This is a genomic window from Epilithonimonas sp. KH_059 (assembly GCF_057838485.1).
This window is the reverse complement of record NZ_CM174468.1, coordinates 1,554,081-1,611,751: the sequence shown is the minus strand read 5'-3', so window position 1 is coordinate 1,611,751 and position 57,671 is coordinate 1,554,081. Positions and strand designations below refer to the sequence as shown.

Here is a 57,671-nt window from a genome sequence, read left to right as displayed (position 1 = left end):
CGCAACGTGATCCTGATCGACGACATGATCGATACAGCAGGAACGCTTTGCAAGGCAGCAGAAATCTTAATGAAAAACGGTGCGAAATCCGTTCGTGCAATGGCAACCCACGCAGTGCTTTCTGGAAAAGCCTATGAAAATATTGAAAACTCACCTCTTTTAGAAGTAATTGTCACGGATACCATTCCTGTGAAAACAGAACTTAGCTCTAAAATCAAAGTACTCTCGAGTGCAAAGCTTTTTGCAGACGTGATGAAAATGGTTCACGAACACCAATCCATCAGCGAAAAATTCATAATTTAATTCGCAAACGACGATCTAATCTATCCGCCCTCCCTTTTCTTGGAGGGCGGTTTTTAGTTTAGCAAAAAAATAGTTATCTTTGCCCACTCAAAAAATAATTTTTTTACAATGAAATCAATTACAATTCAAGGCACAAAAAGAGAAAGCGTGGGCAAAAAGTCTACAAAAGCTTTACGTGATGCTGAACTAGTTCCTTGTGTTGTTTATGGTGGAGGTGAACCTTTAAACTTTTCTTCTGAAGAAAAAGCATTCAAAGGCTTAGTTTACACGCCAGACGCACACACAGCTGAACTTGTTATCGACGGTCAAACCATCCCTGCAGTTCTTCAGGACATTCAGTTTCACCCAATTACGGACAAAATTTTACACGTAGACTTCTACAGACTATCCGACGACAAGCCGGTAATCATGGAAGTACCTGTAAGAATAACAGGTCGTTCTAAAGGGGTTGTTGCTGGGGGTGCACTAAGACAATCTTTCAGAAAACTGAAAATCAAGGCTCTACCTGCAAACCTACCAGACGAAATCGTAGTCGATGTAACTCCACTTAAGATTGGTAACAAACTTTATGTAGGTGACATCAAAACTTCTAACTTCACTTTTATGCATCCAGACAACGCAGTTGTTGTGGCTGTTAAAATGTCTAGAACTGCTCTTAAAGGTGGTGGTGCTGCTGAAGACGATGAAGAAGAAGAAACCACAGAAGGTGCAACGGAAGCACCTGCAAGTGAATCTGCAGAATAATAAAAATCTCTTAGGAGACACAAGAAAGCCGCTTCATTTTTATGAAGCGGCTTTCTATTTCTTCCCATTCTTAGAAATCTATTTTTCAATTCCGTTGCTTGAATCTTTTATCTCGGTAAGCAGTCTATTTTGCACTTCCTTTTGTCGGTTAGGATCCATCCCTCCTCTCCCTTGACCTCGACCGGGTCCAGAAGCTGCGGACATAAAGGCCACAGGATCCTTTCGGAATTTCGCTTTTTGCTTTTCAAAATCAGAACGCTTTAAGGTGATGAGACGTCCTCTGCCAAAACCACTGGTGTCCGCGCTACTGGCTGCACTCACGTTTAGGGATTTGCTTTCTTTTAAATCAAAGCTATACTCACCCGATTCGTCCTCTACTTTTACAATTAGTCCTGGAAGACCTGAAAACTTATATGGTCCATCTGCAAAAGGGATTTCCGTGGTAAACCATGCGGTCCATTTTCTCCCCCCAAAATCAACGGTTGCTTTTTGCGCAGAATAATCGCCCACCTTAGTCGTTTCGGGCTGGATTTCCCAAGGCATTTTACGATCCTCTACGTAGGTGTATTGATCCCGTCCAATTCGTTCTTGGTAGGTGATGACTTGGTCCTTTAAGTTTTTCTTTACTACGTAGTTTATTTTCGAGTTCAGATCTCTGAACTGAGAGGCTTCCATAGTCCCAGTCACTCTCACACGCTGGATGAGGGAATCTCGTTTTACCGAATTCTCTGACTGAAATACCGATTGTCCTTCTCCTACATCGAGAAGTACATTTTCAACCACCACTTGGTCTGGTTTTTCAAGATTAGGAATCATCCTTGCCTCGTATACAAATCTCATCGATTGGGCACTTCCTAAAAAACTTACTGTGACGAGTAAGGAAAGCATTAGTTTTCGCATTTCAAATTATTTAAAGTTGGATAAGAAATTTTAAGAAAAGTTAAAAAAATTCCATTGAGAAAACACCTTTCTTTTCGAACTTCCCATCCATAGCGAATCTCCAAGCTTTTCAACATCTTAAAAAAGGATAAAAAAGTCCTCTTAAAGTCTCTGTCAATGGGAATGATAGGTAAAATAAGGAGTTAAATTTGATAATCCATGTAATAGTTCGTATTTTTGTAATCTAAAATCATTCTAAATAAAAACAATGATCAAAGTAAGCGATCAAGCAAAACAGAAAGCCATCCAACTCATGAGCGATGATGGGTTCGATGCACTAGTAGACTACATTCGTGTAGGCGTAAAAAGTGGGGGGTGCTCAGGACTTGAATACGTCCTGAAATTCGACCATTCGAAAGAAGAATTAGATCAGGTTTTTGAAGACAACGGCATCAAAATAATTATTGATAAGAAATCCATCCTCTACCTAGCGGGAACCGTACTAGAGTATTCAGGCGGCCTCAATGGAAAAGGATTCGTATTCAACAATCCGAATGCCTCGAGAACTTGCGGTTGTGGAGAGAGTTTTAGCTTATAGCAAGCAAAGGGCTCCTAGTGCAGCCTCTAATTCTATAAAACAAAACGTTTTAAAGAATAACCTATTGTAAATCTTATGACTAAATATACAGAAGACGATCTAAGAGAAGATCTCAAGACCAAAGAGTACGAAGCGGGCTTTTATACGGACATTGAGTATGAAGATTTCCCGACTGGACTGAATGAAGACATTGTTCGACTAATCTCAGAAAAGAAAGAAGAACCAAGCTGGATGACGGAATGGCGTTTAGATGCGTACCGTGTTTGGCTTAAGATGGCTGAGCCTACTTGGGCCAACATTAAACACGAATCTCCAGACTTCCAAGCTATTAAATATTATTCAGCGCCCAAGAAAAAGCCAGAATTAGAAAGTCTTGACGAAGTAGATCCTGAACTACTGAAAACCTTTGAAAAACTAGGGATTAACATCGAGGAGCAAAAAAGGCTTTCCGGTGTGGCGGTGGACATCGTGATTGATTCCGTATCCGTAAAGACCACCTTTCAAAAGACACTGAAAGAAAAAGGAATTATTTTCTGCTCCATTTCGGAAGCCATCAGAGAGCATCCGGAACTGGTCAAAAAATACTTAGGTAAAGTAGTTCCTAGAGGAGATAATTTCTACTCTGCCCTAAACTCCGCTGTATTTTCGGACGGTAGTTTCTGTTACATTCCAAAAGGGGTGAAATGCCCTATGGAGCTTTCTACTTATTTTAGAATTAACCAAGCAGGAACCGGACAGTTCGAAAGAACTTTGGTGATTGCAGACGAAGGAAGCTATGTATCTTACCTAGAAGGATGTACTGCACCTTCAAGAGATGAAAACCAATTGCACGCGGCCGTAGTAGAGCTCATTGCAATGGACGGTGCGGAAATTAAATATTCCACAGTCCAAAACTGGTATCCAGGAGATGACCAAGGAAAAGGTGGAGTTTACAATTTTGTAACCAAACGTGGACTTTGCGAAAAGAATGCAAAAATTTCATGGACCCAAGTAGAAACTGGATCTGCCGTGACTTGGAAATACCCAAGCTGCATTCTTAAAGGAGACAACTCCATTGGAGAATTCTACTCGATTGCTGTCACCAACAATCATCAATATGCCGATACCGGGACCAAAATGATCCACATCGGTAAAAACACAAGATCTACGATTATTTCCAAAGGGATTTCTGCTGGAAAATCAAACAACTCGTACCGTGGACTTGTGAAGGTGATGCCAAGTGCAAAAGGAGCAAGGAACTTCTCACAGTGTGATTCACTCCTAATGGGTAATGAGTGCGGCGCGCACACTTTCCCTTACATTGAAATAAAAAACCCTACGGCACAACTTGAGCATGAGGCCACTACTTCCAAAATTGGAGAGGATCAGATTTTCTATTGCAACCAAAGAGGAATCAATACAGAAAAGGCCATCGCTCTTATTGTCAATGGATTTAGTAAGGAAGTACTAAACAAGCTTCCTATGGAATTTGCAATTGAAGCTCAAAAATTACTTGAAATATCACTAGAAGGATCTGTAGGATAATAGGTCCGATCCAAAACCTAAATTTAAAGTCTGCCATCACGATTGGCATCATAAATACGCAAATTAGATTATGCTTAAAATTAACAACCTACATGCCGAGATTAAAGAGGAAGGCATTGAAATACTAAAAGGAATCAACCTAGAGATCAAACCGGGAGAAGTCCATGCGATCATGGGACCTAACGGAGCAGGAAAATCAACTCTTTCTTCCGTCATTGCAGGAAAAGAAGATTACGAAGTTACGCAGGGAGATATCCAATTTGAAAATAGCAGCATTCTAGAGGACGCGCCAGAAGAGCGTGCACACAAAGGAATTTTCATGTCGTTCCAATACCCGGTGGAAATACCTGGTGTAACGGTAACCAACTTTATCAAAGCGGCTTTGAACGAGACTCGTAAAGCGCATGGACTTGAGGATTTACCTGCAAAAGAACTCCTTGCCCTTGTAAGAGAAAACTCTGAAAAACTAAATATTCGCAAAGATTTCTTAGGCCGTTCGTTAAACGACGGATTCTCAGGTGGAGAAAAGAAAAGAAATGAAATTTTCCAAATGCTAATGCTGAATCCTAAACTTGCGATTCTAGACGAAACGGACTCGGGACTCGATATCGATGCCTTGCGAATCGTTGCAGACGGGGTGAATTCATTTAAAAACGAGGGAAATGCAGTTCTATTAATCACGCACTACCAAAGACTTTTAGATTATATCCAACCTGACTTTGTTCATGTTCTTGCCGATGGAAAAATCATCAAAACGGGTGACAAATCTCTTGCCTTAGAACTTGAAGACAAAGGCTATGATTGGCTGCTAAACTAAGATCTTAACCCGGGAGAAGAACCTCTCGATTTATTTTTTGCCCCCTAGGGCAGTAAAACCTAAATATAAGAATGCCACTATTAGAATCTATTCAAAATAACCACCCTGAATTTCTACAAACGCTTGAGCATCGTTTTCTAGATGAACCTAGAAAAGAGGCTCTTGCGAAATTCCTTGATCTAGGCTTTCCTACAAAGAAAGACGAGGAATATAAATACACGAACCTAAAGGAAATTACAGAAAAAGAGTACTCGATGTTCCCTGTGGAAGAACATCATATAACCGAGGAGCAATTAAGCCAGCTGCATCTAGGAGAAGAAAACTTTGACTGGATTGTGTTCATTAACGGGAAGTTGCGTAAAGAACTATCCAAAGTTTCCATTGAAAATGTGGAATTCATGTCCTTTAAGCACGCCTTAAACGATGCGAACTACAAAGAAGTTTTTGACAAATACTTTGGGAAAGTTGCAGATCCAGATTTGGCCTTTACCAATCTGAACATGGCTTATTTCCGCAATGGATTCTTCATGAAAGTGCAGAAAAACGTCGTGATTGAAAAGCCGATTCACGTGTTCTATCTTTCGGACAATCAACCTACAAATACTTTCTATAACACAAGAAACCTACTTATTGTAGATCAAGGTGCAAAAATTGAAGTGATCGAAAGTCATCACAACTTCGATACGCATAGTGTCTTTACCAATTCAGTTACGGAAATCTTCACGTATCCCAATGCAAAAGCGGACTGGCACAAAGTTCAAAACGATTCTTCTACTTCCTATTTAGTAGACCACACCTTCGCAAAACAAGAAAGAGATAGTCTTACCACGGTAAACACCTTTTCTTTTGGAGGAAAAATCATCAGAAACAACCTAGATTTCATTCAAAACGGATCCAACATTAATTCCTTCATGAACGGAATTACCATTATCGGAGACGACCAATTGGTAGACCACCACACGGCGGTACATCATAACCAGCCTAATTGCGAGAGCTATCAAAATTACAAAGGAATCTACAACGATCGTTCACACGGTGTATTCAACGGAAAAGTTTTTGTAGATAAAATCGCACAGAAAACCAATGCTTACCAGCAGAATAATAATATTTTACTTTCTGAAGGAGCTAGCATTGATACAAAACCTCAATTAGAGATTTTTGCAGATGATGTAAAATGTTCCCACGGTTGCACCGTAGGGCAGCTCGACAAAGATGCCTTGTTCTATTTAAGACAGCGCGGCATTTCTGTCAAAGAAGCGCAAGCGCTCTTACTATATGCCTTTGCAAATGATGCGATGGAAAACATTGACATCGAACCTTTAAAAACCAAAATCTCAAAACTTTTAGCCGAAAAACTAGAAGTTCAAATTGAGTTTTAATTTTTTTCATAAAATGTTTTTTTTAATCTGCCGCCCCTTGGACGGCAGATTTTTTGTTAATTTACACTATGGATTTAAAGGCAATTAAAGAAAATCTCAACTTTTTTTCAAAAGAAGACAAGCTAAGGGAGGCCGTAGAATATCTCGTGGAAACCTTTGGTTTAAGTCATAGTAACATCAAGAGCTTTGAATTCCGTCACGAAACCTCGCCGCACAGTCTATTGCTTACCGCTGAAGGACCCATTGGAGGCAAACAAACGGTTTATTTACCCCAGAATATTTTGCATTTCGACCTTTCCCTTATCCTCAACATGATTGCCCATGAGATGCTTCATGTTCGCCAAAAGGACCCTAGCAATCCTATTGAAGACAAAAACGAGCGTGAGTGGCTGGCCTATTACGAAATGCTTTTCCACCCTAACTTCCCTTTGATCCCTGACGCTCCTGACTTTAACCGCATCCAATTTGCCGAAAAAGCCTTTGAATACTACAAAAGGATGGGAGAGGGATCCTTACTCCAAGCTCGTTATGAAAAACAAAAAAGGCAAGTTGAGAAGCTACTTGAGTCTTTGAAACTACCTAATAAGAACTTATTCAAATCCGAACTATAAGCATTTAATAGATTAACTTCGAAATAGTAAATAAAGAGCAACCTATCTCCGCCATGATAAAACAAATTCCAATAGAAAAGATCCTATTTTTAGATATTGAAACCGTCTCGCAAAAGCCAAAATGGGAAGAACTTACCGACACGGAAAAGTACTTATGGAACAAAAAAGCAAAATCGCAGCTTGTGGAAGGTCAGGATTCCTCGGAGGTCTACTTTGAACGCGCCGGTATTTTCGCAGAGTTTGGAAAAATTGTCTGTATCTCTGTGGGTATGGTCGAAAAATCCGGCCGCTTGAAAATTAAAAGCTATGCTGACAATGACGAACTCATCCTTCTTCAAGAATTCGGAGAACTTTTTAACCATTCGAGCATGCGTGGGACAATACTCTGCGCGCACAATGGAAAAGAATTTGATTTTCCATGGATTTCTCGGCGCTATCTAATCAATGGAATGCAGCCTCCGCATGCGTTCCAAAATTTTGGAAAAAAACCTTGGGAAATTCCTCACCTAGACACGCTCGAACTTTGGAAATTCGGAGAATACCGTAGTTTCGTTTCCTTAGAACTTCTCTCTCATGTATTAGGTCTTCCCACGCCCAAAGACGACATTGACGGCTCCATGGTTTCGTCTATCTTTCATATAGACAAAGATTTAATTAGAATAATTAAATATTGTGAAAAAGATGTCTTAACTTTGGCAAACGTATTTTGCCGCCTTAGGCAAGAACCTATTTTAGAACGTTATTAAGAGAATTAAATGAGTTTAACAGACGAACAAGTCGCTAGTATAGGCGAAAAGATTATTTTAACATTAAAGACGGTTTACGATCCCGAGATTCCGGTCGATATATACGAATTAGGGCTTATTTATGATGTCCAAATTTCAGAAGAAGGGGAAGTGAAAGTCATCATGACTTTAACCACTCCGAACTGTCCTGTTGCCGAATCCCTACCCCAAGAAGTGAAGGAAAAAGTCGCAGGAGTTCCTGGCGTGAAAAACGTAGATTTAGACTTGACATTTGAACCGGCATGGAACAAAGACATGATGAGCGAGGAAGCAAAATTTGAGCTTGGCATCTTATTCTAATCGTTAGCCTACCCCTAGGTAGACAATCAATTACAAACAAAAAAAGAGGATTTAGCATCCTCTTTTTTGTTTTCTTTTATCGCGTCGCAAGCGGCTCGCTGCTTCGACTCCACTCACTCCATGAGCCCACATAGAGCGTAGGGATTTCAAATCCTGCATAGCTCATTGCCAAAATGGTATGGCAGGCCGTGACACCCGAACCACAATGTACAATAGGGGAATGACTATCCTCTTTCTCAAGGATGGATTTGTATTTTGATCTTAAGATTTCTTTGTCTAAAAACAGTCCGTGCTCATCTAGATTCTCAGAAAAGGGAACATTTAGGGCTCCTGGAATATGACCTGCGACGAGGTCAATGGGCTCAAAATCTCCATGGTAGCGCCCCTCTTCTCTCACGTCAATTACCACTCGCTCTTTTTGATGTATTGCTTTTTTCACCTCAGGAAGGGATACGACAGGAAGACCCCAAACTGTGGCCTCTATTCTTTCAGCAGGCTTTGCCTTCTGAGGTCCTGAACCCAGAGGGATTCCCTGAGAAACTCCAGCTGCAAGCCCACCGTCGAGAACGTAGACCTCCTCGAGGCCAATCGCTTTTAACATCCACCAAGCTCTTGCGGCCGCATTTGCGCCAAAACTAGTATCATATATAACGACCCACGAGTCAGGCGTTATTCCAAGCTGACTCACAGTCTCTAAAAACACAGAAACTTTTGGAAGCGGATGACGTCCCCCTTTTGCAGGGTCCTGCGTTACAGAACTTAAATCTTTGTTTAAATCTACGAACAAGGCTCCGCGTAGGTGGCTTTTCCAATAATCCTCCTTGGCCTGCGCCCCTGTTCTTGCGTCCAACAAGACGAGTGCGGGATTAGAAAGCTTATCCTCCAACGCCTTTGCTGAAATTAACGTAGAGTTCTTCATTGTATTAAAGTATTAAAAATGGAACACGTCTTTCGCCCGGTTATAGGCACTTTCAAAATTCAGTAAATTAAGTCCGTGTGGAATGTTTTTAGTGTGTAGAAAATTAATCAATTGCTCCGTTGGAAGATTACCGACTAAATCGTCTTTAGCCATGGGGCATCCTCCAATTCCTTTAATCGCACTGTCAAAACGAACGCAACCCTGATCGTAGGCTGCTTTAATTTTTTCGTAAGAGTCCTCGTAGCGATTGTGAAAATGCGCGCCAAAATTAATCTCCGGATTTAAACTTGGAATTTTGTCGAATAACAAATCAATGGTCTCGACTGTGGCCACTCCAGTCGTATCGGAAAGTTGGATGTTCGTGATGCCGATCTCAACAAAGCGTTTGGCCCAATAATCCACATCCTCCCATCTCCATTTTTCCCCATAAGGGTTTCCGAAGGCCATTGAAAAGTACAAATTCAATTCTTTGCCTTCTGCATTTGCCATTTTAAAAATCTCACCAATTTGGCGAAAGGCTTCTTCTTGATTCTTGTTTGTGTTTCGGAACTGAAAAGTTTCCGAAATAGAGAAAGGGAAGCCTAAAATATCGACATTGGAATGGCTTAGTGCCTTTTCAGACCCCCGTATATTCGCGACGATCACAGAAAGCTTTGTCTTCGAATTGGATTTGTCTATTTGGTCAACCACTTCTCCGCTGTCCGCCATTTGAGGAATTGCCTTTGGGGATACAAAACTTGCGCAATCTAAAACATCAAATCCTACACTCATAAGTTCATTTATGTAGTCAATTTTAGTGTCTGTGGGAATAAATTCATCCCAGCCTTGCATGGCATCTCGAGGGCATTCAGTAAGAAACATGTGTTCGTATTTGCGTTTACGTAAAGATAAACATTTTGACCAAAGTCCAAAATCTACTCTCAGAAAATTACCTCGCTCTCAACGGGGGCTTAAACCTCGTTGCTTAAGTTTAGGGCTAATTTATTACCTTTGTTTAATTACAATTACATATTCTATTAAAGCATGCAACCGATAAATTTTACACCTGAGTGGAAGTCAAAACTTCAAGACCGTTTTCTGAACTATGTGAAAATATACTCCACAAGTGACCCTGAAAGTGAATCTTGTCCTTCAACTCCTCAGCAGTGGACCATTGCAAAATACATATTTCAAGAGCTTCAAGAACTAGGACTTAGCGATGTAGAACTAGACGGCCAGGGGTATATTTATGCCACCTTGCCTTCCAATAAAGAAAATGACAATGATCCGACCATCGGATTTATCGCGCACTACGATACTTCACCCGATTTTAATGGAGAGAACGTCAATCCTCAAATTTGGGAAAATTACGACGGAAAAGATCTTGTTTTAAATGAGAAAACTGGGTTTACTTTATCTCCTAACCGCTTTGAAAGTTTGAAAAACTATGTAGGTCAAACCTTAATTACTACAGACGGAACCTCTCTTTTAGGGGCTGACGACAAAGCAGGTGTTGCCGAAATCGTGACTGCAGCTGAATACCTATTAGCACATCCCGAAATCAAACATGGAAAAATCGCCATTGGATTCACTCCGGATGAAGAAATTGGTAGAGGAGCTCATAAATTTGATGTAGAAAAGTTTGGAGCTAAATGGGCCTACACCATGGACGGGAGTGAAACGGGAGAACTTGAATATGAAAACTTTAATGCTGCCGGTGCGGTTGTGAAAATCCACGGGCTTAGTGTCCACCCTGGATATGCCTATGGAAAGATGGTGAATGCTGCTTTGCTGGCTAGTGAGTTTGCAGCGCTACTTCCTGCAGATCAAACCCCAGGAACCACAAGGGGGTATGAAGGATTTTTCCATCTTATGGAAATCACAGCGGACATCTCCGAAGCTAAACTTCAATACATTATCCGTGACCACGACAGTGAAAAATTTGAACAGAGAAAATCTCTACTCCTATCCATCGTGAAGGAGTTCAATGCAAAGCATGGAGAAGAAACTGCGCAGGTCGAAATCAAGGAGCAGTATCGAAACATGAAACAGCAGTTTGAAGGCAAGATGCACATTGTGGATATTGCAGCTGAGGCTATGAAAGCCTCAGGAGTTGAACCCAAAATTAAAGCCATCCGCGGAGGAACCGACGGAGCGCAACTTTCCTACATGGGACTTCCTTGCCCCAATATCTTTGCAGGAGGAATGAATTTCCACGGACCCTATGAGTACGTGGCCATCGAAACGATGCAAAAAGCAATGAAGGTTATTATTAATATCGCTCAAGCCAAGAAATAAATTTTACTCTATACTCCCCTTACTTTCACTTGAATTAAGGGGAGTTTAAATTTAATTTTAGGTTCATACGCAATTCATATCTACCCTTTATCTTTGGCAAAAACGCATTATGGCGGACCGAAGAGAAATTGAAATTGCCATCGTCTCAGATCTTCACCTTGGAACCTACGGGTGTCATGCCAAGGAATTTTTAGCTTACTTGAAAAGTATCCATCCCAAATTACTGATTTTGAATGGAGACATCATCGACGGTTGGGCTTTCTCTAAGCGCTATTTTCCAACCTCGCATATGGCGGTCATTTCTGAACTATTCAAGATGATGCAGCGAGGAACCAAAGTGATTTACATTACAGGAAATCACGATGAATTCCTAAGAAAATATGCGGACATTTCCTTTGGAAACCTACAACTGACCAATAAATACCTTCTTGAAATTCATGGAAAAACGCATTGGATCTTCCACGGAGACATCTTCGATCACACCACGAAAGGGGGCGCAAAGATAATTGCAAAAATAGGCGGTATGGGGTACGATTGGCTCATCCTCCTCAACCGAGCCATCAATTGGGTTTTAAAATTGATGGGCAAACAAAAAGTCTCTCTTTCCAAACAGATTAAGAATTCCGTGAAAAAAGCGGTCAAATTTGTCGGCGATTTTGAACAAAAAGCCATTGAACTGGCGATTGACAATCAGTACGATTTTGTCATCTGCGGTCACATCCACATGCCTTGCGACAAGGTTGTGGAAACGAAAATGGGAAAAACCCGCTATCTTAATTCTGGGGATTGGATTGAAAATCTTTCTTGGTTAGAATACGATCTAGGAGAATGGAGCCTTCATTACTTCGACCCCACTCAATACAAAATCCCTAAACTCGAACCGTACAAAACAAATGTAGAGCTTAAGGATTTTCTAACTAAGAATAATTCCGCAATGGTGGAGACTCTTTACTCCTCAGCGTTCAAAAAAGCATCCCAGCCTTGAGCCGTTAAATCCGCCAATTCGTTACTTCCTCGAAGTACCATTTTATTTCCTTGCGGCGCATCCACCACATGCCCAATGATTGAAAAATCAGGATGGTTTTGAATCTTATCGAAATCCGTAGCGGCAATGGTAAAAAGAAGTTCGTAGTCTTCTCCTCCATTAAGGGCACACATGGCAGGATTAAGATTAAACTCATCGGCCGTCGTAATCGTGTTTGGATCTAAAGGAATCTTCTCCTCGTAAAGTCTAATTCCCACGCCAGATTGCTGGGAAAGATGCAAAATTTCAGAGGCCAGTCCGTCCGACACATCAATCATCGAGGTCGGCTTAATACCTAGGGTAACTAATTTTTCCTTTATATCCGTTCTTGCTTCAGGCTTTAGTTGACGCTCTAAAATGTATTCATATCCTTGCATCTCGGGCTGCATGCCAGGATTAACAAGGAAAACAGAATGTTCTCTTTCCAAAATTTGAAGGCCGAGGTAGGCTCCTCCGAGATCCCCACTTACCACAAGTAAGTCTCCTTCGTTTGCCCCACTTCTTTTCACAATCTCTTCCTCTGGGCTTAACCCAATGGCGGTGATACTAAGAATGAGCCCAGAAGTAGAACTTGTGGTATCTCCCCCTACTAAATCCACCTTATAATGCTCGCAAGCTAGGCGAATACCTTCATAAATCTCCTCCAATGCTTCTACAGGAAAACGATTGGAAACGGCAACGCCGACTACTATTTGTGTAGGGGTCGCGTTCATTGCGGCAATATCACTCAGATTTACAACCACCGATTTATACCCCAAATGCTTTAAAGGCACATATCCCAAATTGAAGTGAACTCCTTCAATCAGCATATCCGTACTGACCAGTACTTGCTGATTCAAAGGATCAATCACGGCCGCATCGTCTCCGACGCCTCGTTTTGAACTCTCATTCTTTAAACGGATCGTATCTGTAAGGTGCTTAATTAAACCAAACTCTCCCAAAGCCGAAATCGGTGTGCGCTGTGGATTTTTCTCTTCTAACATAGGCTATAACTTGAATTCTAAATTGTAAGATCTACTTTATTTAAACTGGGAAGGATCTAGGTTTTCAGGACGAAATGGGAGAGACTTCAGGTCCTCTTTGGTGAGAATTTTAGTGGATTCCGACTTAAATTCATTCATCACTTCCATAATATCAGAAGGAGGTGTGGTGCTTTTTCTAAGCATCGTATCAATCCATACACCCAGGGCTACTGCACTGGCACAGTGCGTCCCATCCGGCAAATAAAACTTATGCAAAAACCGATAGATTCCTCCGTCCTCAGAAACTCCATCAATCTCCAAACTAACTTTCACTTTCTGCCCCATGTAAATTTCTTTAAAAAAGGAGAATTGTTCGTTTAGAATCACAGGACCAATGCCCCATCGATTTAATTCTTTTAAACCCATCTTACGTTCACTCATAAAAGCCATCCGGGTCTGCGCGCAGTACTGCATATAAGACGAATTAGCCAAATGGCGGTTGGCATCGATATCGCTCCAACGCACGTTAAAATCACAAAAATATGTTGACATATAAGTATACTATTTAATTCTTCAAAATTACGCATAAATGAGCGGCTAGAAAAATTGTAATTTTGCAGCTGAAAATTAATCGTACTCATGCAAAAAAAGCACGTGATCGTAATTGGAGGAGGAGCTGCTGGATTTTTTTCAGCGGCTAACATGGATGCCTCCAAATACCATCTGACCATTCTGGAGCAAAATCAAGAAGTATTACAAAAGGTAAAAATATCCGGAGGGGGTCGCTGCAATGTATCGCATGGCGAATTTGATCCGAGAGAATTAGTGGAGTACTATCCGAGAGGAAAAAAAGAACTCAAAAGTGTTTTCTCCAAATTTCAGCCTGCAGACACCATGGAGTGGTTTTCTCAAAGAGGAGTCGAAATCAAAATTGAAAACGACGCGAGAATGTTTCCCGTATCCAATTCCTCTTCCTCCATTATAGAATGCCTTAAAAACGAGGTCCAAGGCAAAGGATTTGAAATCCGCACCAAGACCACAGTTCTTGCTCTTGATTATGAGGACGGATTCTACCGCGTGCAAAGTACAGCAGGAGAATTTAAGGCCGATTATGTTATTTTCGCGACGGGGAGTTCACCAAAATCGCTAAAACTTCTCGAATCTATGAATCATAAATTAGTCCCTCAAGTCCCTTCCTTGTTCACTTTTAATATTAAAGACCCAAGACTAGAAGGACTCGCTGGAACCTCTTTTCCCCACGCTGAAGTTAGGTTTCCTCAGCTAAAGTCTGAAGAAAATGGTCCTTTGCTTATTACCCATTGGGGACTTTCGGGCCCTTGCATCCTTAAAGCCTCTGCATGGAATGCAAGAGAGCTAGCGGATTTAAAATACGATTTCAAAATCGTCGTCAACTTTATTAATCTTTCTTTGGAGCAAGCGAAATCCCGATTCATGGAGTACAAAGAGGCGCACCCTAAAAAAAGTCTTGCCCAAAGCAAGCTTTTTGAAGTCACTAATCGCTTCTGGAATCACATGATTCACTATTGCCAAATAAAAGAGGAAACCCAGCTGGCCAATCTATCCACCGCGCAGATTCATACCCTTTTGAAAAACCTATGCGAAAGTGAATTTCAGGTGAAGGGCAAGTCAACTTTCAAAGATGAATTCGTTTCCGCAGGAGGTGTGGATTTAAAAGAGATCGATTTTAAAACGATGGCTTCAAAAAAGAAGGACCGCCTTTACATCGCAGGAGAAGTCTTAAACATTGATGCGATCACAGGAGGGTTTAATTTTCAGGCCTGTTGGAGCGAAGGTTGGCTCATTAGCCAAGCGTTAAACAACCTCTAAAAAGCACCTCTACTTCCCTATCATTTTTTTAATCGAATTCAATTTCATTAGAGCTTCAATCGGAGTTAACTCATCAATGTTAATCTTGGTAAGTTCCTCTCGAATGTTTTCAAGAACGGGGTCGTCCAACTGAAAGAAAGACAATTGCATATCTTCCTTTTGATCTTTCTTTCCTTTCTTTTCGGGTGTGGCTCTTCGGCTCTCCAGTGATTTTAAAATTTCATTTGCACGATGAATCACGGGAGAGGGCATCCCTGCTAATTTGGCCACATGAATCCCGAAACTGTGCTCACTACCTCCGCGAAGAAGCTTGCGTAAGAAAACAATACTTCCTTTGTTTTCCTGAATGGAAACATGGTAATTCTGAATCCTTGCAAAAGAACTGCTCATCTCATTTAATTCATGATAGTGCGTCGCGAAAAGGGTTTTGGCCCTTGTTTTATCCTCATGAAGAAATTCAGCAATGGCCCATGCGATTGAAACCCCATCATAAGTGGAGGTTCCCCGTCCGATTTCATCCAATAAAATCAGACTCCTTTCGGTCCTATTATTCAATATACTAGCCGCCTCGTTCATCTCTACCATGAACGTAGATTCACCGGCCGAAATATTATCTGAGGCTCCCACACGAGTGAATATGCGATCGAGTATTCCAATTTCTGCATGCTTCGCAGGAACAAAACTTCCAATTTGCGCAAGCAAACATACCAGAGCAGTTTGTCGAAGGATCGCAGATTTACCGGCCATGTTGGGTCCGGTTACCATCATAATCTGCTGGGTTTCCCTATCTAAATACAAATCGTTTGGAATGTATTTTTCACCCAGTGGTAGGACCTTTTCAATTATGGGATGTCGCGCCTCCTTTAAATCAATCGAAAACGAATCATTTAATACCGGTCGCGTATAATTCTCAGCGCTCGCAAGCTCGGAAAGTCCAATTCCCACATCCATTCGTGCAATGATTTGAGAATTGGCTTGAATCCCCATTATATACTGCATGACATGCTGACATACCTCGCTATAAAGTTCATATTCTAACTGCGAGATTTTATCTTGGGCTCCTAAAATCTGGGTTTCATACTCTTTTAACTCTTCTGTAATAAAGCGCTCTGCATTCACTAGGGTTTGCTTTCGAACCCATTCGCTGGGCACCTTGTCTTTGTGCATGTTTCTGACTTCAATGTAATAGCCAAAAACATTGTTGAAATCAATTTTTAAGGAACTGATTCCGGTCCTTTCAATTTCACGAGCGCACATTTCATCCAGAAATCCTTTGCCTTTGCTTTGCAGGCCGCGAAGATGATCGAGTTCACTGGAGACACCCGTCTTAATCACATGCCCCTTGGAAAGACTTACGGGCAGTTCCTCATGGAGATGAGAATCGAGGTACTCAATTAATTCGCTAAGGTTGTGCAGAGGATTTAATAGATCCTTAGGTTCTTTAAATTCACTGAGTTTTTTATCAATGAGCTCAATGCACTTTAAACTTTGACTTAGATTGCCTAATTCTTTAGGTAGAATCTTTCCGGAAGCTAATTTTCCTAAAAGCCGGTCTAAATCGGAAAGGGTTTTCAAATCGTCTAGGATGTCAATCTTAAGGGTTTCCTTCTCATTAAAAAACTCAATTAACGAGAGTCGGCGATTAATTGCCTCTAAATCGAGCAGCGGCAAAATAATTTGACGCCTTAATAAACGACCCCCCATCGGGGTTACGGTATGGTCAATAACGTCTAACAAACTTTTTCCCTCTCTTTGACTTGGATTTACGACTTCTAAATTTCGTAAGGTGAAATTATCGAGGACTAAGTAATGATTTTGCGGGATGCTCTGAAGCGTAGTTATGTGGGATAAAAGCGAATGATGCGTATCCTCCACAAGGTAAGCGAAAATCGCACCTGCAGCCACAATTCCCATCTCTAGATGGTCTACGCCAAACCCTTTCAGAGATTGGGTTTTAAAATGGGAGGCTAGCTTTTCTCTAGCATACGGGAGTTGAAATGCCCAGTCCTCAAGTTTAAATGTATTCTTGCCCGAAAGGCTGCTAGGAAGCTCCTTAAGTCTTTGAAATATAATTTCGCTGGGATCGAATGTATCAACCACGTGGGTTAGCTCCTCGAGTTTCCCTTCTCCAATATAGAACTCACCCGTTGAAATATCCACAAGAGCATACCCAAACTTGTCTTTTACCCGGTGCATAGACATAAGGTAATTGTTCCGCTTAGAGTTCAAAACTTGATCGTTAAACGTAACCCCTGGAGTTACGAGTTCCGTCACCCCTCTCTTTACGATGCCTTTTACCGATTTTGGGTCCTCCAATTGGTCACAAATGGCCACTCGAAGGCCACCTCGCACCAATTTTGGAAGATAGGTGTCAATGGAGTGATGAGGAAAGCCGGCAAGCTCGGTTCGCGAATCGCCATTGTTTCTTTTGGTCAGTACAATCCCTAAAATTTTAGAGGCTTTTACCGCGTCTTCTCCAAAGGTTTCGTAAAAATCACCGACCCTAAAAAGCAGTAGAGCATCGGGGTATCGCGCCTTGATCCCATTGTATTGGCTCATTAAGGGAGTGAGCTTCTTTTCCTTCGCCATCTTTTTTATATGCATCGGTCGCTAGGACCCGTTGTTTTTGTTAATTTTGTCAAAAATACAAAAATGTCATCCACAAAAAAACTCAAACTAGAGGAGCTAAATCGAATTGACGTTGAGACGTTCAAGAAAAAAGAAAAAATCCCTTTGGTCGTGGTGCTCGATAATGTACGAAGCATGCACAATGTGGGATCTATTTTTCGAACTGCGGACGCATTTATCGTAGAGAAAATTATTCTCTGTGGGATTACCCCAATACCTCCCCATCGAGAAATACAAAAAGCAGCTCTAGGCGCAACTGAAAGTGTGGACTGGCAGCACGCTGCGTCCATCACGGAGGCATTGCAGGATCTTAAAAGCAAAGGCTATACCTGCGTAGGTATCGAACAAACAACCCACAGCGAGAATTTGGAATCGTTTGCCATTAAGAAGAATACTTCATATGCAGTGGTTCTAGGCAATGAAGTCGATGGATTAAGCGAAGAATCGCTTTCGCTTTACGATCATTTTTTAGAAATCCCCCAGTATGGAACCAAACATTCACTCAATGTTTCTATTTGTGGCGGAATTATCCTTTGGGAATTTTTCAAAAATCTGCAATAACCATTCAATCGGGCTCCCAAAACGAGCGATGAATCGTGAAAAAAGAGTAGGAACCTGAAAAAACAAGATAAAAAAAAACCGCAAGATCCTTACGGACAGGGCGGTTCAATAAATCTAATAAAAAGTAAAAATGAAAGACCGCAAAGATAACTCTTTTTTACAATGCAAACCAAGATAAATTTTCAAGACTCAAAATCCCTTCTGAAAATACGGTCCCTTTTCATATTTTTCCTAAATTAGCCTAATGTTTATAAAAGAATACATTTCTAAGGACTATCCCGCTTTTACAAAGAACGATTCTATTGAATCTGCCTGCGAGATTGCCCGGGAATTCGGTCATTCTCATATATTCATTAAAGACCGGGGCGTTTATGTGGGCGCATTAAGTCAAAGCTTTCTGGAAGAAAGCCCCGAGGGTAAGATTGGCTCCTTAGATCTCCACTTCGAAAAATTCGCAATTTATGATGACGGCAGCATCTTAGACACCGTAAAACTCTTTTATATCTTTAATTCAAACATTGTCCCCGTAATTGGAAAAAACGAGAAGTATTTAGGGTACATTTCAAGTGATGACTTGTTTAATGAATTTTCAAAATACCCTCTGTTTTCTGAAAGCGGAGCCATTCTCATTGTACAGACCAATACGGTCCATTATTCTTTTTCAGAGATCACTACGATCGTGGAAGGTAACAACTCAAAACTTTACGGCCTGTATGTAAGTGCCATCCTTGAGGACGGGGTACAAATCACCATGAAAATCAAAAGCGATACGCTTAGCTCGATTGATGAAACCTTTGAGCGTTACGGCTACACCGTGATTCATAAACAATACGATGACCAGAAAGACAAACTCATCAAAGATCGTTTTGGCTTTTTCCAAAAATACTTAGAGGTTTAATCGATGAAAGCAGCTATTTACACACAAAAAAACGATCTCGATACGTTCCTCTATCTAAGCAAGTTCATTTCTGAACTAGACAAACGAGGAGTGGGCACCGTTTTGTATCATGGGATGGCCGAGGCCATGCAGTTTTCAAAAGATTTCGACACTTTCCATAGTAAAGAAGACCTTAGTGACCGAAAGGTCGATTTGTTTTTCACATTTGGAGGTGACGGTACGCTTGTAAGCTCCTTACTATTCGTGCAGGATTTGGAAATTCCTGTTGTTGGAGTGAATACGGGTCGACTCGGATTCTTAGCCAGCTTTACAAAAGAGGAAGTATTCAAAGAACTGGATGCGATTCTAAAAGGCAGTTATAAAATTTCAAGACGTTCCGTGATCGAGGTTGTATGCCCCAATTCGGATGAATTCTTCCCATTTGCCTTAAATGACATTGTCATTTCAAGAAAGGAGACCACCTCGATGATTACAATCGATTCCTTTATTGACGACGAGTTTCTAAATGTTTTCTGGGGTGACGGCGTGATCATTTCTACGCCCACTGGATCGACTGCGTACTCTTTAAGTTGTGGAGGTCCTATTATAGCACCAGAAAATGACAACTTCGTTATCACACCCATCGCACCCCACAACCTGAACGTAAGGCCTCTTATTGTCAAAGACGATGCCCAGTTTAGACTTAAAGTAGAAAGTCGTGTCCCCCAATACTCTTTGTCCCTTGATTCTCGATTAATACATATTGACACAGACACGGAGCTAATCATACGAAAAGCGGATTTTAAAATTTCGCTTGTTCAACCAACCAACTTAAGTTTCTACGAAACGATTCGTCAAAAGCTACTGTGGGGCAAAGACAAAAGAAATTAATTCGACGATCCAACAAAAATTATTAACTTTACAAGATTAATTATCCCATTTTTCAACCTTAAAACTACAACAAATGAGTAGACAGTTTCCTGCAGGAGTCGCAACCGGACAGATGGTTACCGATATTTTTCAATACGCAAAAGAAAATAGATTTGCTTTGCCGGCCGTAAACGTAATTGGTTCGAGCAACGTGAACGCTACGATGGAGACCGCTGCAAAGTTGAACTCTCCTATAATTATTCAATTCTCCAACGGAGGGGCTGCCTTCAACGCTGGAAAAGGACTAAGCAATGACGCTCAAAAAGCAGCAATCCTTGGTGGAATTGCAGGGGCAAAACATATCCATACGTTAGCGGAAGCCTACGGAGCAACCGTAATCTTACATACAGACCACTGTGCCAAAAAACTACTTCCATGGATCGACGGACTCTTGGACGCGAGCGAGGAGTTCTACAAATTATACGGGAAATCCCTCTACTCTTCCCACATGCTAGACTTATCGGAAGAGCCTATCGAGGAGAACATTGACATTTCTGCTAAGTATTTCGAAAGAATGGCGAAAATGGATATGACTTTGGAAATTGAACTTGGAGTAACCGGCGGAGAAGAAGACGGAGTAGACAATTCCGGAGTAGATTCCTCTAAACTTTATACCCAACCTGAAGAAGTTGCTTATGCTTACGAAAGACTAAAAGCAATTTCTAATAACTTTACCATTGCTGCGGCCTTTGGGAATGTACACGGAGTATACAAACCAGGGAACGTTAAATTAACTCCAAAAATCCTTGACAACTCTCAAAAATTTGTGGAGGAGAAATTTTCTACCTCTGAAAAACCAGTGAACTTCGTATTCCACGGTGGATCTGGATCTTCTTTAGAAGAAATTAGAGAAGCGATTGATTACGGAGTGATCAAAATGAATATTGACACGGACCTTCAGTTTGCTTATTCCGAAGGAATTCGTGATTATATGGTTGACAATGTAGAGTTTCTAAGATCCCAAATCGGAAACCCAGAAGGAGCCGACAAACCGAATAAGAAATTCTACGATCCAAGAGGATGGGTAAGAAAAGGAGAGGAAACGTTCTCAAAACGACTCGTTCGTGCTTTTGAAGACCTAAACAACGTAAACACATTAAAATAAACCAAAGTATATATTCTAATAAGGCGTAAGGTCATTTTAGAATTATTGACTACTTTTGTGCATTAAATATTATCGAACATGGCATTTGACTGGTTCAAAAGAAAAACAAAAAACATTACTACGTCGACCGAAGACAAAAAAGACGTTCCTAAAGGTCTTTGGCACAAAACACCGTCTGGTAAAATTGTGGAACACGATGAATTGAAGAGAAACAACTATGTTTCTCCTGAGGATGGATTTCACGTGCGAATAGGAAGTGAAGAGTTTTTTGAAATGTTTTTTGACCACAACAAATTCAAGGAATTGAATCCCGATGTGGAAAGTGTGGACATGCTTGACTTTAAGGATACAAAATCCTACACCGATCGTCTTAAAGAAGTAAAAGCGAAAACGAAACTTACAGATTCGATTCGCAATGCAGTGGGTAAGGTGAACGGTTCAGAAATGGTTATTTCCTGTATGGACTTTGCTTTTATCGGAGGTTCACTTGGATCTGCGATGGGAGAAAAGATTCGACGGGCAATTGATTACAGTATAGAGCATAAATTGCCTTATATGATTATCTGCCAATCTGGAGGTGCAAGAATGCAAGAAGCCGCATTTTCATTAATGCAGCTCGCTAAAGTTCAAGCCAAACTTTCTCAACTCTCAGAACATGGACTTCCCTATATAGCCTATCTCTGTGACCCTACTTTTGGAGGAATTACAGCCTCGTTCGCTATGACTGCGGACATCATTATGGCAGAACCGGGAGCCCTTATTGGATTTGCTGGACCTCGTGTCATCCGCGAAACCATTGGAAAGGACCTTCCAGAAGGATTCCAAACCTCCGAGTTTCTACTAGAAAAAGGGTTTGTTGATTTCATCGTGAAACGAAACGATGCAAAAAACAAAATAGCGCAGACCCTATCTTTGCTAACACACGCTTAATTCAACAACCAACTAATACGAAAATCTCACCTTCACAGGTGAGATTTATTTTATGAGAAGTGCGATTACCATTTTATTCGGTGCGATAAAAAGTCTCTCCCTAAAGAAGTTAGTCCGCATGCTTAGCCTTGCACTTCGCTATCCTCATTATTCCCTATTAGGATTCTATGCGACGCTACGTACGTATGCGATCACAAAACGACTCTTCCCGAAAACCAATTCAACCAGTGGTGTAGGCAATGCATTCCGACATGCCCTATGGACATGCCTTATTGCCATGTACTGCTCTAAGATTTCCTCTAGTAAAAAGGCACTAACGTATGCCAAGGTCTTTACAGACATGCATGAGGAGCTTTTCCCCAACAAACCCCTTGAAACTAAAATGGATCTTCATAACAACCATGTGGGACTCCACTTGTTTGAACAAATGCTTCCGGGAATTCATCGACAATTTTTTGAAACTGGATTTTTCGTTGAAAAATTGCTTGAAAAAACAAAATCGGCGCAAGTTCTTACCTCGCTAACGCAAGAAACTACGGACGAACTGGTGTACCTTGCTGAATAATTTTTACCTTTACTTCACTTTAATTTTAGCAGTATACCATGTACAACCTTAAAACGGGCCTTCTTCGTGAGTTTTCGCACGAGGCCAATAGCACCAAAGATCTTTTTAATGCGCTGCCAGAAAGCGCCTTAGAACATCGCGCACAACCTCAACTTTGGTCTCTGCGGGACCTTGCTTCTCATATAATTAGCATCTACAGTTGGTACGAAGGTGTTTTCAACTCGAACTCCATTGACATTTCTCAAATAGAAAAACCCGTTGGGGCCAACGCTACCATTGAAGAATTACGCGTGGCACTTGATACTCAAATCGCAAAAGCGAACTTAGCCATTGAGAATTGGGATGAACAGACCTATCTTCAACCTTGGAAATTGGTCCACGGTGAAACCGTGTTAATTCCGGAGTCCCCAAAAATTGGAACGATTCGGGGCATGCTCTATAGTCATCTTTATCACCATAGAGGCGAGATGGTTGCTCATTTGCGCACCCTTGGACATCCCGTTCCAGGACTTTACGGACCCACGTACGAACAAACCGTTTCAAATTAAATTTACTCAACGAGCATTTACTCAACTAAATCGGCTACCTTTTTTATGAAATTTTCAATCTTTCTTTGCGTCCTGAGTACTTGTTGTGTGGCGCAAACCCAGCTAACTCCCTTCGAAAAAGGCAATGGCAATCAGTCACCTACTTATGAAGAAATGCGTAATTTCTACCAAAAACTGGATAAAAACCACTCCACCATACTTCAAAAAGAATACGGGAAAACAGACAGTGGCTATCCTCTAGAAGTTCTGTTCTTCAGCAAAGACCGAAACTTCAATCCAAAAAAATCAATGAAAAAAGCAATCCTTTTGGTAAACAATGGGATTCACCCGGGAGAACCGGACGGCATTGATGCTTCGATGATGCTACTTCGTGATCTCGCAGAAGGCAGAATTGAAGCACCAAAAAATGTATTGTTAGCTTTTGTGGCCTCCTATAATATTGGAGGAATGTTAAATCGGGGATCCTATTCGAGAGCAAACCAAAACGGTCCTGAAGAGTACGGATTTAGAGGGAATGCTCGCAACTTTGATTTAAACCGTGACTTCATTAAAGCCGACAGTAAAAACGCACGAAGTTTCCAGGAAATTTACCAAGAATTAAATCCAGATGTATTCATTGACAATCACGTTTCTAACGGAGCGGATTACCAATACACCCTGACCTATATTGCTACAAATAAAGAGCGTCTTGGGAACGTTCTAGGCTCCTATTATCATCAAGAGATGAACCGTGAGATCGCAAATCAGCTTCGATCCAAAGGAATTGATCCCATACCTTATGTAAATGTATGGAATGGAACGCCTGAGCAGGGGTATGAACAATTTATGGATACGCCTCGCTACGCGACGGGCTATACAACGCTCTTCAATACCATTGGCACAGTACCTGAAACCCACATGCTAAAACCTTACGCAGATCGCGTAAAAGTAACCTATGAAAATATGCGTTCCTATATCGATTATACGGAAAAGCATTACAAAACGATCAAAGAAAAAAGACTTCAGAACTTAAAGCAATACACGCCAGGATCCACTTATACGATTGGATGGGAAATCGATCCCACGAAAGTGGAATCCATTGATTTCAAAGGATATGAAGCTCGCAAAATCAAAAGTGAAGTTTCGGGAATGCCTAGACTTTTTTATGACCGAACAAAACCTTTCACGAAAAACATCAAATTCTATACTACCTATCGGTCTACAAAGGACATTCAAATTCCAAGGTATTATCTAGTTCCAAAATCTCAGTGGAATGTTATTGAGCACTTGGAGCGCAACAATATACAAATGACTGCCTTAGACAAAGACAGTACGTTTGTGGCCCAGCTTTACGAAATAAGTGATTATCAAACCTCCAAAAACCCGTATGAGGGTCATTACAACCACTACAATACCCAAACGAAAGCGAGCACAAAACAAATTCGTTTTCAAAAAGGCGATTTCTTGATCTCAACGCAGCAGCCGGGCGTAAAGTATCTACTTGAGACCTTGGAGCCCGAAGCGGTGGATAGCTTTTTTAACTGGAATTTCTTTGATGGAATCTTAATGCGTAAAGAGCATTTTTCGGATTATGTATTTGAAGATACGGCAGCGCAACTTCTAAAAGAAGACAAAGCCTTAAAAACCGCATTTGAATTGGAAAAACAAATCAACCCCGAGATGAGAAAAAGCGCAGCCATGCAACTCAACTGGGTTTATGAGCACTCGCCTTATTTTGAAGCGGCTTACCGCCACTATCCAATTGCTAGGATCTTGTAAAAATATATAGCGAGTCTCTACTGAGCTTTCCACGGAACTTATTGGGAATGCATTTTTAAAACAACCAAATCTAAACTAAATGGTTTTAAGTAAAATCTGGTCCGCCTTCATTATCGTTGCCATCCTTGTGGCTAGCGTTAAATACCTTTTTTCACCCAATTACAAAGCGATTTACAATGATATGGTGGTGGGCCAAGGCGGAGACACGGTACAAATCTCGAGTATGCCCTTGCAGCAGCTTAGTCCAGAGATTCAAAATCAATTGTCCTCTAGCGATACTTTTGAAAAGGATCATATTGGGTACAAAGTCAACAGCCAATCCCAAGAAGTACAAGTGTACCGTATTCAAGAGACAGACGGTGTCATTGGCACTTCGGAGACGGCCGTCACCATTTGTATTGGACTCATTGGAATTATGACTCTTTTCATGGGATTCATGAGTATTGCGGAGAAAGCAGGAGGAATTAATCTGCTTTCCCGATTAATACAGCCTTTCTTCTCGAAGCTATTTCCTGAAATCCCCAAAAACCACCCTTCCTTCGGTCATATGATGTTAAATTTCAGTGCAAACCTTCTCGGACTAGACAATGCAGCGACCCCCTTTGGACTTAAAGCGATGGAAAGTTTACAGACCTTAAATCCTTCCAAAGAAAAAGCAAGCAATGCGCAAATCATGTTTTTATGTTTGCACGCGAGTGGGCTCACGCTTATTCCTGTGTCCATCATTGCGATTCGTGCTTCCATGGGATCTGCGACCCCTACGGATATATTTCTTCCTTGTCTAATTGCCACCTTTGCAGCCACTTTGGCAGCTATGACCATCGTTTCCATCAAACAAAAAATAAACATGTTCCAACCCATTATCTTAATGTACGTGGGGGGAATTTCGGCCTTAATTGCTCTACTGGTGGTATACTTGGTCCAACTGAACAAGGATGAATTAGGCACCTTTAGTGCCGTCTTAAGCAACGGTTTAATTCTCTTTATTTTCTTTGCCATCGTCCTGGGCGGACTTTACAAAAAAATCGACATCTTCGATGCGTTTATTGAAGGTGCAAAAGACGGATTCTGGACCTGTGTTAAGATTATCCCTTACCTCGTAGGGATGTTAATTGCCATCTCTTTACTTCGAACTTCGGGTGTCTTTGAAATTATCATTGATGGAATGAAATGGGTCGCAAACTACGCTTCCTTAGACACGCGCTTTATTGACGGACTTCCTACGGCGCTCATCAAGCCTCTTTCGGGATCAGGAGCTCGTGGAATGATGGTAGACACTATGGCGACTTTTGGCCCAGATAGTTTTGCTTCCCGACTTGCAGGCGTCTTACAGGGCAGTTCAGACACCACATTTTACGTAATTGCGGTTTATTATGGTGCGGTCGGAATCCGAAACGTACGCTATACAGTAGGAGCAATGCTTCTTGCCGACGTAGTTGGAATCCTTACGGCAATTTCTCTTGCTTATTTATTCTTTGGTTAAAAATTATGATACACGATAAAGATTACATACTACGAATGGTTCAGCAGCTAAGCGAAGCGCTCGCTAGGCTGCTTTTAGGAAACAACGAAGGAGTTCCACAAGAAGAAGAACTAGCACTGGACACCCAAATTCGAAATGTCTTTAAATGCTCAAAAAAGGAGCTAGGTGAAAAGACTTTCGAAGAGATCATGGCAGAAATACAAACCAAACCGGAATCGCATCAGATTGGATATTACGAAGTGATGGGTCACTTCTTCTTTCTTCAAAATAGAATAGAGCCAAAACAGGAGTGGGCACAGAATGCAAAAGCATTTTACCAAATCTGGCTTGAAAAAAGCAAAATATTTTCCCTCGTCGTGATGCAAAGACTCGGCGAATTAGATCAAAACAAAACCGGCGAGATTTAATCTTGCCGGCTCCGGTTTAAAAGGTATTTAATCTCCTAGCAGTACTCTTCGTAGGCTGCTTGAAGATTTGCAGCGATTGCTCCTGCAGGGTTTCCTTCAATGTGGTGTCTCTCTAACATGTGCACAAGCTCACCGTCTTTGAAAAGGGCAACACTTGGAGAACTTGGTGGGAATGGCGCAAAATGTCTTCTTGCTTCTGACACGGCGTCGTTATCAAATCCCGCAAACACAGTCACTAATTGATCTGGTTTCTTCTCTCCTGTAAGGGAGTCTACAACCCCTGGTCTTGCTGCTCCTGCAGCACAACCACATACGGAATTCACCATTACAAGCGTGGTTCCTTCTTTCTTAAGGGCCTCAGTTACTTGCTCTGCTGTTGTAAGGTCCTCAAAACCTCTATCAGTAAGTTCAGCCTTCATTGGCATTACTAATTCTTCTGGATACATATCGATATTATTTATAGTTAAAAATTCTATTCAAAGTTAAAGAATATTATTTAGTTCTTGTTACTCTAAAAGTCATCAAAACTATTCCAATTCTGCAAACTGGACAAATTGTCCAAACTAAAAAAGCCTCGAACCAAAGGTTCGAGACTTCAAATCAAATCGATATGCAAAGGTTGAATATCCTACTTAAGGGTACGCCTTTCAGCGTACCGCTACTACGAAAGTAACTTTTTGGCCATCTGGGAAATACTTTTCCCGTCGGATCGCCCTGCTAGGTCTGTAGAGGCTTTGCCCATTACTTTCCCTAGGTCTTTTATAGATTCCGCCCCTACTTCCGCGATAATAGCGCGGATGGCCACTTCTAAATCTTCTTCAGAAAGTTGCTCCGGTAGAAAGGCTTCAATCACTTTCATTTGCGCTTCTTCTACTTCAGCCAAATCTTGACGGTTTTGAGCTGTGAATTGCTCAAACGAATCTTTACGTTGCTTGATCATTCGCTGAAGAATTGCAATTTCCTGCTCACTACTCACCTCCGCTCCTTTTGCTTCGGTTTTCAAAAGCATGATTTGTGATTTCACTGCGCGCAAAGAATCGAGCGCAACTTTATCTTTATCTTTCATTGCGGCTTTAATCGCCTCGTTAATGACAAGTTCTAAACTCATTGTTTTTGGTTTTGGTTAAAATTCATAGAAGGTAAAAACAACCCACCTTTTAATCCACGTCTTTATTTAAAAAACGGTTTTCCTTTAGCTGCGTCTTTCCTTCATTTTCGGAGAGAAACGTACTGATTGTTTGATCCGAAGCATTTTGCTCACCGATGGAAATGTTCTTTCTTCTAAAGGCTGGGATCGTTTCGAAATCATCGTTCTCAGTAATGTTTTGGTAACGAGAATTGAATTCTTTAAGTTTATTCCTTCTTTCGTTCACCTTTTCCATATTGGTTGGCTTCGCTATAAAAGTAAACTCTTCACTTGAACTCGTTTCTATTTTTTTCTCCTCGAGCTCTTTCGCAGGCTGCGCCTTCTTTTGCTCAGGTTCTACTTCTCGTTTTTCTTCAGGCTGTACTTTGGATTCAACTTGAAAAGCAATCTCCTCTTTTTCCTCTATCTCAGGTTCAAATTCGAAGGATTTCTTTTCCGCTTGAACAGGCGCTTTCTTTTCAATCGGTTCTTCAACCTCAAAACTGAAAGATTCCGGTTCAAGATCATTCTCCATTCCACTATAACTGAAAAGATCTAATTCTCTTTGCTCCGATTCTTCTGACTCATCCCCAAATTGAAATCCTTCGGATTCGTAAGGATCTTCTGAAAAGGTGTCAATCTGAACCTCTGTATCCATTTTAGAGATAGGAGCTGAACTTTGAGGTCTCTTACCTGGAGTTACTGCGCGAAATTGAATGCCTGGATCCTCCTCCTCATCGTCTAATCGAAAAAGATTCTTTTTTGTCGGTTCCGAAACCGAGTCTCTTTCTGCCTTCGTTTTAAACGGAGATTCCTTTGAAATCATTTCTCTTCGAGGATCGTCCAAAGCAATTTTAATGGTTTCTGTAGGTCCATCGTACTTTCTATTGTCCTTCGCAAATCCCGTCGCGATGACAAGAACACTCACAGAATCACCTAATTCTTCATCCGTTCCAACTCCAAAGATAATATCGGCTGTATGGCCTGCTTCCTTTTGAATGTGATCCATAATTACTCCGATTTCATCCATGGTCACTTCTTGCGCTCCACTTCGAATCAGTAGCAATACGTTTTTCGCTCCTGTAATTTTATTGTCATTAAGCAAAGGAGAATCGAGGGCGATCTTCACCGCTTCTTCTGCCTTGTTGTCCCCTTGAGCTCTACCCGTTGACATTAAGGCTGTGCCTGAATTTTGCAGGACTGATCTCGCATCTCTAAAGTCAATGTTTACATCAAAGTATCCCGTGATAACTTCCGCCATTCCTTTTGCTGCGTTGGTTAGAACCTCATCAGCCTTAGCGAACCCTTGTTTGAAGCCTAAATCTCCAAATTGCTGTCTTAACTTATCGTTGTTGATCACAATAAGTGAATCCACGTTATTTCTCAGTTTGTCTAGCCCGATTTCCGCTTGTTCTAGACGACGCTTTCCTTCAAAACTAAACGGAACGGTTACAATTCCAATGGTCAAAATGCCCATCTCTTTTGCAACTTTTGCAATTACAGGTGCGGCACCTGTACCGGTTCCACCACCCATTCCAGCGGTAATAAATACCATTTTAGTATTCTGACCTAAAGAAGCTTTAATTTCGTCTATGCTTTCAATTGCAGATTTCTCTCCTACTTCTGGATCTGCACCTGCGCCAAGTCCTTCTGTCGTTGAAATCCCTAATTGAACTTTGTTCGCAACGGGATTGTTGTCTAAGGTTTGAGAATCCGTGTTGCATATCACAAAATCGACTCCATGAATACCCGTTTCGTACATGTGCTTTAAGGCATTGTTTCCGCCCCCTCCGACACCAATTACCTTTATGATAGAAGAATTTCCTTTCGGTAAATCAAATGAAAATCCTTGTGTGCTTAAATTTTCCATATCTGTTGTTTTTTTTTATTCTACTTCTTCAAAAAATTTCTTTACGCTTTCCATGATCTTTTGTCCTAGCGTAAGTCCTCGGCGCTTACTTTGCACCGAATCATTTGATTGCTCTAGTTCCAATGGATCCAAAGAATCATCTCCTTCAAGGGACTCACTCTCTGGGTGCATTTCGATTGTATCCATCTGCTGATCAGAGTCTAATTCCTTTCCTGTAAAATTCTTTTTGTCTCTAATCTTCAAACTCTCCATAAGGAGTCCAATGGCTGTTGCATATTCCGGACCTTTCAAAAATTGATTCTTATCGTTTGATACATATTCGTTTGCGCACCCCAGACGAGAGTCAAACCCTGTCGTGTAATTGGTAAGCTGTCGAATGTGCTTTAAGTTGGATCCGCCACCTGTTAGAACAATTCCTGCAATTAGTTTTTTCTTCTGTTCAAATGCTCCGTAGGCCTTGAGTTCCGTATTCACCATTTCTAAAATTTCCTCTACGCGAGCATTGATCACTTGTGCGAGTGTCTTTAAAGAAATTTCTTTGTCCGCTCTACCGTGCAGTCCAGGAATTGTGACGAAAGTGGTATCCTTTTCCATTTCAGGAACGGCAGAACCAAACTTCACTTTCAGCTGCTCTGCATGCTTTTCAATAATTGAGCATCCTTCTTTAATATCGTCTGTAATGATTCCGCCTCCGTAAGGAATCACACAGGTATGACGAATAATATTGTCTTTGAAAATCGCAATGTCCGTGGTACCTCCTCCTATGTCCACAATGGCCACACCGGCTTCTTTTTCTTCTTTGGTCAGCACCGCTTCCGACGAAGCAAGTGGCTCCAGGGTTAAGGCTTCCATTTCAAGGCCCGCTTCTCGTACGCATCGGGCGATATTGCGAATACTACCCATTTGTCCTACGACCACGTGGAAATTAGCTTCTAATCGTTTTCCGTGCATTCCAATCGGTTCCTGAATTTCACCTTCAGAATCTACTTTATATTCTTGAGGTAAAACATGGATAATTTCTTCACCCGGTAGCATCACAAGCTTTTTCACTTGCTCTTTAAGAACCTCGATATCCTCCTCGGTGATGTATTGGTCGGGATGTTCTCGCATGATATAGTCCGAGTGTTGCAAAGAGCGAATGTGTTTGCCTGCAATGCCCACTGTGACTTTAGAAATGGCCACACCTGAACTTTTTTGCGCTTCTTCAATCGCTGTTTTAATTGAACTAATCGTTTGAGAAATGTTGTTCACAATTCCCTTATGCACTCCAAGACTTTTGGCCTTGCCTACCCCTAGTACCTCGATTTTCCCATGGGTATTTCGACGACCGACAATGGCCACGATTTTGGTGGTCCCAATGTCTAATCCTACTGAATACTCTTGATTTTCCATTTGTATGCTGATTTGATTTTGTTTCTTATTTTAATTCTTCCTTTGTGTCGTACGTAATGCTGCTTCGGCTAAAGCCTTCTTTCGAGCAATCTCTGGCGCTTTCTCAAACTCTTTCATCCTTGCTCTTAGAATGCTGTCGTTGGGCTTATAGTGTGGGTTCAAACTGGTGACAATCTGATTGTCGTACCGCACCGAAATCTTATTGTATTTCTCTTGGTCCTGGTATACTAAAAACTTTTCAACGAAAGACTTGAAGCCCTTTAGTTTGAGTTCTAAATTATCCAAATCACCAATTTCTACCTTGAAGTTGCCTTCACTGGTGAGGAGATAGTAGCTGTCCTTTTGCTTTTGAATTCCAATGAAATAATTCTTTGCAAAGGAATCTTGCTTTACTAGCTCAATCAGTTTCGCAATTTCTTTATACTCACCACGTTTTATATCACCTGAGACCAAAAGAACCGGGTGTGAATAAACCTTTGAAATTGGAAACTCCTCCCCTTTGGTGTCCACATAAAAATCTTGTCCCTGTCTTTGCATTCGAAATGCAGGTACTCGCTGCACGATGTCTATGTTTAGGTTCCCATTTAAATTCAAATACACATTGGCGCTATCCACGGACGGGAAAAAATTAACCTGTTTCTCCAGTTGTGGAATGTCAATTTCACCGACCACCCCTTTTGGATTTGCCGCTGTGATGAAGTCCTTTACATTCTTCTCATCGATAAAGTAAACTTTTGCAGTTCCTGGCGTTTCGATCAGATTCACAGACACCTTTTTCATGGGAGCCTCTCCAAATCGTTTCAAAGAAAAACTAAGCAGAAATCCAAAAAGGACGACTGTACAAAATATCTTCAAAATTCTCCACTTGTTCTTCATAACCGCTTCTCTATTCCTTTATGCTTCTGCCTGACTCTTTTCCATCCACTTGGTGATGGGATCAAACAAGCGATCAATGTTTCCAGCCCCTACAGTGACTAGAATATCAAATTCTTTGGTTTTTATTATTTCTAAGGCCTCTTCTAATGAACTTTGCTGTTTATCCAAATGCTGAATCTTTTCGAGTAGAGCCTTTGAGCTTACCCCTGGAAAATCTTCCGCTCTTTCCCTTGCCGGATAAATATCCAGTAGAAGCAAAGAATCACTATTCTCTAAGCTCTTTGCAAATTCCGATTCAAAATCTCGTGTTCTGCTATATAAATGAGGCTGAAACACCACAAGCAGCTTTTTATCAGGATAAAAAGTTCGGATCGAACTAAGCACCGCATTGAGCTCCGTCGGGTGATGCGCATAGTCGTCTATATAATGCTTTCCAGAAGCAAAATGAGTTAACGTATAGCGTCTTTTGATTCCTTTAAAGCTTTGAAGTCCTTTTTTCAAAACCTCAATATCCACTCCCATCTCAAACAAAAGCGCAATCGCGGCGGTTGCATTTTCTACATTGTGCGTTCCTGGGATGCTCCAAGAGAATTCCCAAGTTTGCTCCTTATGATGAAAATCAAAATGCATCAGACCCTCCTCGATTCTCAAATTATTTGAGTAAAAATCTGCCTCTTCGTTGACCGCATAGCGTAGGCAGCTACGATCTACCTCGACTCCTTTTCTTACAAACAACCGCTGATCGCTTGGAAGCAGTTTTGCAAATTCACAGAAACCTTGTTCCATGGCTTTGCGGTCTCCATAGATATCCAAATGATCGGCATCATTTGAAGTGATAATAGCCCAGTCCGGGGAGAGACTTAAAAAACTACGGTCAAATTCGTCAGCCTCAACCACGCTAATTTGATCCCCGTTATAATAAAAATTAGACTTAAAGTTTTCTGAGATTCCTCCAAGGAAACAAGAAAATGGCAAATTTGCCTCTTTGCATAAATGAGCCACTAGTGTGGACGTTGTCGTTTTTCCGTGGGTTCCTGCAATCGCTAACGATTCGGTAGCCTTTGTAATTAAACCGAGTGCTTTCGCACGCTTAATGACCTCAAACCCACTTTTCTCAAAATAGTCTAAGATTTGTAAAGACTTAATTGCGGGGGTATAAATGACAAGGGTCGATTCCTTATCTAGTGCACGAACCGCAGGGAAAATTTCATCCTCGAATGAGATTTCCATTCCCTCTTCGGCTAGTTTCTCAGTGAGCACCGTTGAGGTCTTGTCATAGCCTAGTACCCGAAGGTTTGAAGCCTGGAAATAGCGAGCCAAGGCACTCATTCCGATGCCTCCAATACCTACAAAATAGACGACGTTATATTTCTCAGTTAATTTCATTTCTATGCTCTATTTACCTTAGTCAAAATTGTATCTACAATATCTTTTGCGGCCGTTCTCTTTGCGAAAAACTCCAAATTCTTACTCATTTCTTCTCGTACCTGCTCCTTTTCACAGAGATCTAGCAAGGTGGGCCAAAACTTTTCCTTCATCTCACTGTCTTTTACCATGAGAGCTGCTTTCTTCTCTACCAGTCGTAGTGCATTTGCGGTTTGATGGTCTTCCGCCGCAAAAGGGAAGGGGATCAAAATCATCGGTTTCCCGACCACTGCAAGTTCAGAAATGGCAATGGCCCCTGCTCTAGAGACGATTACATCCGCTGCGGAATAGGCTAGTTCCATGCCTTTTATAAACTCGACCGCTTGCAAATTTCGACTTGTATAGGGACTGGTTTGCTTCTCAATGGTTTGAAATTCCGATTTACCGGTTTGCCAAATCAGTTGATAGTCCTTTTCTAGAAGCAAAGGCAGGTTTTCAAGCCAAGCTTGGTTGATCGTGTGCGAACCAAGGGAGCCTCCCACAGATAAAAGGGTAAGCTTGCTTGGATCTAACCCGAGCTTCTGTTTGGCTAGGCTTCTTTCTTCGAGTCCATTTAAAATACTCTCTCGAATCGGATTGCCCAAAAATCGAGTTTTCTCTTCGGGAAAGCCTTTCACATTTGGATAGGCCGTAAAAATAAGAGATGCACTTTTGCTAAGGATCTTATTGGTAACTCCTGCGTGCGCATTTTGCTCTTGAATAAAGGTGGGTACTCCGAGTCTTGTGGCGGCATAGAGCGCTGGTCCACTTGCAAACCCTCCCGTTCCTACGGCAAAATCAGGATTGAATTTTTTTACAATTGATTTTGCTTTTTCAATACTAGAATAGAGTTGGAATGGAAGTTTAAAATTGGAGAGTAAATTTCCCCGATTAAAGCCTACAATATCAAGTCCTTCAATGCGGTACCCAAGCTGTGGTACCTTTTCCATCTCCATTTTTCCATTGGCGCCAAGAAACAAAAATTCAGCCTGAGGAAAGCGTTTTTTGATTTCCTCCGCAATTGCGATTGCAGGAAAGATATGCCCTCCTGTTCCACCACCGCTTAATATGACTTTCATTTTCTTTTCCATTCTATGCAATGTCATTGATTTCTTCTACACTTTGTTTCTTTCCAATGCCTTCTTCATCATAAACCTGAATTCGGGCACTTACATTTAAGACTAGTCCTAACTGCAAATAGGTCACTAACATGGAGGTTCCTCCATAACTTATTAGGGGCAAAGGTTGCCCTGTTACAGGTATTAAATTAATAGCCACAGCTATATTGACACTCAATTGCACAAAGATCATAAGCCCTACGGCCAGCACTAATAAAGAGCCGAAAAAGGCAGGCATCTTACTGGCAATCATCACAATCCGGATGATCATGATGAGGTAGAGGACAATAAGCATGGTGGCTCCTATAAACCCATATTCTTCGACAATGATGGCGAATATAAAATCCGAGGCACTTTGAGGAAGCATTTGCTTGAGAGCACTTTTACCCGGACCCATTCCCGTCAGACCGCCATGCACGATAGCTGCTTTGGCTTGCATGACCTGGTAATTCTTGGTTTTCATCTCTTCGGAGTCCATATCGACATCCGTTTTTGATGAGGTGAACGTTTCAATTCTGCTCATCCAAGTGTGAACCCTATTCCCGCCCATTAAATTGGTGTTCAAGGCAACCAAAATAAAAAGCATTCCCAGAATCACAGACGAGGATATAAAGCCTGCAATGTATTTCCAATGCAATTGCCCAATCACGAGGACACCAATGGACACCATTAAGATCATTAAGGCCGTCGACCCATTATCTCTTGCCACAAGTAGAAAGACAAGTAGAATAGGGCCAAAAATATAGAGAACGTTCTCGTACCAACGACGGTCCCTGTGAATCTTCTTGGTCAAATAGCGACACAAGTAAATGATTAGCATTAAGTAAGCAATCGACGAGGGTTGAAACGAAAGTGAGGTTCCTGGGATCTTTAGCCACCTTGCGGCACTGGCTCCGTCAATGGTATTTCCACTTAAAATTGTAAAGACCAGAAGTATCACCATAATGCCGAGTAAAAAGGCACTTAACTTCCCTATATGCTCGTATTTGAAAAGCCCTACCGCTCTCATGAGCACAAGCCCTCCCACCACAAAGAGTACATGACGGGTCAAATGACTCGTCGTCGTCCCTGAGTTCACAATGTATTCCAAGTTTGAACTTGCAGAATACACCGGGAAAATCGAAAAGGCTGAAATCAAAATAATCACAATCCAAAGCACTTTATCGCCCTTTAGATATTCAAATTTGTTTTCGGTTTCTGGCTCGCGCATTTCTTACTTGTTATTTATTTTCAACGCTTCTTCTTTAAATTGATTGCCCCGATCTTGATAATTATCAAACAAATCGTAGCTCGCACAACAGGGCGAAAGCAAAACGGTATCTCCAGGTTCTGCAAGTGATTTGCAAATGGCCATCGCTTGTTTCATACTAGAGGTATCGTAGATGAACTCCATTTTATCTTTAAAAAAGTCAATGATCTTTTGGTTGTCTAATCCCATGCAGACCACTGCCTTTACTTTCTGCTTTACAAGCTTCTCAATCTCGGTATAGTCGTTCCCTTTATCTGTACCGCCTACAATCCAAATCGTAGGATTCTTCATGCTTTCTAATGCATAATAGGTAGCGTTCACATTGGTCGCTTTGGAGTCGTTGATATAGCGCACTCCTTTTTGAACGGTGACTTCCTCAAGTCTATGTTCTACGGCTTGAAAGCTCATAAGGGAATTGCGTATACTTTCGTTGCTTATATTAAGTACTTTCCCTGCAAGGGAAGCGGCAAGACTATTCGCTACATTGTGATTCCCCATAAGGGATAAATCCTCAATCTTAATCGAAAATTCGTCCTGGAATTTCACAACCATCTTGTCTCCTTGCGTATAAGCACCCTCGGAAAGAACTTCTTTCATTGAGAAAGGAAGCATTTTGGCTTTCACAGACAATTTCTCGAGTAGGTTAAGGCTCATTTCATCATCTCGATTGTAGATGAAAAAGTTGTCGTTCTGTTGGTTCTCTGCAATTCTAAATTTGGCTAGTGCATACTCCTCGTAATTGTAATTGTACTGATCCAAATGGTCTTTTGAGAGATTCAAAAGCAGAGATATAAAGGGTCTAAAGTTCTGTATATCATCCAACTGAAACGAACTCACTTCCAAAACATAGTAGTCATAATTTTGCTCTGCGACTTGACGCGCAAAACTACTTCCAATATTGCCTCCAAGTCCTACATTGAAACCATCATTTTTAAGAAGATGGTAAACTAGTGAGGTCGTGGTCGTCTTGCCGTTGCTTCCAGTGATCGCAATAATTTTCGCCTTTGTATACTCAGAAGCAAATTCGATTTCTGAAGACAGCCGAATTCCTTTTTGATTGATTTTGAAAACAATCTCTGCTTTTTTTGGGATCCCTGGACTTTTCACAATCCAGTCCGCATTTAAAATCTTTTCCTCCGTATGCTGTCCTTCCTCAAAATCGATCTGATTTTCGATCAAAAGTTTCTTATAGTTTTCACGTATCTCACCTTGGTCTGAAAGAAAAACTTCCAGCCCTTTCTTCTTGGCTAAATACGCAGCTCCAAAACCGCTTTCTCCTCCTCCTAAAACTACAACTCTCATCTCGTTATCTAATTTTGAGTGTGATTAAACAAACGATGGCCAGAATTACTCCAATGATAATCATTCGATTCACGATTTTACTTTCATGGTATCCACTTTTCTGATAGTGGTGGTGCAAAGGACTCATTTTAAGGAATCGATTGTTTTGCGCATATTCTAACCCATATTTTCTTTTTCGGTATTTAAAAACCGAGACCTGCAAGACGACCGATAGGTTTTCAAGGACGAAAATCCCACACAATACGGGAATTAACAGTTCCTTTCTTAAGATCACCGCAAGCACAGCAATCACTCCCCCAATCATCAAACTTCCTGTGTCTCCCATAAATACCTGCGCCGGATAGGTGTTATACCAGAAGAATCCAATCACCGCTCCAACCATGGCAATGGCAAAAATCGTGGCCTCCCCCATATCGGGTAAGAACATGATGTTCAAATAATCCGCAAAAATGATGTTCCCGGACAAATACGCTAAAAAGGCCAAGGTTAATAAGATGACCGCACTGGTACCGGCCGCGAGGCCGTCAATTCCATCGGTTATATTGGCGCCATTTGATACTGCCGTGACAATAAAAATTACAATGGGAATAAAGACAAGCCATGCCCATTTTTCAGCGTCCGCTTCGTCCATCCAAAAAAGCATCCCCGTGTAATCAAACTCATTGTTTTTCACAAAAGGTACTGTGGATACGGTTGATTTCTCTGTGGGCATAAAGTTTTGCTCCACATTATTTCTATTTAAGATTTGCGCATCCGCATATTTACGTTTAACGGTCACATCCGGGTGGAAAAACATAGTTACCCCTACGATGAGTCCCAGTCCCACTTGTCCAATGACCTTGAATTTCCCACTGAGGCCGTCTTTGTTCTTTTTAATTTTCTTCAAATAATCATCTACAAAGCCAATTGCACCCATCCAAACCACTGAAATCAGAAGCAGAAGAATGTAGACATTAAAGACTTGTGTAAAAAGAAGCACAGGAATGACGGTGGCCACGATAATAATAAGTCCCCCCATCGTAGGAGTTCCCTCCTTCTGTTTTTGCCCCTCAAGTCCAAGGTCTCTAACTAGCTCCCCCATCTGGCGACGGCGAAGGAAATTGATGATCTTCTTACCAAAGACCAAAGCAATAAATAGCGAAGTCAACACCGAAATCGAAGCCCGAAATGAGATGTATTTCAATAGATTAAGTCCCGGAATATGAATTCCGTTGGCCGTAAGGTATTCGTACAAATAATATAACATGCGCCTTCTTTATTTATCCATAATTTTTATTAACTCTGAAATCACTTCCTTGTCGTCAAAATGATGCTTCACTCCAGAAACGTCTTGATAGGTTTCATGTCCTTTGCCAGCCACCAGAACGATGTCCCCTGGCTCGGCAAATTTTATAGCCATTTTTATAGCTTGTTTGCGGTCTTGAATGACCGTGTACTTACTGTAATTCTGCGGTTCAATTCCATTCTCAATATCCTTTAGAATGAGTTCGGGATCCTCCGTTCGTGGATTGTCTGAGGTCAGAATGGCAAGAGTTGAATTTCGCGTGGCAATCTTTCCCATTTCAGGACGCTTGGTTTTGTCTCGATCTCCACCACACCCAAAGACCGTAATGAGTCTTTCGTTCTTGGTCCGAATTTCATTTATGCTTGAAAGAACATTTTCTAAAGCATCAGGCGTATGCGCGTAATCCACCACAAAATAAATTCCTTGGGGGGACCTTAACGTTTCAAAACGACCATTTACCCTTTTAAGCGTAGAGATAGCTTGAAGAATTGCTTGCTTGTCTAAACCCAGTTCTGCTGCAATACTGTAAACCAGTAAAAGGTTTGAAGCATTAAATTTTCCTGTGAGTGTGGTCCAAACTTCTCTTCCTTCAAACGTTAAAAGCATTCCATTAAAGTCCGCTTCTAAAATTTTGGCCTGGTAGTCCGCTATATTTTTAAGTCCAAAAGAAACTCTTTTGGCTTTCGTATTTTGAACCATAATCGATCCGTTCTTATCGTCCGCATTGAATAGGGCAGTAGAATCCGAGCCTAGCGTATCAAAAAGTTTTTGCTTTGCTTTTATATAGTTTGCAAAGGTTTGGTGATAATCCAAATGGTCATGCGTAATGTTGGTAAAGGCTGCAATTTTGAAATCGAGTCCAAACGTTCTCTTTTGGTCGATTCCATGCGAACTCACCTCCATAAATGCAAACTCGCAACCTTCCTCCACAGCTTCCGCTAAGAGTCGATTGACCGCTACCACATCCGGAGTTGTATGCGTTGCCTTGATCACCTTATTACCAATTCGGTTCTCTACTGTAGACAGCAGAAGGCAAGGGTAAAGCATTTGGGAAAACACTTCGTGAAGCAAGGTCGCCACCGAGGTTTTTCCGTTGGTTCCTGTGACTCCTACAAGGGTTAACTTCGAGGAAGGATTCCCATAAAAGTTAGAGGCTAAAAGGGCAAGGACTTCGGCGCTGTCTTTGACTCGTATGTAACAAACAGACTCCTCGACTTTCGCTGGAATCTCTTCACACACGACCCCTTTCGCTCCTTCGTAAATGGCCTGATCAATAAAGGAATGACCGTCCACGACTTGTCCTCTTAGCGCCACATAAACGGAGTTTCGACCTACAGCTCGACTATCAAACCAAAGACTCTCCACCTCAAAGGACGAAGGTCCCTTTAGGTCTAAAACGGAAATTCCATTTAATAAATTTTGTAAAGTCATGGTCATCTACTCTAATTTTGAAGCGTCAAATAAATTCTTTGGTCTTTGTTAAGGGCTCTTCCTTCTAAGGGGAACTGCTCTTTGATTCGACCTACCCCTTTATAATCCACTCGATACCCTTGGTTTTCCAACGCAGGGATCACATTTTTTCCAATTAATCCCACTACACTTGGCATCACGCCTCCACGAACGGCCACTTTGGGTTCGACGCGTGTTAATTTGCTTAAGTCCACTTTCTTATCCACAAGAAGTTCCTTCTCAATGTTTTGCGGTGTTTTAAGAAAGGTCTTTCCTGCAATTTCTTTAAATACAGGAGCTGCTACAGTACTCCCGTAGTAACTTTTAGACTTGTCCGGTTGATTTACAACGACGAAGCAGGTGTACTTGGGATTGTCCGCCGGGTAAAACCCTCCAAAAGAGGCTTGATATTTACTCGGTCCTGGTTTCCAGTATTCAAACCTTGCCGTTCCCGTTTTTCCTGCCATACTTAGATTCGGTGTAAAGATGCTTCGCGCAGTTCCCTTTTCAACAGCTTTCGTGAGTGCGGAAGTCATCATTTGAATGGCTTTCTGAGAGGCCATCTTATTTACCAAGACCTCTGGCTGTGCTTCAAAGAAAACATGCCCATCTTTCATCACTTTGTCAATAAACAAAGGTTTTACCATTTTGCCACCGTTTGCAATTCCATTATAAAAGGTTGCAAGTTGCAATGTATTTAATCGAACTGCATAGCCAAACGAAATAGAAGCCAAAGCTCCTTTGCTCCAACGATCACTCTGAGGCGTTTGAATAAAAGGTCTCGTAATGCCTGGCAGTTCAATGTCCATTTTATCAAACAGCTTCCAACGACGCAAATGATCTAGGAACACTTCAGGATTGTCTCCATAAAACTTAGTGATGAGCTTCGCAGAACCTACGTTGCTTGATTTTGCAAGCACTTCACTTATATCGTAAACGCCACCACCATGATCGTCACTTACAGGTTGCCCGGCGTAGACCCAAGAGCCATTGCCGACATCAACCGTCGTTTCTTCGTCTATAAATCCATCATCCATTGCCGCGAGCAGAGACACCGTTTTAAAGGTTGAACCGGGTTCCGTGGCATCTTTCAGTGCATAGTTATAAGCATCTACATAAACTCCAGGTTCTGTTCGTCGCAAATTCACCATCGCACGAACCTTCCCCGTTTTCACTTCCATTACGATCACACTTCCGTGATCTGCATCAAATTCAATTAACTGCTTTTCCAGCGCTGAATTTGCAATGTCCTGGATTCTAAGATCCAATGTCGTGTACACGTCCTGTCCATCGACCGGCTCATGAACTTTCCAATAATCAATGGGTTTCCACTGCGAAGAATTAATTCGTTGTTCTAGACGCTTACCGTCCTTTCCACTAAGGAACTTCGAAAACGCTCCCTCTAGACCGGACTGATACTTTCCATTGTCCATTCCAATGGTTCCTGCTCCAATTTCGGATGTGGCCAGTTCACGACGGTAATTTCGATCCACAATAAAACCGCCACGGTTTTTCCCTTTCTCAAATAGAGGGAATTTGCGAATCCGATCGTACTCATCGAAATCGAGTCCTTTCACCAGACTGAAATATTGATTTTCCTTCTTACGCTGCGCATCAAACTTTTGACGAAAATACGTTCTCGGCTTTCCAAACATCAGACTTAAAGAATCTGTTAAAGGGCCAATATTATTGCTGTAAGTCGTATCCCGGATTACTTTGAAATCAAGATAAATGTCGTACCGCATGACGGTGGTTGCGAGGATTGAGCCGTCCGCCGCGTAAAGATTTCCACGAGCTGCTTTTAAGACGGCTTCCCGATAGTTTTTACTAATATAATCCTCTTTAATCTCCTCAACATTGGTATTTTGAAGTACAACAATCCGAAAGAGAAACACGACGAAAGTAACAATAGCAACGAAGGTGAAGAAATACCCCCACCGTAAGGTTCTTTTGCGTTTAATGTCGTACTCATTATTTCTCTGCATGGGTTGAGTCGAGTTTTATTAGTAGTTTATGTGGGTGACTCTCTAGGGTCATTAAAGAGTCTGTTATCATTTCTTTTCCTAATTCCGATTCCATCTTTACTTTAATAAGTCTGCTCTGTGCATAGGCGTTTCGTGATTTGTATTCTTCACTCGCTTCCTTTAGTGCATTTACTTTCTCAATTTTCTGATTTACAAGATGGTTGCTATAAATCATACTGATCAAAAGAAAGAAGAGCAACAAAAAATATTTATAGTGCGCTTTAATTTCATCTCTATTGAGAAAATTCCCCTTGACAATGTCTATGAAGGTTAGTTTTTTCTTGGACTGATATGCGCGCTTCTTGGCCATATTTTACTTAAATGTCAGTTGAAACTGCCTTTTTGTTTATAATTTAATTCCTGTGCGCATCTTTGCGCTTCGTGCTCTTGAGTTGGATTCAATTTCTTCCTCAGAAGGCACAACCGCTTTATTTCTCAAAAGCTCAAATACTTTGTCGTAATTTCCATACACATCTCTCACAGGCTCACCTTCAAATTTTCCATTCTTCAAAAATCGCTTTACAAGTCGATCTTCAAGAGAATGGTAAGAAATTACTACAAGGCGACCTTGCGGCTTTAGCACCCGGTGCGCTTGAAGAAGCATCTCTTTTAAAGCGTCTAATTCTTGGTTCACTTCAATTCGAATGGCTTGAAATACTTGGGCGAAGAACTTGTTCTGCTTAAAAGCAGGAATAAAGGCAAAAAGTGCCTTAAGATCCTCAGTTGTTTCAATTGATTTCTCTTTTCTTTGGTTCACGATGACACGCGCTAACTTTCTTGCATCTCTTAGTTCCCCGTAATTGTAGAAGAGGTCCGCTAGAGCTTCTTCTTCGTATTCGTTGATTACTTTCTTCGCATCGAGACTCTGCATCACATTCATTCTCATGTCTAAAGGTGCTTCGCTTCGAATCGAAAAACCGCGTTTTCCTTCATCAAATTGATGGGAGGAAACGCCTAAATCTGCTAGAACCCCACTTACTTGTGAAACTCCATACATTAGCATGGCGTTTTCAAGAAATCGAAAGTTTTGATTCACGAGGGTAAATCGATCGTCCGGAATTCGATTGGCAAGAGCATCCAAGTCCTGATCAAAACTATAAAGTTTTCCTTTTGAAGAAAGACGAGCCAAAATCTCACGCGAATGCCCCCCACCTCCAAAAGTGCAGTCTATATAAACTCCGTCAGGGTCGGTGACTAACTCATCGACACTTTGCTTTAAAAGCACTGGACTATGGTATTCGTTTTCCATCTTTTTTCTGGCTCTTAGCGCTTTATTCTAATTCAATATCTTCTAAACCTTGATCTCCCATTACCTCTTGTGCAAGATTTGCGAAATCTTCTTGGGTAGTGGAAATCACTTCTTCATAGGCCTGCTTATCCCAAACCTCAAAAAGCTCACCCGCACTGGTTACAACCACTTCTTTTCGAAGTCCTGCAAACACGGTCAAGTCTTTTGATATTTGGATTCTTCCTGCACTATCTAGCTGCACGGTTTTTACGCCAGCTGTGAACATTCGGATGAAATCCGCATTCTTTTTTACAAAACGATTCAGTTTATTAATTTTGCCCATCAACTTATCCCAGTAGGTTAAAGGGTAAACTTCCAGACAATTTTGGAACACAGAGCGTTTAATGACAAAGGTCTCTCCTTCAAATCCCTCCATCTGCTTTGCAAGCGATGAAGGCACTTTCAGACGACCTTTGTCATCAATTTTGCATTCGTATGTGCCAATAAAATTCTTCATTTGGGACAAATTTATATAATTATTTCCAAAAGCTCCCACTTTTTCCCACTTTTTGACTTAATGTTTATAACTTTTAACTTAAGAACTAAGCCTTTGATTTAAAAGACCTTAAGCCAAAAGTGGAAATTGAAGAAATATTTTTCAAAAAAGGGTAATTTACTTTAGAGCATTTTTCTTATTTTTAATCGGTATGATTTTATCGTCATATGTTTTCTTAAATTTGTACTTTTGCTTTAGCTATCAAGCGTTATATGTTATTTAAAACCAAAAAAGAAAAAAAATTTTCCTATATTATGGAAGGCGAGGGTCATCCTATCGTCCTGTTGCAGGGTCTGATGGGTGGGCTGAGTAATTTCACAAGTCTCATATCTTACTTTTCTTCAAGAGGATTTAAAGTTTACTTTCCTGAACTACCCATTTACGATCTACCCGTACTTAACACCAATTTGACGAGCATCGCGAAATACGTTGCGAAATTTATTGAAGAACAAGTAGGGGAACCGGCCACCGTAGTTGGAAACTCCATGGGAGGACATGTGGGTTTAATACTCACACTCTCTAGACCCGATCTTGTAAAGCATCTTGTTCTTACGGGCAGTTCCGGACTCTACGAAAGATCCTTTGGCGATAGCTTTCCTCGAAAAAGCGACCGGGATTACATGAAGGCAAAAGCCCAAGAAGTCTTTTACGACCCAGAGGTGGCCACGGACGAACTTGTGGACGAAGTCTTCTCTATCGTAAACGACCGAGGCAAGGGAATTAAAACTGTGATGCTTGCACGCAGTGCAATCAAACACAACATGGAGACCGAACTTCATAAAATCACAGCCCCTACCTGTATCATTTGGGGGAAGCAAGATTCCGTGACGCCGCCCGAAGTGGCTGTTGAAATGGATCGCTTAATACCGAATTCGGATTTATTTTGGATTGACAAATGTGGCCATGCGGCCATGATGGAAAAACCAGACGAATTCAATTCCCTCTTATACGAATGGCTGAAAAATAAATAATTAGAAAAGGAAGTTTTTTGCTTCCTTTTTTAATAGAACCCCAGTAGGTTCTAAATACAAACCTTTGAACACAGACTTACCATGATAATCAAATCCGCCGAGTTTTTAAAAAGTTCTTCCAAATGGCAGGAATGTCCAGAACCGAATCGTGCAGAATATGCCTTTATTGGCCGATCCAACGTAGGAAAGTCCTCGCTAATTAATGCGATGATGAACCACAAGGATCTTGCGAAAACCTCGCAAACCCCTGGAAAAACTCAGCTAATCAATCACTTCCTAATTAATGAACAGTGGTATCTAACCGACTTACCCGGTTATGGATATGCAAAAGTCTCAAAAGTGAAACGAAAAGACTTTGAAAAACTGATCACGAATTATGTACTGAACCGAGTGAATTTGGTTAACCTGTTCGTCCTTGTCGATGTAAGGCACACACCCCAAAAAATAGACTTGGAATTCATGCAATGGCTAGGAGAGAGTCAAATCCCTTTTTCCGTCGTGTTTACCAAAGCTGATAAACTATCGGCTGGCAACGTCAACAAAAATGTAGAAGCCTACAGAGCGAGTATGCTTGAACTATGGGAAGACCTTCCCCATATGTTCATTACCTCTGCAGAAAAAAAAGTAGGAGGAGACGAGGTTCTCTCGTATATCGAGCAAACCAATCAAATGCTCGTGAAAAACAAAGTTCGATTTGATGACTAATTTCACTTGGCACTGCAAATCGTTTGAGGAGTTGCAGACATCAGAACTTTACAAAATCTTGGCCGCTAGAGCGGAGGTTTTCGTTCTTGAACAACAATGTCTCTACCAAGACATGGACTTTGATGATCAAAATGCACTGCATTTATGGGCCGAATCTAATGATGAGATTGCAGCGTATTGTCGAGTGTTTGCCCCGGGTCTAAAATACCCTGAGGCCTCAATAGGCCGCGTAATAACAGCGAAGAATTTCCGAGGAATCGGACTTGGAAAACAGTTGATAACTAGGAGCCTAGAGGCTATTTCTACCAATTTTAAAACCGAAACGGTCTGCATTTCTGCGCAGGACTATCTCTTACAATTTTATGCGGATTTTGGATTTGAGCCTACGGGTAAATCCTATCTAGAAGATGGAATACCGCACAGTGAAATGAAAAAAGGGAAAGCTTAACACTTTCCCTGTAATTAATTCGTTGTATTTGTTTACACTTCCTCTCTTAGCATTCCCTTTTGCCCAAAATAGGCATTGAATTTCGCAATTTTAGGTCCTACGACCGCGCTGCAATAGGGCGTACTTGGATTCTCCCAGTAATAGCCTTGATGGTAAGTCTCCGCAGGGTAAAACTCCGCAAGGGGTTCAACTTTCGTGACGTAGTCTCCTGCCCATTTTCCCTCGGCCTTAGATCGCTCCAACGCTTTTTCAATGCTCTGTTTTTGCTCAGGCGAATCATAAAATACGATTGATCGGTATTGCGTTCCTATGTCATTTCCTTGACGATTAAGCTGCGTGGGATCGTGCAAAAAGAAAAACACTTCCATAAGCTGTTCAAAAGAAATAATTTTTGGATCGTAAATTAGTTTTACAACCTCCGCATGGCCAGTCTCGCCCGTACAAACCGCTTCGTATGTAGGGTTTGGAACATGCCCTCCACTATATCCGGAAATCGCTTTATCAACTCCTTTCAACAGGTTAAAACAGCTCTCTACACACCAAAAACATCCACCGCCAAATACGATTGTTTCAAAATTCTCAGATTCCATTGTTTTAAAAAAATAATTTCTTGCCCTCTAAAGTGTCCTGAGTCCTTCTCACCTCACTATAATTGGGACTTCTCAAATTGTAAAGATCCTTTCGGGATTAAAAGAAGGGATTACAAACTGTTTTCCCAAACCAGCGCACTGGCACCTAGGATGGCCGCGTCCGCTTCGTTCAATTCACTGAAGACCAGTCTCACTTTGCTTCTGAATATTGGAAGTAGATTCCTTTCCATATGGAGTTTTGTAGGTTTCAAAATGAAGTCTCCTGCTTGAATCACACCTCCGAAAAGCAGTATGGCTTGAGGAGAAGAAAACATGACAAAGTTTGCCAAGGATTCCCCTAATTTTTGTCCTGTATAGCGGAAAACTTCAATAGCAGTTGGGTCTCCCTTCAATGCACACTCATGTACCGTTTTTGAATTAATATCTTCTTCCGCATATTGATTCAGAAGAGATTCTGGAAATTCCGCTCGCATTTTCTTTGCGGTAATGGCGATGCCTGTTGCCGAAGCGTAAGACTCTAATGCGCCTTCCGACCCTGTACTCCAATGCTTTCTACCGTTAGGCTTCACAATCGTATGCCCAAGTTCACCGGCAAAACCGTCGTGTCCATAGACCAGTCTTCCTCCACATACAATCCCACTTCCTACTCCTGTACCCAAGGTAACCATAATGAAATCTTTCATTCCTCGCGCAGCGCCGTATAGCATTTCTCCTAAAGCGGCGGCATTTGCATCGTTAGTCATTTTACACGGAACACCAAATTTTTCGGTCATCATCTCTGCAAAAGGAATCACGCCTTTCCATTTCAAATTAGGAGCATGCTCGATGGTGCCACGATAATAATTTGCATTCGGAGCGCCTACACCGATTCCTTCAAACGATTTGTTATCGGAACAATGCTCCTCGATTAGAGGTTTGATAGCTAGATAAAGTGCATCGACTAGTTCTTGCGGCGTTTTATAGTCCTCGGTCTTAATTCGGCCTTTGCCTAAAATTTCACCGCGGTGATTTACGAGTCCATATTTCGTATTGGTACCCCCGATATCAACGCCTAATGCGACTTGATTTGATAAGTTTATTAATGCCATTTTGTTTTACAATTGAGACAATAAAATTACTAAAAAATAAAATCATATCCTTACAATCCGCCAGAAAAGTAAGGCAAACTCCGTGGAAACCAGAATTCCGGACCTTCGTTCCTAGGGGGATCAGGCTAAAAACAGAAAACCCAGGCATTTCAGCGCCTGGGTTCTATCTATTCCTTTGAAATTTAGCTTGGAATTTCTCCTTTGTATAAGAAGGAAATGGTTTCCATGTTAATCTTCTCTACCATTTCACTGAAAAGGTAAAAAGATTCCTGTTTGTAAATGACAAGGGGATCCTTTTGTTCATACACCGCACCTTGAGAAGATCTTCTAAGATCATCCATCTCGCGCAAATGCAATTTCCAGTTTTCGTCAATAATAGACAAGGTTATGTTTTTCTCGAAATCTTCAATGAGACTCTGGCATTTGGTTTCGTGCGCTTTCTCAAGATCGGTTACAATGGTAATCGATTTAAGTCCATCGCTAAACGGAACTTGAATCATTTTGAACATGCTACCTTGGTTTTTGTATACATTCTCAATGATTGGGAAAGTTTTCTCTTTTAGTAGTTCCAATCTATTTTTATAGTCCTCTTCTGCTGCTTCAAAGACAATTTGAATTAACTGCGCATTGGTTTTGCTCTTGAAATCGCTTTCTGAAACCGGGGCTTCCATCGTGAAGCTTCGAATGATCTCATATTCGAATTCTTTGTAATCTCCTTGAAGTTTCGTTTTGTTTACAATCGTCTGAGAGACATCAAAAATCATGTTGGTAATGTCGAACTTAAGGTGGTCTCCAAAAAGAGCATTCTTTCTCTTTTTATATATCACATCTCTTTGCTTGTTCATGACATCGTCATACTCAAGGAGTCTTTTACGAATACCAAAGTTATTCTCTTCCACTTTCTTCTGTGCTCTTTCAATAGACTTCGTAATCATTGAATGCTGAATCACTTCTCCTTCTTTATGACCCATGCGGTCCATCATTTTCGCAATTCTTTCCGAACCAAATAGACGCATTAAATTGTCTTCAAGCGAAACGTAGAACTGAGAACTACCTGGATCTCCCTGACGTCCCGCACGACCTCTTAACTGTCTGTCTACACGTCTAGAATCGTGACGTTCCGTACCGATAATCGCTAAACCTCCTGCTTCTTTCACGGATTGAACCAGCTTAATGTCGGTACCTCTACCTGCCATATTGGTTGCAATGGTCACTTGACCCGGACGCCCCGCTTCTGCCACGACTTCCGCTTCTTTTTTGTGAAGCTTTGCGTTCAGAACTTGGTGATTGATTTTTCTAAGTTGAAGAGCTCTTGAAAGAAGTTGTGAAATATCAATCGAGGTTGTACCCACTAGTATAGGTCGACCTTGAGCCGTTAATTTTTCAATCTCTTCAATCACTGCATTGTATTTCTCACGGTTCGTTTTGAACACGAGATCCTGACGGTCGTCTCTTTGAATAGGACGGTTGGTTGGAATCACCACCACGTCTAATTTATAAATTTCCCAAAGCTCTCCTGCTTCCGTTTCGGCTGTACCGGTCATCCCCGCAAGTTTGTTGTACATACGGAAGAAGTTCTGCAAGGTCACCGTCGCAAAGGTTTGAGTCGCCGCTTCAATTTTTACATTTTCTTTCGCTTCGATCGCTTGGTGAAGTCCATCGGAATAGCGACGTCCGTCCATAATACGTCCGGTTTGCTCATCGACAATTTTCACTTCTCCATCAATCACAACATACTCATCGTCTTTCTCAAAAAGCGTATACGCTTTCAAAAGCTGACTTAAGGTATGCACACGCTCTGATTTTTCAGCAAATCTTCTGAAAAGATCTTCTTTCGCTGCAAATTCAGCGTCTTTATCTAAGTTTTTCGCTTCTAATTCTGCGATCTCAGTACCGATATCTTCTAAAACGAAGAAATCTTTGTCCTCTACACCGGTCGAAAGATATTCAACTCCCTTATCCGTTAAATCAATTTGATTGTTCTTCTCATCAATTACGAAATAAAGATCTTGATCCACCTTTGGCATATCGCGGTTGTTATCCTGCATGTACTGCGCTTCCGTTTTTTGAAGTAGCGCTTTGTTTCCTGTTTCGGATAAGAATTTAATTAAAGGTCTTGATTTTGGAAGTCCTCTATAGGCCTGAAGAAGTTTGAATCCTCCTTCTTTATTTTTCCCTGCAGCAATCAGTTTCTTGGCCTCGTTAAAAATATGCGTAATGGTTTGCTTTTGTACGGAGACAATGCGGTCTACGGCAGGTTTTAAAACGTCAAACTCCTGACGATCTCCCTGAGGAACCGGACCGGAAATAATTAAAGGTGTTCTTGCATCGTCTACTAAGACGGAATCCACCTCATCGACGATTGCAAAATTAAGTTCTCTTTGTACTAACTCTGAAGGAGAAGTAACCATGTTATCTCGGAGGTAGTCAAATCCAAACTCGTTATTGGTTCCGTAGGTAATATCGGAGTTGTAAGCACTACGTCTTCCGTCGGAATTCGGTTGATGGTTGTCAATACAATCGATGGACAGTCCGTGGAATTGATAGATAGGTCCCATCCATGCGGAGTCTCTTTTCGCTAAGTAATCGTTCACAGTTACTACGTGTACCCCTCTTCCTGAAAGAGCGTTCAAGTAAATCGGTAAGGTACCCACTAAGGTTTTCCCTTCCCCAGTAGCCATCTCTGCGATTTTTCCACTGTGAAGAACGACCCCTCCAATAAACTGTACATCGTAATGGACCATGTCCCAAACGACAGGAGTACCGTGCGCGTTCCATTGGTTTTTCCAAACCGCCTCTTCTCCCTGAATCTCAACGAAATCTTTATTTTCCGCTAAGTTCTTGTCCCAATCGAGCGCAGCAACGCGAATTTCTCCATTTTCAGCCCAACGTCTTGCCGTTTCTTTCACGACTACAAACGCTTCTGGCAAAATGGATTCTAGTATTTTTTCCTCTACTTGATAAGATTCTTTCTTAAGGGTTTCAATCTGAGTGAACATCCCTTCTTTCTCGTCAATGTTTGTCGAGGATTTAATTTGCTCTTCAAGTTTGTGTACTTCCTCTGTGATCGATTGAGTGCCTGATTTTAATAGCTCTTTGAATTCTTGCGTTTTCGCTCGTAATTCCTGATCGCTTAATTCCTTAATACTCGGTTCTGCAGCTTTAATTTTCGCTACTACTTTCTTTACTTCTTTAAGGTCTTTTGCGTTTTTATCTCCTAAAAACCCTTTAAGCACTTGGTCTAAAAAACTCATATTTTCAATATTTAACTGTGGACCCCAGGGGTCACAAACTTTTTGAGCGCTAGGGCACTCTTTTGGTGATATAATTCTAAAAAAGCTTTAAGCATTATGCCTAAAGCCTTATTTCTTTAGTATTCGTCCTCGTTCCAAAGGAAATCCTCGTCGGTGGGATAGTCGCTCCACACCTCTTCGATGGATTCATAGATTTCCCCTTCGTCTTCGATAGCCTGAAGGTTTTCCACTACTTCCATCGGCGCTCCGGTACGGATCGCGTAGTCAATAAGTTCCGCTTTGGTCATTGGCCAAGGGGCATCACTTAAATAAGAAGCTAATTCTAATGTCCAATACATATTTTTAGTATTTATAAAATTTTTGCAAAAGTATAAAAATAGATGATGGTATTGTCTTTTTTATGACTGATTTTCAATCTTTTTACTCTTTTATTTTCCATTTGGGAAAAGAGTAATTCGAAAAAGTACGATTACACCCTATTTACAGACTATTGGAGAGGTTTTCTCAAAAACCATTCCACAAATTTTTTTATGCCATTTTGGAAGTTTGTGCCCGGGGAATAGTCCATTAACGCCTTTGCTTTGTCAATATTGGCATGCGTCCTTTCCACATCACCCGGCTGCATTGGCAATTGCTTTTTCTGTGCTTTGATCTCCAAGGTGGATTCTAGGGTCCCTACCATCTCATTTAGTGAAACGACCTGGTTCTCTCCTAAATTTACAATCTCATAGAGGGGGGAACGGGCTTCGAGATAGCCTAGAGCCTTTATAATCCCATCAATGATATCCTCTATATACGTGTAATCTCTCGAGGTCTCTCCCTCTCCAAAAAAAGGTATTTCCTCTTTATTTTGAATCAACTGAGCGAATTTATGAATGGCTAAATCCGGCCTTTGACGGGGCCCATAGACGGTAAAGAACCTCAAATGGATCATATCCATTCCATACAAATGATGGTATACATGCCCTAAAATTTCCGTGCTTCGTTTGCTAGCCGCATAAGGGGAAATTGGCAAATCCACTGCATCCGTCTCTGTAAACGGAACTTTCTTGTTGTTTCCATAGACACTAGAGGAGGAGGCGTTTAAAAACTTTTTAATTCCAAACTCCTTGCATAGTTCCCACAAATTTGTCGTGCCGATAACGTTTACTTGCTGGTATTCAATTGGGTTTTCGATGCTGGGGCGAACGCCAGCGAGCGCAGCCAAATGAATAACGGCCTGAAGAGGAACCTGACGAAATAGTTCTCGAAGGGATTCTAGGTCTCTTATGTCCACTACCGCTAAACGATAATTTTCAGACAGAACCTGAGTCTGAAGTTTATCTAAATCGGCTTCTTTAGATTCAAATGCAAATTCAGTGTCTCTACCAAGGGATAATAAAGTATTTTGAACTTTTATTTTATAGTCATAAAAATCGTCGAAATTGTCAACATTAATGACAGAATGTCCATTTTTGAGTAAAGTCTCGATAAGGTGCGATCCAATGAATCCACTTCCACCGGTTACTAAATAAGTCATAGCGGGTATTTAGCTACAAAAATAAGAAATTTAGCATGGCAAATCTTTAATCCTTACTTTTACTTAAAATTTACGAAATGCACTTTGAAGGCCAACTAATAAAAATGATCGCTCAAAACGCGAGCCCCATTCAATACTACCTCAACCTATCGCACGATCTCATTCATATGAATTCTTTGATTGGCAAATCTGTAGAAATATCGCACCTTGGCTATCAATGCGTAAACTGCCAGCGTGAGGAGAAAATTTTTAGAATGGGCTTTTGCAAAAAATGCTTCTTTGAAAGTCCTTACACGAGTGAGTCCATTATTCGTCCTGAACTATCCAAAGCCCATCTGGGGGAAGGAGAAAGAGACCTCGAAGTGGAAAAATCAATTCAACTCGTGCCTCACATCGTCTATTTAGCCTATACAGGGGAGGTCAAAGTCGGCGTAACACGGGAGTCGCAGGTTCCCACTCGGTGGATTGACCAAGGAGCTACTTTTGCCCTTCCTATTGCGAGAACAGAAAATCGATATGAGGCCGGAATGATTGAGGTCGCTCTCAAGTCGAAATTGTCTGATAAAACCAACTACCGAAGAATGCTTAAGGACGAGTATGAAGACGATCTCGATCTTACAAAGTTCAGAAGTGAAGTTAGGGAGCTGTTCCCCACTGAATATGCGAAATTCTTTAATGCAGAACAGGATCTCTGGAAACTAGACTATCCTTACGAAGCTCCCGAAAAGGTAACTACGATCTCACTCGAGAAAAAGGCCTCCTTTACTTCGGTCCTAAAAGGAATAAAAGGCCAGTATCTAGCCTTTGAAGGCGGCTCTGTTTTAAACGTGCGAGCACACGAAGGATTTGTCATTGCATTAGAAACGAAAAAAGAATAAGAATTATTTCAAAGAAATAGGAAAAGAATAGGGATTGGCAAGAGAATAGCTATTATTTTTGTTCTAAACACAAGTGCTCTTATCCATGACGAATAAAAAAAACGTCCGAAGAATTTTACTCACGGTAGGGCTACTCGCTCTTGCCGTCGTACTAATAAACCTTGGATTCAACTTATTTTTGAAGTATAAGTTACCCACTTATATCCAAAACAATTCTGATTATATCCTTTCCTATGAGTCTCTCAACGTGGAACTCGGGAATGGGTCCGTTCACCTTGAAAATTTAGAAATCGCATCTAAAAACCCGGCGAACAAGGACGTAATAGGCCTAAACGGAAGCGTAAAATCGGTTTACGTTAGTCAGCTCGGAATTTGGAAGGCCGTCACGGGAAGATCCATTCAGGCCTCCTCGTTAGTGTTAAACTCCCCTAACTTACAAGTCACCTTAGCCAAACCAAGAGATAGCAAAACCGGAAAAAAAAGAAGTCCGATGCCGTTTCGAAATATTACCATAGAAAACGGCAATATTAAAGTCATCAAGCCCGCAGGGGAAAGATTTCTAGAGGTGGAAGATCTGAACTTGCAAGTCATAAATCTTCAACTGTCAGAAAAAGGAATTGAAAATAAGCTTCCCGTTGTCTTCGACAAGTACGACATACAGGGAAATAAGTTTTATTTCCAACTCGAGGAGCTTTATGCAATTCAAGCAAACCATATCACGACGAAAGACGGGAAAATGAGCATTAAAGGATTTGAATTGGTGCCTTCTGTCAGCTATGAAAACTTTTTAACATTGTATCCAAAAAAGCCAAACTTGCTTTCTGTGAAGTCCCGTGAGTTAAACTTTAGTGATTTAGCCCTTAAAAAAAACACGTTCTCTTTGTCTAGAGCTGAATTTATAGACCCTGTCATCACAATCCGATCCAATAGGTCCGCCGTAAAGGCTGAGAAAAAACCTTTCCAATTTATTCTCGACTTGCAAGATGTGGAACTAAAAAATGCCAAGGTAAATCTGTTAAAGCCAAACGGGCTGACCGCTTTCTCTGCCGGACAGCTTGATTTGGAGATCCATAAACTACGGATGGACGAAAAATCAGCGCAAGGGAGAATTCCATTCACTTATGCTGACTTTTTGATTTCTGCCAAAGACCTTAGAGTTCAAAATGACAACCAAAACCTGCACATTGCAAGTGCGAAGGTGGATCCGAAGAAAGTAGATTTACAAAATTTACGATTTACCAAGGCCTCTACGAACCTAGCGAAAGCACAGACCGAAGGCAAGTTAAACCTCGTAAGCCTTTCGCTTGAATCTTGGGAATTCATTAACCGAAAACTCGCCTTAACCGCAAACTCCCTTCTTGTGCAAGGAGCAGACCTTAAGGTCTATTTACCTTCCACAAAAAACCCTAAAAAACCAGCGCCGATTACAGGACTCGATTTCCCTTTAACCATTAAGAAGATCTCACTTAAAGATTCCAATTTGGACCTCGTGAAAGAAGGAAACTCTCAAACAATCAAAGGAATAGCCGCAAACCTATTCGATTTTAAGATTACTAAGGAAAGTTCCAAAAAGAAAGTTCCTTTCGTAATAGGCAAATACGACATTTCCTTTGCGCAGTACCATTCCAATTTAAATAAGACTTACCGCTTGAAAACGGGACCACTCTCTTGGACGAATTACGGACTTCAAATCGAGAATTTCGAATACAAACCTCTGGTTTCCAGGGTTCAGTTTATTTCTAGGATTCCGGTTGAGAAAGACTTGTACGACCTCAGCGTGAAAAAAATTCAATTTAAAGGTCGCCTAGAACTTCTTCAGGATAAAAAATTCGTGGAGGGAGCTAGTTTGAAATTAAGTGGTGTGGATGCCTCGATCTTCCGAAGCAAAATTCCCCCGGATGACCTCACCATAAAACCAATGTATTCGGCTCTACTTCGAAAAATAAAGATCCCACTGCATATCCAAAACCTAGACATCGTGGATTCAAGATTGGTCTATGAAGAAGACACTAAAAAGAGTGACGGTCCAGGAAAATTGGTGTTCGGAAACTTAAACCTGCATTTAGACAATCTAAATTCAGGACAGACGAAATCCACTCAAATACCCATTACCATTCATACGCGATTTATGGACGTGTCTCCCATGGTCGTAAATTGGAAGCTGGATACAGGCTCCTCTAACGATCAATTTTCGATCCAAGGAAGTGTTTCAGAACTTCCCGCCTCAAGTATAAATAGTTTTGTAGAACCTTATTTGAAAATACAAACAACAGGGTATATCAAAGAGCTCGATTTTGCTTTTACTGGGAATCGATCCCTTTTGAACGGAAATGTACAGATGAAGCATCAGAACCTTAAAGTTTCGATCCTTAAGAGTACAGGAGAAAAGGATAAACTCTTATCCGCAGTGGCCAATCTCCTCGTAAAATCCAATTCTGGAGTCTATCCGGAAACGGTATCGGTCGATGATGTACAGCGCGACCAGACCAAATCCTTTTTCAATTTTTTCTGGCAAGGAATTCAAGAAGGGCTTAAAAAGACTTTGATTGGAACCAATGTGGAAAAACAAGAAGTCGCGGCAAAGAAAACAATGGAAACCACCAAAAACACGGTGGAAGCGGTAAAATCAGACGTTCAAAACGTGAAGAAAGAATTGAACGAGAAAATCAATGCTAAGAAGGAGAAGCCAAAGAAAAAGGGCCTTTTCCAGGTGTTCAAGAAAAAAAAGAAGGAATAATGCACAGCATTACTCCTTCCTAGCTCTCGTTTATAAAATCCTTGAATTATAGAGCATCAAAATTCAAGGATTCATCTTCCTCCGTGCAAATCTCTCGAATAAAATTATCAAACTCTTCTCCTGGGTAATTGCTCTCGGCCCCGTAGGAATCAATCAATATTCCACGACGTCCACCCTTTTCTTGGGCTACATACAAAACGGCATTGTCATCAGGATTGCTATCCCCTTCAAATCGGTAGGATCTAACAATAATAAGATCTGTGGGCTCAAACGTTTCGGTTCCTTGGTCTAGCACCATCTCTCCTTTTTCATTCATTCTAAACTCCGAGTGGATCCCGCGCTCACGCAGTTTGTTCATGACTTCACTCAAGGTTTTCATTGGTTTAAATTCTGACATATTAAGTATTTTTGGTTTGTGATTACTGAGTATACATCAAATTTAGTGCAAAAAGGACTAATTCAGAGCAATAATTCCAATTATGACCTTTTGATAGGGTACTGCCTAAGAGTGGAGCGAACAAAAAAGCAGGTGCTCTAAAAGAACACCTGCTTATAGGATCTTACTCAAACAATCAAATTAATTGTCAAGTTTTGTAATTCCCATTTCACTTAAAGTGAAACTTAATTTGTCAGCATTTTCATTAATCATTTGATCCGTCGATCTACCTGCCCCGTGTCCCCCATTGGTTTCAATACGAAGTAGAATGGGTTTGTCACAGCCTTGTTTGGCTTGAAGCTCGGCTCCAAACTTAAATGAGTGTGCAGGCACTACGCGGTCGTCATGGTCGCCCGTTGTAATCATGGTAGAAGGATAACATGCATTCTCAGCCACATTGTGAAGAGGGGAATACGATTTTAGGTATTCAAACATTTCTTTGCTGTCCTCGGCCGTACCATAATCGTAAGCCCAACCGGCGCCTGCGGTAAATTTATTGTATCGTAGCATGTCCAAAACGCCTACAGCGGGTAGTGCTACCCTTGCTAAATCAGGACGCATGGTCATGGTGGCTCCCACTAAGAGTCCGCCATTGGAACCCCCTGAAATTGCCATATAATCTTTCGAGGTGTATCCTTTGCTTTGCAAATACTCACCTGCGGCAATAAAATCATTAAACACATTCTTTTTCTGAAGTTTGGTTCCGGCATCATGCCATTTTTTACCGTATTCTCCTCCACCACGAATGTTAGGTACTGCATATACCCCTCCATTGTCCATCCAAACTGCATTAACCACGGAAAAACCTGGAGTTAAGCTGATGTTGAAACCTCCATATCCGTAAAGAATGGTTGGGTTTTTTCCGTCCATTTTAAGTCCTTTCTTGTAGGAAATAATCATCGGCACTTTGGTGCCATCTTTGGAGGTATAGAAAACCTGTTCCGAAACATAATTGTCCGCATCGAATTTCACATTAGGCTTATAATAAACCTCTGATTTTCCCGTCGCAACATTAAATTTGTATGTGGTTCCCGGTGTGATATAGTTACTAAATGAATAGTAAAGATCTTTGTCCTCCGCTTTCCCGTAAAAACCTCCTGCGGACCCTTTTCCTGGAAGAGTGATCTCACGAATGAGTTTACCTGTATAGTCGTACTGCTTAACGACGGAGACTGCATCCTTAATGTAGCTTGCAAAAAGATTTCCGCCTCCGCTGGAAATTCCAAGTACGTCCGAGGTTTCCTTAATTAGATCCGTCCATTTCGTGGGCGTATTTATATTCGCAGTGACCACACGCTGATTCGGCGCACCTTTGTCGGTAAGCAAATAAAGGGTATCTCCTTTGGAATCAATGAAATTGGTATTGTAGTCATATCCTGTTTGAATCGGAACAAAATCCGCCTT

At 41.3% G+C, this 57,671-nt stretch carries 55 protein-coding genes (2 of these 55 cut by a window edge); 27 read left to right on the top strand and 28 right to left on the bottom strand.

The genetic code is table 11. The features are described 5' to 3' along the window. Nucleotides 1-303, top strand: partial view of a ribose-phosphate pyrophosphokinase gene (locus AC3IRX_RS07595; RefSeq protein WP_489209409.1) — the end only. 636 nt of this gene lie to the left of the window's left edge; the window shows 303 of its 939 coding nt (coding positions 637-939); its start codon lies beyond the left edge, outside the window; its stop codon occupies nt 301-303. Nucleotides 304-411: 108 nt separating this feature from the next. Then, nucleotides 412-1,047 (top strand): 50S ribosomal protein L25/general stress protein Ctc, encoded by a 636-nt coding sequence (locus AC3IRX_RS07590; protein WP_489209408.1) that lies wholly within the window; start codon nt 412-414, stop codon nt 1,045-1,047. A 78-nt stretch (nt 1,048-1,125) separates the two neighbouring features. On the opposite strand, the gene AC3IRX_RS07585 is transcribed toward AC3IRX_RS07590, so the two are convergent. Beyond that, nucleotides 1,126-1,947 carry a GLPGLI family protein gene (locus tag AC3IRX_RS07585; RefSeq protein WP_489209407.1) on the bottom strand — a complete coding sequence of 274 codons (822 nt, stop codon included), beginning with the start codon at nt 1,945-1,947 and terminating at the stop codon, nt 1,126-1,128. 247 nt (nt 1,948-2,194) lie between these two features. Between AC3IRX_RS07585 and AC3IRX_RS07580 the strand changes: the two genes are divergently transcribed. From AC3IRX_RS07580 to AC3IRX_RS07550, 7 genes are all read left to right on the top strand, one after another. Further along, a complete protein-coding gene (locus AC3IRX_RS07580; RefSeq protein WP_459082838.1) occupies nt 2,195-2,524 on the top strand; it encodes a HesB/IscA family protein in 330 nt (109 codons plus the stop codon). A 75-nt stretch (nt 2,525-2,599) separates the two neighbouring features. Further along, nucleotides 2,600-4,048 carry a Fe-S cluster assembly protein SufB gene (gene sufB / locus AC3IRX_RS07575; RefSeq protein WP_489209405.1) on the top strand — a complete coding sequence of 483 codons (1,449 nt, stop codon included), beginning with the start codon at nt 2,600-2,602 and terminating at the stop codon, nt 4,046-4,048. A gap of 70 nt (nt 4,049-4,118) precedes the next feature. Continuing rightward, nucleotides 4,119-4,865, top strand: a complete 747-nt coding sequence (gene sufC, locus AC3IRX_RS07570; RefSeq protein ID WP_489209403.1) for a Fe-S cluster assembly ATPase SufC — start codon at nt 4,119-4,121, stop codon at nt 4,863-4,865. Nucleotides 4,866-4,936: 71 nt separating this feature from the next. Next, on the top strand, nt 4,937-6,244 hold the full coding sequence (gene sufD / locus AC3IRX_RS07565) for a Fe-S cluster assembly protein SufD (RefSeq protein WP_489209401.1): 1,308 nt from the start codon (nt 4,937-4,939) through the stop codon (nt 6,242-6,244). Nucleotides 6,245-6,312: 68 nt separating this feature from the next. After that, a complete protein-coding gene (locus AC3IRX_RS07560) occupies nt 6,313-6,855 on the top strand; it encodes a hypothetical protein (RefSeq protein WP_489209399.1) in 543 nt (180 codons plus the stop codon). Nucleotides 6,856-6,908: 53 nt separating this feature from the next. Beyond that, on the top strand, nt 6,909-7,601 hold the full coding sequence (locus tag AC3IRX_RS07555; RefSeq protein ID WP_489209397.1) for a ribonuclease H-like domain-containing protein: 693 nt from the start codon (nt 6,909-6,911) through the stop codon (nt 7,599-7,601). Nucleotides 7,602-7,610: 9 nt separating this feature from the next. Then, nucleotides 7,611-7,940 (top strand): SUF system Fe-S cluster assembly protein, encoded by a 330-nt coding sequence (locus AC3IRX_RS07550; protein ID WP_459082854.1) that lies wholly within the window; start codon nt 7,611-7,613, stop codon nt 7,938-7,940. Nucleotides 7,941-8,016: 76 nt separating this feature from the next. Here AC3IRX_RS07550 and AC3IRX_RS07545 read toward each other — a convergent pair whose 3' ends face one another. Beyond that, nucleotides 8,017-8,859, bottom strand: a complete 843-nt coding sequence (locus tag AC3IRX_RS07545) for a sulfurtransferase (protein WP_489209395.1) — start codon at nt 8,857-8,859, stop codon at nt 8,017-8,019. A gap of 12 nt (nt 8,860-8,871) precedes the next feature. Next, complete coding sequence (locus AC3IRX_RS07540; RefSeq protein ID WP_489209393.1) at nt 8,872-9,720, bottom strand: hydroxymethylglutaryl-CoA lyase; 849 nt, start codon at nt 9,718-9,720, stop codon at nt 8,872-8,874. A 162-nt stretch (nt 9,721-9,882) separates the two neighbouring features. Between AC3IRX_RS07540 and pepT the strand changes: the two genes are divergently transcribed. Continuing rightward, complete coding sequence (gene pepT / locus AC3IRX_RS07535; RefSeq protein WP_489209391.1) at nt 9,883-11,136, top strand: peptidase T; 1,254 nt, start codon at nt 9,883-9,885, stop codon at nt 11,134-11,136. A gap of 109 nt (nt 11,137-11,245) precedes the next feature. Next, nucleotides 11,246-12,121 carry a UDP-2,3-diacylglucosamine diphosphatase gene (locus AC3IRX_RS07530; protein WP_489209389.1) on the top strand — a complete coding sequence of 292 codons (876 nt, stop codon included), beginning with the start codon at nt 11,246-11,248 and terminating at the stop codon, nt 12,119-12,121. Here AC3IRX_RS07530 and thiL read toward each other — a convergent pair. Together thiL and AC3IRX_RS07520 are read right to left on the bottom strand one after the other, a co-directional pair. Next, nucleotides 12,085-13,143 carry a thiamine-phosphate kinase gene (thiL, locus tag AC3IRX_RS07525; protein ID WP_489209388.1) on the bottom strand — a complete coding sequence of 353 codons (1,059 nt, stop codon included), beginning with the start codon at nt 13,141-13,143 and terminating at the stop codon, nt 12,085-12,087. The genes AC3IRX_RS07530 and thiL overlap by 37 nt on opposite strands. 36 nt (nt 13,144-13,179) lie before the next feature. Then, a complete protein-coding gene (locus AC3IRX_RS07520) occupies nt 13,180-13,674 on the bottom strand; it encodes an acyl-CoA thioesterase (protein WP_489209386.1) in 495 nt (164 codons plus the stop codon). Between the two features lie 87 nt (nt 13,675-13,761). Between AC3IRX_RS07520 and AC3IRX_RS07515 the strand changes: the two genes are divergently transcribed. Beyond that, the gene (locus AC3IRX_RS07515; RefSeq protein ID WP_489209384.1) at nt 13,762-14,970 is read left to right on the top strand and encodes a BaiN/RdsA family NAD(P)/FAD-dependent oxidoreductase; all 1,209 of its coding nucleotides are present in this window, start codon (nt 13,762-13,764) and stop codon (nt 14,968-14,970) included. A gap of 9 nt (nt 14,971-14,979) precedes the next feature. Here AC3IRX_RS07515 and mutS read toward each other — a convergent pair whose 3' ends face one another. Beyond that, nucleotides 14,980-17,559 (bottom strand): DNA mismatch repair protein MutS, encoded by a 2,580-nt coding sequence (mutS, locus tag AC3IRX_RS07510; RefSeq protein ID WP_489209383.1) that lies wholly within the window; start codon nt 17,557-17,559, stop codon nt 14,980-14,982. Between the two features lie 63 nt (nt 17,560-17,622). Between mutS and AC3IRX_RS07505 the strand changes: the two genes are divergently transcribed. The 10 genes from AC3IRX_RS07505 to AC3IRX_RS07460 all read left to right on the top strand — a co-directional run bounded on the left by AC3IRX_RS07505 (nt 17,623) and on the right by AC3IRX_RS07460 (nt 26,762). After that, nucleotides 17,623-18,159, top strand: coding sequence for an RNA methyltransferase (locus AC3IRX_RS07505; protein ID WP_489209381.1), 537 nt, complete (start codon nt 17,623-17,625; stop codon nt 18,157-18,159). Nucleotides 18,160-18,403: 244 nt separating this feature from the next. Beyond that, nucleotides 18,404-19,057 carry a CBS domain-containing protein gene (locus AC3IRX_RS07500; RefSeq protein ID WP_489209380.1) on the top strand — a complete coding sequence of 218 codons (654 nt, stop codon included), beginning with the start codon at nt 18,404-18,406 and terminating at the stop codon, nt 19,055-19,057. 3 nt (nt 19,058-19,060) lie between these two features. Beyond that, the gene (locus AC3IRX_RS07495) at nt 19,061-19,927 is read left to right on the top strand and encodes an NAD kinase (RefSeq protein ID WP_459082876.1); all 867 of its coding nucleotides are present in this window, start codon (nt 19,061-19,063) and stop codon (nt 19,925-19,927) included. A gap of 73 nt (nt 19,928-20,000) precedes the next feature. Next, nucleotides 20,001-21,071, top strand: coding sequence for a class II fructose-bisphosphate aldolase (gene fbaA / locus AC3IRX_RS07490; RefSeq protein ID WP_489209377.1), 1,071 nt, complete (start codon nt 20,001-20,003; stop codon nt 21,069-21,071). Between the two features lie 78 nt (nt 21,072-21,149). Then, complete coding sequence (accD, locus tag AC3IRX_RS07485; RefSeq protein ID WP_459082880.1) at nt 21,150-22,001, top strand: acetyl-CoA carboxylase, carboxyltransferase subunit beta; 852 nt, start codon at nt 21,150-21,152, stop codon at nt 21,999-22,001. A 52-nt stretch (nt 22,002-22,053) separates the two neighbouring features. After that, nucleotides 22,054-22,566 carry a DUF6973 domain-containing protein gene (locus AC3IRX_RS07480; RefSeq protein WP_489209375.1) on the top strand — a complete coding sequence of 171 codons (513 nt, stop codon included), beginning with the start codon at nt 22,054-22,056 and terminating at the stop codon, nt 22,564-22,566. A gap of 38 nt (nt 22,567-22,604) precedes the next feature. Next, nucleotides 22,605-23,114 (top strand): DinB family protein, encoded by a 510-nt coding sequence (locus tag AC3IRX_RS07475; protein WP_489209374.1) that lies wholly within the window; start codon nt 22,605-22,607, stop codon nt 23,112-23,114. 45 nt (nt 23,115-23,159) lie between these two features. After that, a complete protein-coding gene (locus AC3IRX_RS07470; RefSeq protein ID WP_489209372.1) occupies nt 23,160-24,872 on the top strand; it encodes a M14 family metallopeptidase in 1,713 nt (570 codons plus the stop codon). Between the two features lie 79 nt (nt 24,873-24,951). After that, nucleotides 24,952-26,355 carry a nucleoside recognition domain-containing protein gene (locus tag AC3IRX_RS07465; RefSeq protein WP_489209370.1) on the top strand — a complete coding sequence of 468 codons (1,404 nt, stop codon included), beginning with the start codon at nt 24,952-24,954 and terminating at the stop codon, nt 26,353-26,355. Between the two features lie 5 nt (nt 26,356-26,360). After that, nucleotides 26,361-26,762, top strand: coding sequence for a hypothetical protein (locus AC3IRX_RS07460; RefSeq protein ID WP_489209369.1), 402 nt, complete (start codon nt 26,361-26,363; stop codon nt 26,760-26,762). A 35-nt stretch (nt 26,763-26,797) separates the two neighbouring features. On the opposite strand, the gene AC3IRX_RS07455 is transcribed toward AC3IRX_RS07460, so the two are convergent. From AC3IRX_RS07455 to mraZ, 15 genes are all read right to left on the bottom strand, one after another. Continuing rightward, nucleotides 26,798-27,208, bottom strand: a complete 411-nt coding sequence (locus AC3IRX_RS07455) for a BrxA/BrxB family bacilliredoxin (RefSeq protein ID WP_489209367.1) — start codon at nt 27,206-27,208, stop codon at nt 26,798-26,800. 215 nt (nt 27,209-27,423) lie between these two features. Beyond that, nucleotides 27,424-27,870: a GatB/YqeY domain-containing protein gene (locus AC3IRX_RS07450; RefSeq protein WP_489209366.1), complete on the bottom strand. Its 447-nt coding sequence runs from the start codon at nt 27,868-27,870 to the stop codon at nt 27,424-27,426. A gap of 49 nt (nt 27,871-27,919) precedes the next feature. Continuing rightward, nucleotides 27,920-29,758: a cell division protein FtsZ gene (gene ftsZ / locus AC3IRX_RS07445; RefSeq protein ID WP_489209364.1), complete on the bottom strand. Its 1,839-nt coding sequence runs from the start codon at nt 29,756-29,758 to the stop codon at nt 27,920-27,922. A 15-nt stretch (nt 29,759-29,773) separates the two neighbouring features. After that, nucleotides 29,774-31,150 (bottom strand): cell division protein FtsA, encoded by a 1,377-nt coding sequence (ftsA, locus tag AC3IRX_RS07440; RefSeq protein ID WP_489209362.1) that lies wholly within the window; start codon nt 31,148-31,150, stop codon nt 29,774-29,776. 30 nt (nt 31,151-31,180) lie between these two features. Next, nucleotides 31,181-32,026, bottom strand: coding sequence for a cell division protein FtsQ/DivIB (locus AC3IRX_RS07435; protein ID WP_489209360.1), 846 nt, complete (start codon nt 32,024-32,026; stop codon nt 31,181-31,183). 18 nt (nt 32,027-32,044) lie between these two features. Continuing rightward, a complete protein-coding gene (gene murC, locus AC3IRX_RS07430; protein ID WP_489209359.1) occupies nt 32,045-33,412 on the bottom strand; it encodes a UDP-N-acetylmuramate--L-alanine ligase in 1,368 nt (455 codons plus the stop codon). A 2-nt stretch (nt 33,413-33,414) separates the two neighbouring features. Further along, nucleotides 33,415-34,509, bottom strand: a complete 1,095-nt coding sequence (gene murG / locus AC3IRX_RS07425) for an undecaprenyldiphospho-muramoylpentapeptide beta-N-acetylglucosaminyltransferase (RefSeq protein WP_489209357.1) — start codon at nt 34,507-34,509, stop codon at nt 33,415-33,417. Between the two features lie 13 nt (nt 34,510-34,522). After that, nucleotides 34,523-35,758 carry an FtsW/RodA/SpoVE family cell cycle protein gene (locus tag AC3IRX_RS07420; RefSeq protein WP_489209355.1) on the bottom strand — a complete coding sequence of 412 codons (1,236 nt, stop codon included), beginning with the start codon at nt 35,756-35,758 and terminating at the stop codon, nt 34,523-34,525. Between the two features lie 3 nt (nt 35,759-35,761). Further along, a complete protein-coding gene (gene murD / locus AC3IRX_RS07415) occupies nt 35,762-37,099 on the bottom strand; it encodes a UDP-N-acetylmuramoyl-L-alanine--D-glutamate ligase (RefSeq protein WP_489209353.1) in 1,338 nt (445 codons plus the stop codon). Nucleotides 37,100-37,103: 4 nt separating this feature from the next. Further along, nucleotides 37,104-38,345, bottom strand: a complete 1,242-nt coding sequence (gene mraY / locus AC3IRX_RS07410; protein ID WP_489209352.1) for a phospho-N-acetylmuramoyl-pentapeptide-transferase — start codon at nt 38,343-38,345, stop codon at nt 37,104-37,106. A 9-nt stretch (nt 38,346-38,354) separates the two neighbouring features. Then, on the bottom strand, nt 38,355-39,815 hold the full coding sequence (locus AC3IRX_RS07405) for a UDP-N-acetylmuramoyl-L-alanyl-D-glutamate--2,6-diaminopimelate ligase (RefSeq protein ID WP_489209351.1): 1,461 nt from the start codon (nt 39,813-39,815) through the stop codon (nt 38,355-38,357). A gap of 11 nt (nt 39,816-39,826) precedes the next feature. Next, entirely contained in the window at nt 39,827-41,818 is a 1,992-nt protein-coding gene (locus AC3IRX_RS07400; protein ID WP_489209350.1) for a penicillin-binding transpeptidase domain-containing protein, read from the bottom strand. After that, on the bottom strand, nt 41,805-42,167 hold the full coding sequence (locus AC3IRX_RS07395) for an FtsL-like putative cell division protein (RefSeq protein ID WP_489209349.1): 363 nt from the start codon (nt 42,165-42,167) through the stop codon (nt 41,805-41,807). The genes AC3IRX_RS07400 and AC3IRX_RS07395 overlap by 14 nt, the downstream gene beginning before the upstream one ends. A 36-nt stretch (nt 42,168-42,203) precedes the next feature. Beyond that, nucleotides 42,204-43,106: a 16S rRNA (cytosine(1402)-N(4))-methyltransferase RsmH gene (gene rsmH / locus AC3IRX_RS07390; RefSeq protein WP_489209347.1), complete on the bottom strand. Its 903-nt coding sequence runs from the start codon at nt 43,104-43,106 to the stop codon at nt 42,204-42,206. Between the two features lie 22 nt (nt 43,107-43,128). Then, a complete protein-coding gene (gene mraZ / locus AC3IRX_RS07385; RefSeq protein ID WP_489209345.1) occupies nt 43,129-43,602 on the bottom strand; it encodes a division/cell wall cluster transcriptional repressor MraZ in 474 nt (157 codons plus the stop codon). Between the two features lie 251 nt (nt 43,603-43,853). Between mraZ and AC3IRX_RS07380 the strand changes: the two genes are divergently transcribed. The 3 genes from AC3IRX_RS07380 to AC3IRX_RS07370 all read left to right on the top strand — a co-directional run bounded on the left by AC3IRX_RS07380 (nt 43,854) and on the right by AC3IRX_RS07370 (nt 45,765). Then, on the top strand, nt 43,854-44,612 hold the full coding sequence (locus tag AC3IRX_RS07380; protein ID WP_489209343.1) for an alpha/beta fold hydrolase: 759 nt from the start codon (nt 43,854-43,856) through the stop codon (nt 44,610-44,612). Nucleotides 44,613-44,693: 81 nt separating this feature from the next. Continuing rightward, a complete protein-coding gene (gene yihA, locus AC3IRX_RS07375; protein WP_459082922.1) occupies nt 44,694-45,317 on the top strand; it encodes a ribosome biogenesis GTP-binding protein YihA/YsxC in 624 nt (207 codons plus the stop codon). Then, nucleotides 45,310-45,765, top strand: coding sequence for a GNAT family N-acetyltransferase (locus AC3IRX_RS07370; RefSeq protein WP_489209341.1), 456 nt, complete (start codon nt 45,310-45,312; stop codon nt 45,763-45,765). The genes yihA and AC3IRX_RS07370 overlap by 8 nt, the downstream gene beginning before the upstream one ends. A gap of 32 nt (nt 45,766-45,797) precedes the next feature. Here AC3IRX_RS07370 and msrA read toward each other — a convergent pair whose 3' ends face one another. From msrA to AC3IRX_RS07345, 5 genes are all read right to left on the bottom strand, one after another. Next, a complete protein-coding gene (gene msrA, locus AC3IRX_RS07365; protein WP_489209339.1) occupies nt 45,798-46,355 on the bottom strand; it encodes a peptide-methionine (S)-S-oxide reductase MsrA in 558 nt (185 codons plus the stop codon). Between the two features lie 110 nt (nt 46,356-46,465). Beyond that, entirely contained in the window at nt 46,466-47,443 is a 978-nt protein-coding gene (locus AC3IRX_RS07360; RefSeq protein WP_489209337.1) for an ROK family protein, read from the bottom strand. Nucleotides 47,444-47,625: 182 nt separating this feature from the next. Next, on the bottom strand, nt 47,626-50,697 hold the full coding sequence (secA, locus tag AC3IRX_RS07355; protein WP_489209336.1) for a preprotein translocase subunit SecA: 3,072 nt from the start codon (nt 50,695-50,697) through the stop codon (nt 47,626-47,628). A 116-nt stretch (nt 50,698-50,813) separates the two neighbouring features. Further along, nucleotides 50,814-51,035: a DUF2795 domain-containing protein gene (locus tag AC3IRX_RS07350; protein WP_002662059.1), complete on the bottom strand. Its 222-nt coding sequence runs from the start codon at nt 51,033-51,035 to the stop codon at nt 50,814-50,816. A gap of 149 nt (nt 51,036-51,184) precedes the next feature. Continuing rightward, the gene (locus AC3IRX_RS07345) at nt 51,185-52,216 is read right to left on the bottom strand and encodes a GDP-mannose 4,6-dehydratase (protein ID WP_489209333.1); all 1,032 of its coding nucleotides are present in this window, start codon (nt 52,214-52,216) and stop codon (nt 51,185-51,187) included. Between the two features lie 77 nt (nt 52,217-52,293). On the opposite strand from AC3IRX_RS07345, the gene AC3IRX_RS07340 reads away from it, so the two are divergent. Both AC3IRX_RS07340 and AC3IRX_RS07335 read left to right on the top strand, forming a co-directional pair. Then, nucleotides 52,294-53,094, top strand: coding sequence for a DUF2797 domain-containing protein (locus AC3IRX_RS07340; protein ID WP_489209332.1), 801 nt, complete (start codon nt 52,294-52,296; stop codon nt 53,092-53,094). Between the two features lie 85 nt (nt 53,095-53,179). Continuing rightward, on the top strand, nt 53,180-55,831 hold the full coding sequence (locus AC3IRX_RS07335) for an AsmA family protein (protein ID WP_489209331.1): 2,652 nt from the start codon (nt 53,180-53,182) through the stop codon (nt 55,829-55,831). Nucleotides 55,832-55,877: 46 nt separating this feature from the next. Here the strand turns inward: AC3IRX_RS07335 and AC3IRX_RS07330 are convergent, their stop codons facing one another. Both AC3IRX_RS07330 and AC3IRX_RS07325 read right to left on the bottom strand, forming a co-directional pair. Next, nucleotides 55,878-56,228, bottom strand: a complete 351-nt coding sequence (locus tag AC3IRX_RS07330) for a hypothetical protein (RefSeq protein ID WP_489209329.1) — start codon at nt 56,226-56,228, stop codon at nt 55,878-55,880. Between the two features lie 180 nt (nt 56,229-56,408). After that, nucleotides 56,409-57,671, bottom strand: partial view of a prolyl oligopeptidase family serine peptidase gene (locus tag AC3IRX_RS07325; RefSeq protein ID WP_489209327.1) — the 3' portion only. Its footprint extends 858 nt past the window's final position; only the last 1,263 of its 2,121 coding nucleotides appear in the window; the start codon falls outside the window, past its right edge — the gene reads right to left on this strand; the stop codon is at nt 56,409-56,411.

Coding starts and splice junctions, on each gene's coding strand:
- AC3IRX_RS07590 (WP_489209408.1), top strand. CDS start 412: ATGAAATCAATTACAATTCAAGGCACAAAAAGAGAAAGCGTGGGCAAA.
- AC3IRX_RS07585 (WP_489209407.1), bottom strand. CDS start 1,947: ATGCGAAAACTAATGCTTTCCTTACTCGTCACAGTAAGTTTTTTAGGA.
- AC3IRX_RS07580 (WP_459082838.1), top strand. CDS start 2,195: ATGATCAAAGTAAGCGATCAAGCAAAACAGAAAGCCATCCAACTCATG.
- sufB (WP_489209405.1), top strand. CDS start 2,600: ATGACTAAATATACAGAAGACGATCTAAGAGAAGATCTCAAGACCAAA.
- sufC (WP_489209403.1), top strand. CDS start 4,119: ATGCTTAAAATTAACAACCTACATGCCGAGATTAAAGAGGAAGGCATT.
- sufD (WP_489209401.1), top strand. CDS start 4,937: ATGCCACTATTAGAATCTATTCAAAATAACCACCCTGAATTTCTACAA.
- AC3IRX_RS07560 (WP_489209399.1), top strand. CDS start 6,313: ATGGATTTAAAGGCAATTAAAGAAAATCTCAACTTTTTTTCAAAAGAA.
- AC3IRX_RS07555 (WP_489209397.1), top strand. CDS start 6,909: ATGATAAAACAAATTCCAATAGAAAAGATCCTATTTTTAGATATTGAA.
- AC3IRX_RS07550 (WP_459082854.1), top strand. CDS start 7,611: ATGAGTTTAACAGACGAACAAGTCGCTAGTATAGGCGAAAAGATTATT.
- AC3IRX_RS07545 (WP_489209395.1), bottom strand. CDS start 8,859: ATGAAGAACTCTACGTTAATTTCAGCAAAGGCGTTGGAGGATAAGCTT.
- AC3IRX_RS07540 (WP_489209393.1), bottom strand. CDS start 9,720: ATGTTTCTTACTGAATGCCCTCGAGATGCCATGCAAGGCTGGGATGAA.
- pepT (WP_489209391.1), top strand. CDS start 9,883: ATGCAACCGATAAATTTTACACCTGAGTGGAAGTCAAAACTTCAAGAC.
- AC3IRX_RS07530 (WP_489209389.1), top strand. CDS start 11,246: ATGGCGGACCGAAGAGAAATTGAAATTGCCATCGTCTCAGATCTTCAC.
- thiL (WP_489209388.1), bottom strand. CDS start 13,143: ATGTTAGAAGAGAAAAATCCACAGCGCACACCGATTTCGGCTTTGGGA.
- AC3IRX_RS07520 (WP_489209386.1), bottom strand. CDS start 13,674: ATGTCAACATATTTTTGTGATTTTAACGTGCGTTGGAGCGATATCGAT.
- AC3IRX_RS07515 (WP_489209384.1), top strand. CDS start 13,762: ATGCAAAAAAAGCACGTGATCGTAATTGGAGGAGGAGCTGCTGGATTT.
- mutS (WP_489209383.1), bottom strand. CDS start 17,559: ATGGCGAAGGAAAAGAAGCTCACTCCCTTAATGAGCCAATACAATGGG.
- AC3IRX_RS07505 (WP_489209381.1), top strand. CDS start 17,623: ATGTCATCCACAAAAAAACTCAAACTAGAGGAGCTAAATCGAATTGAC.
- AC3IRX_RS07500 (WP_489209380.1), top strand. CDS start 18,404: ATGTTTATAAAAGAATACATTTCTAAGGACTATCCCGCTTTTACAAAG.
- AC3IRX_RS07495 (WP_459082876.1), top strand. CDS start 19,061: ATGAAAGCAGCTATTTACACACAAAAAAACGATCTCGATACGTTCCTC.
- fbaA (WP_489209377.1), top strand. CDS start 20,001: ATGAGTAGACAGTTTCCTGCAGGAGTCGCAACCGGACAGATGGTTACC.
- accD (WP_459082880.1), top strand. CDS start 21,150: ATGGCATTTGACTGGTTCAAAAGAAAAACAAAAAACATTACTACGTCG.
- AC3IRX_RS07480 (WP_489209375.1), top strand. CDS start 22,054: ATGAGAAGTGCGATTACCATTTTATTCGGTGCGATAAAAAGTCTCTCC.
- AC3IRX_RS07475 (WP_489209374.1), top strand. CDS start 22,605: ATGTACAACCTTAAAACGGGCCTTCTTCGTGAGTTTTCGCACGAGGCC.
- AC3IRX_RS07470 (WP_489209372.1), top strand. CDS start 23,160: ATGAAATTTTCAATCTTTCTTTGCGTCCTGAGTACTTGTTGTGTGGCG.
- AC3IRX_RS07465 (WP_489209370.1), top strand. CDS start 24,952: ATGGTTTTAAGTAAAATCTGGTCCGCCTTCATTATCGTTGCCATCCTT.
- AC3IRX_RS07460 (WP_489209369.1), top strand. CDS start 26,361: ATGATACACGATAAAGATTACATACTACGAATGGTTCAGCAGCTAAGC.
- AC3IRX_RS07455 (WP_489209367.1), bottom strand. CDS start 27,208: ATGTATCCAGAAGAATTAGTAATGCCAATGAAGGCTGAACTTACTGAT.
- AC3IRX_RS07450 (WP_489209366.1), bottom strand. CDS start 27,870: ATGAGTTTAGAACTTGTCATTAACGAGGCGATTAAAGCCGCAATGAAA.
- ftsZ (WP_489209364.1), bottom strand. CDS start 29,758: ATGGAAAATTTAAGCACACAAGGATTTTCATTTGATTTACCGAAAGGA.
- ftsA (WP_489209362.1), bottom strand. CDS start 31,150: ATGGAAAATCAAGAGTATTCAGTAGGATTAGACATTGGGACCACCAAA.
- AC3IRX_RS07435 (WP_489209360.1), bottom strand. CDS start 32,026: ATGAAGAACAAGTGGAGAATTTTGAAGATATTTTGTACAGTCGTCCTT.
- murC (WP_489209359.1), bottom strand. CDS start 33,412: ATGAAATTAACTGAGAAATATAACGTCGTCTATTTTGTAGGTATTGGA.
- murG (WP_489209357.1), bottom strand. CDS start 34,509: ATGAAAGTCATATTAAGCGGTGGTGGAACAGGAGGGCATATCTTTCCT.
- AC3IRX_RS07420 (WP_489209355.1), bottom strand. CDS start 35,758: ATGCGCGAGCCAGAAACCGAAAACAAATTTGAATATCTAAAGGGCGAT.
- murD (WP_489209353.1), bottom strand. CDS start 37,099: ATGAGAGTTGTAGTTTTAGGAGGAGGAGAAAGCGGTTTTGGAGCTGCG.
- mraY (WP_489209352.1), bottom strand. CDS start 38,345: ATGTTATATTATTTGTACGAATACCTTACGGCCAACGGAATTCATATT.
- AC3IRX_RS07405 (WP_489209351.1), bottom strand. CDS start 39,815: ATGACTTTACAAAATTTATTAAATGGAATTTCCGTTTTAGACCTAAAG.
- AC3IRX_RS07400 (WP_489209350.1), bottom strand. CDS start 41,818: ATGCAGAGAAATAATGAGTACGACATTAAACGCAAAAGAACCTTACGG.
- AC3IRX_RS07395 (WP_489209349.1), bottom strand. CDS start 42,167: ATGGCCAAGAAGCGCGCATATCAGTCCAAGAAAAAACTAACCTTCATA.
- rsmH (WP_489209347.1), bottom strand. CDS start 43,106: ATGGAAAACGAATACCATAGTCCAGTGCTTTTAAAGCAAAGTGTCGAT.
- mraZ (WP_489209345.1), bottom strand. CDS start 43,602: ATGAAGAATTTTATTGGCACATACGAATGCAAAATTGATGACAAAGGT.
- AC3IRX_RS07380 (WP_489209343.1), top strand. CDS start 43,854: ATGTTATTTAAAACCAAAAAAGAAAAAAAATTTTCCTATATTATGGAA.
- yihA (WP_459082922.1), top strand. CDS start 44,694: ATGATAATCAAATCCGCCGAGTTTTTAAAAAGTTCTTCCAAATGGCAG.
- AC3IRX_RS07370 (WP_489209341.1), top strand. CDS start 45,310: ATGACTAATTTCACTTGGCACTGCAAATCGTTTGAGGAGTTGCAGACA.
- msrA (WP_489209339.1), bottom strand. CDS start 46,355: ATGGAATCTGAGAATTTTGAAACAATCGTATTTGGCGGTGGATGTTTT.
- AC3IRX_RS07360 (WP_489209337.1), bottom strand. CDS start 47,443: ATGGCATTAATAAACTTATCAAATCAAGTCGCATTAGGCGTTGATATC.
- secA (WP_489209336.1), bottom strand. CDS start 50,697: ATGAGTTTTTTAGACCAAGTGCTTAAAGGGTTTTTAGGAGATAAAAAC.
- AC3IRX_RS07350 (WP_002662059.1), bottom strand. CDS start 51,035: ATGTATTGGACATTAGAATTAGCTTCTTATTTAAGTGATGCCCCTTGG.
- AC3IRX_RS07345 (WP_489209333.1), bottom strand. CDS start 52,216: ATGACTTATTTAGTAACCGGTGGAAGTGGATTCATTGGATCGCACCTT.
- AC3IRX_RS07340 (WP_489209332.1), top strand. CDS start 52,294: ATGCACTTTGAAGGCCAACTAATAAAAATGATCGCTCAAAACGCGAGC.
- AC3IRX_RS07335 (WP_489209331.1), top strand. CDS start 53,180: ATGACGAATAAAAAAAACGTCCGAAGAATTTTACTCACGGTAGGGCTA.
- AC3IRX_RS07330 (WP_489209329.1), bottom strand. CDS start 56,228: ATGTCAGAATTTAAACCAATGAAAACCTTGAGTGAAGTCATGAACAAA.